The following is a 57,671-nucleotide window of genomic DNA, read 5'->3' as shown; positions in this document are numbered from 1 at the left end:
TATTTGTTCACCGCGGCCCGTTACGCCAACGTCAAAGCCGGCGTACCTGACCAAGAATATGCCCGCGGCGCGGATGTGTTCAAACAGAAAAAGAAAAAGGAGTAGATCACGATATGAAAGGCATCGAACAGTTCCGCGAAAAGCTTCACTATTCGGTCTATCCGACCGACAAGTTCAAGACGACGACGTGTCTCGTCTCATTCTCGGCCCCGTTGTCGACAGAGACGATCGCTGATCGTGCGCTCTTGCCATATATCATGGAGAAATCGACGGAAGCTTATCCGTCCATTGAGTTGTTTCACACACCGCTAGAAGAACTGTACGACGCGGCGTTGTACGCCGGAGCGTCCAAAGTCGGAAAAGAACATGTCATCCAGTTTCAGCTCGAAGTCGTCAGTGACGGCCTTGTCGGTGAACCGGTGTTGTCACGTGCAATCAAATTGCTAGAGGAAGTCTTGCTTCGACCGAATGCGTATGATGGAGCGTTTCAACCGCTGATCGTCGAGCAAGAGTTGCGGTTGCAGCGGCAACGCATCGAATCGGTCTATGACGACAAGATGCGCTTCGCCCAACAACGGCTTCAAGAGTTGCTCGGCGGCGAGCTCGCCATTCCATCACTCGGTACGCTCGACCAATTGGACGCGGTGACCCCGCGCTCCTTGTATGCCGCGTACGAGTCGATGATTCGACATGATCGCATCGACGTATACGTCGTCGGTGACGTCGACCGTGCTCAGGTGACCGAGGCGTTCGCACCGCTTGAGACACTCGGTGAGCCGTTCGAACGAGCCTATCCAGAACCGGTGGCACGCGAGTTCCAACGGCTCGAGGAAGAGCAGGCGATCAATCAGAGCAAACTTCATCTCGCCTATGCGGTCGATGTCGACCCGAAAAGCGAAGATGCGGTCCGGATGCAAGTGTTCAATGGTTTATTTGGCGGTTTTCCGCACTCGAAGCTGTTCATGAACGTCCGTGAGAAAGAGAGTCTGGCCTACTACGCCGCGTCTCAATATAGCTCACTCAGCCGGATGTTATTCGTCTACGCCGGGATCGACGCCTCGAATCAAGCGAAAACCGAACAGATCATCGACGCCCAGCTCGCTGATTTGAAAGCGGGTCATTTCGATGACATGACACTTGAACAGACGAAAGAGATGTTATACCATCAACGCCGCCAGCTCGGCGACAACCCGCGTCAACTGATCGCTTGGATGAGCGGCTCGGACATCCGTCCGTTCTCACTCGAAGAAGAGATGACGATCATTGAGCGGACGACGCGTGATGATGTCGCGGCATTGGCGAACCGTCTCGAATTGACGGCCGTTTATTGTTTAAAGGGGGGGACGGCATGAAGATAGACTTTCCACACGTCGGCGAAACGTTGCACCACACCGTGCTAGAGAACGGATTGACAGTCTATTTATTGAAGAAAACCGGATATGAGAAGACGTACGCCACGTTCACGACGAAATACGGTTCGATTGACCGTCGCTTCAAGACGGAAGACTGGGTCGAGGTACCGGACGGGATCGCGCACTTCCTAGAACATAAGATGTTCGAGAAGGAAGATGGTGACGTCTTCCAAAAGTTCGGTCAACTCGGTGCGTCGGCGAACGCGTTCACATCGTTCACCCGGACGGCTTATTTGTTCGGGGCGACGTCGAACGTCGAGGCGAACTTGACGACGTTGCTCGATTTCGTCCAGACGCCCTACTTCACCGAGGCGTCAGTCGAGAAAGAAAAAGGCATCATCGGTCAAGAGATTCAAATGTATCAAGACAATCCCGGGTGGCGTCTTTATTTCGGGTTGATCGAGGCGATGTACGCCGAACACCCGGTGAAGATTGATATCGCCGGCACGATCGAATCGATCGGTCACATTACGGCCGACGACTTGTACGCCTGTCACCGCGCGTTTTACCACCCGAGCAACATGGTCCTCTTCGTCGTCGGGAACATCGACCCGGATGCCGTACTCGAACAAGTGAAGGCGAACCAAGCCGCGAAGACGTTCGAAGCACCGGTGCTTCAAGCGCGTGAACGAGTCGAAGAGCCGACGAGCGTCAAGTCGACACAACGGATCATCGAGATGGACGTCTCGGTGCCGAAAGTGATGATCGGCTACAAAGACGTTCCCCGCGCCGGAGCGGACGGAATGAAGCAAGAACTCGCCGTCGAGCTGCTCATGCACGCCTTGTTCGACACGACGGCCCCACTGTACGCGGAACTTTACGCCGAGGGCTTGATTGACGACGCGTTCTCGTTCGATTACACGTCGGAAGAGACGTTCGCGTTTGCCGTCTTGTCGATGGAGACGCCACACGTCGATTCGTTCGTCTCGCGGATGACGACCGCACTCGAGCGCCCGCTCGTCCTCGACGAGACGACGCTTGAACGCAAGAAGCGCATGATGAAAGGCCAGTTCTTGAAAGCACTCAACTCACCGGAGTTCATCGCCAATCAATTTTCTCGATACGCTCTGAACGGCGGCAACATGTTCGAGCTGCCTGAGTTGCTCGATGCGATCACGCTTGATGACTTGTATGCTGCGTACGACCGGTTGTTCCAAGCGGACAGACGGACCGTCTGTATCGTTAAAAAACCGTGAAGACGCTCATCACCGGGGCGAGCGGTGCGATTGGACAAGCGGTCGCAAAATCGTTTCGCGATGACACGCTCATCTTACAGGCGAACCGAAATGGCGCCGCGCTCAAGTCGTTCGTGAAAGCGGAACGTCTCGATGCCCGTGTCGACACGTGCGACCTTGAGGACGAAGCTGCTGTCGAAACGTGGATGACGTCAATCGACCGTCTCGACCGTCTCGTCTACGTCGCAGGGAACCACGTCCACGGCCTCGTCGTCGACCAACCGATTCACGATCTCGACCGCCTATACCGTGTCCACGTCCGTGCACTCGCACGCCTCGTTCAACGAGCTGTCGAAGCGAAACCGTATGATCGCCCGCTCGACATCGTCGTCGTCTCGAGCGTATGGGGCGAGGTCGGGGCCGCTGGAGAAGTGTTTTACTCGACGGTGAAAGCGGCGCAGCTCGGCTTCGTCAAGTCGTTCGCCCGCGAGGCCGGTCCGTTTCGGGTGCGCATCAACGCCGTCACCCCGGGCTGGATAGATACGCCGATGAATGATACGGTAGAAGAGACGAAAGACGAGGCCGTCGAGGAGATCCCGCTCGGCCGGCTCGGTCATGTCGACGAAGTGGCGAAGACGATCCGGTTTCTCTGTTCGGAAGATGCCTCCTATATGACCGGTGCCGTCCTTCGCATCGACGGAGGTTGGCAGTGACGACTTCGTGAAACAGAAAACGAGTTCTTTTCAATTCTTCTAAAATAATTTAGAATGAACAAGGTAGCGAACGTGCGTCGGAAAGGGTGGATGGGATGGATCATAAGTTCGAAGAATGGTATCTCGAGTATGAACTTTGCCAAAATCGGCCCGGTATCCTCGGTGATATCGCTTCGCTGATGGGAATGCTCCAAATTTCAATCGTGACGATCAACGGTGTCGACTTGCAACGCCGTGGGATGCTCTTGAAAGCCCCTGCCGCCGACCACGTCCATCGGCTCGAACATATCCTTCGAAAAATGGAGGCGATTGCCGTCATCAAGTTACGGCGACCGAAACTACGGGACCGCATCGCGATTCGGCATGGACGATATATCGAACACGACAACGACGATAAAAAGACGTTTCGGTTCGTACGTGAAGATTTAGGTGTGCTCGTCGACTTCGTCGCCGAACTGATGAAAGAAGAGCGGCACTTGTTGATCGGCGTCCGCGGCAATCCTCGTGTCGGCAAGACCGAATCGATTGTGGCCGCGAGCGTGTGTGCGAACAAACGATGGTTGTTCTTATCGTCGACGCTCATGAAGCAGACGGTACGGACGTCTTTATTCGAAGAAGAACGAGAAGGCGATCACGTCTACATAATCGACGGCGCCGTCTCGACACGGACGATGGATGAACGGCACCGCCAACTGATTCGAGAAGTCATGCGTCTGCCGGCCGTCAAAGTGATTGAACATCCTGACCTATACGTCCGGAACACCGATTGCGTGTTCGAGGACTTTGACTATATTATCGAGCTGCGCAACAATCAAGATGAAGTGATCATCATCCCGCAAGAGACGCATCGTGAAGCAGAATGGTTTGAATAATTATTTGAATGGAAGGTGTGGACCCCTGTGACAGAACTAGGGACTTTTTTGAAACAAAGGCGTGAGGCGAGCGGTCTGACGCTCGACCAAATCCAGCAAACGACGAAGATTCAAAAGCGCTATATCATCGCGATCGAGGAAGGTGATTATAAAAATCTCCCTGGTTCGTTCTACGCACGGGCGTTCATCAAGACGTACGCCGAGTCGCTCGGCCTAGACGTCGACGAGCTGTATGAGACGTACGCGAAAGATTTGCCGAAGATCGAGCCGCAACCGACCGTGCAGTTGTCACGGAAACAGACGTATTCGAAAGCGTCTGAGACGTCGAGCCGCGTGTCGAGGTGGGTACCGAAAGTCATGCTCGTCCTCGTCGCCTTCTTGCTCATGACGGCCGTCTGGTATGTCGTGAAGAACCTCAACTTCGGAGAACAAGACGCTTCGCCAGTCGAGCCGCCAAGTTCTGGCGTGACGATCAATCAGAACGAAGATGTCCCAGAAGAAGAACCAGTCGAAGAAGAACCGGTTGAAGAAGAACCGGTCGAGGAAGAACCTCAAGAAGAGACCGGACCGATCGCGGTCACGGAAACGAACGGTGCCGATCTCGTGTATGAGATCGCGACAGCTGACAAGCTCACGACCGAGATTCACGTGAAGGATTCTCCGGCGACGTACGTCGGTGTCCGGGATACATCGCTCGAAGGACCGTTTCTCGCACCGGAGTATCCTAACCAATCGAAACAAAACCCGATCGTCATCGAAGATGCAGAGACCGATACGCTCCGCATCCGCATCGGGTTGATCGGCGGCGTTGAGAAGATCGTCGTCAACGGGCGCGAACTCGAACTTGCCGATTCACCGGTCACACAAAATATTTTTGTAAAGAGAGTCGACGCTGAATAAGCCGACTCTCCTCAAGAGGAGGAGTTCTCGATGAACCTACCTAACCGCTTGACGATGCTCCGGGTCATTCTCATTCCCGTGTTCGTCGTCTTGCTCGCTGTAGACTTTGAGTGGGGAGACATCGCTTTCCTCGGAGCGGAAGTGCCGCTCCATCAATTTTTAGCCGCGATCGTCTTCACGATCGCCGCGATCACCGATTGGCTCGATGGTCATTTGGCCAGAAAGCACAACTTAGTGACGAACTTTGGGAAGTTCATGGATCCGCTCGCGGATAAACTGCTCGTCACGGCGGCGCTCGTCTTGCTCGTCGAGATGAATCTTGTCGCGGCCTGGGTCGTCGTCGTCATCTTGTCACGCGAATTCGCCGTGACCGGGCTTCGACTCGTCGCAGCCGATGAAGGCATCGTCGTCGCGGCCGGCAAATCCGGAAAAGCAAAGACGTGGGTCCAATTGTTCGCCATCATTTTCTTGCTGTTCGGCAATCCGATTTTCAGCTATGTCGGGATTCCGTTCGGAGAGTGGGCGATGTGGCTCGCTCTTGTGTTGACGATCTACTCGGGCGCCGAGTATTTTGCACAAAATTATAAGATCATTGTAAAATCGATGTGAATCGAGGAGACGAGTTGTGACACAACTCGTCTTTTTTTGAATCGTGAGGAGGAAATCAAGTGCAACGGACCGAAATCATTGCGGTAGGTTCTGAACTTCTGTTAGGCGAAATCACGAACACGAACGCCCGTTACTTGTCACTTCAATTGTCGAAATACGGGTTGCCGGTCATGTATCATATAGTCGTCGGAGATAATCCGTCGCGACTCGAGGAGACGTTCGCCACGGCGAGACAACGGAGTGACCTCGTCATCGTCACCGGGGGGCTCGGCCCGACGAACGATGATATCACGAAGACGGTGCTCGCCGAACTTCTCGACCGTCCGCTCGTCCGGGACCGTGACGCGTTACATACGATTGAACGGTTCGTCGCCTCACGGGGAAGGGCGATGAACGAAGGCGATGCGCGTCAAGCGGATGTCGTCGAAGGTTCGGAAGTGCTCTCAAACCCGGTCGGTCTCGCCCCTGGCATGTGGCTCGAGGAGGATGGGACGACGTGGCTTCTTCTTCCTGGTGTGCCGCGCGAGATGGAAGCGATCGTCGCCGCGACGTTCCCTCACAAATTCTCAGGAGCGACGCTCGTCTCCGAGTCGTTACGTTTTTATGAGATCGGGGAGTCGGCGCTCGATGCGGCCGTATCAGATTTGACGAACGGTTCTAATCCGACCGTCGCACCGTACGCCGAGGCCGGGGAGGCGAGGCTTAGGGTGAGCGCGCGCGCCGAGACGGAAGTCGAGGCGAGACGGATGATCGCCGACGTCAAACGGGAGCTCCTAAACCGTGTCGGCACTTATTATTTTGGATCGGATGAGGATACGGTGGCAGCCGCGTTGCTTCGCGAACTCGACCGACGGCAGTCCACGTTGTCCGTCGCCGAGTCGCTGACGGGCGGACGAGTCCAATCGATGCTCACCGCCGTCCCGGGTGCCTCGAACGTGTTTCGGGGTGGCGTCGTCACGTATTCCGACGAGCTAAAAAATAGGTGTTTAGGGGTGTCTCTTGCTACAATTGAGTCACACACGGTCGTCTCAAAAGAAGTAGCTTCTGAAATGATTCAAGGACTCATCCGTCTGACCGACACCGACTACGGACTGGCCTTCACCGGAGAGGCAGGCCCTGTCTCAAGTTCAGGCCAAGCGGTCGGGACGGTATACATCGGTGTGAAATCGAAGAACGGGATCGAAGTGCTCGAGCGTGTCTACCCGCATCAAGAGCGGCACGTCATTCAAGACCGGGCCGCGAAGGACGGCATGTGGGCACTTCTACAGCGACTGAAAAAAGGCGAATAAACGTTCGCAAAAAACTTGTGTATCGTGTCCCGTTCGCTTATAATGATAGTATCAATCAAAGGAGGCTCATTTATCTATGAGTGATCGTAAACAAGCGTTAGACATGGCATTGCGCCAGATCGAGAAACAATTCGGTAAAGGCTCAATCATGCGCCTTGGTGAAAATACAGATCAGCAAGTATCCGTTACTCCGTCAGGGTCAATCGCCCTCGACATCGCCCTCGGTGCCGGTGGTTACCCGCGCGGACGTGTCATCGAAGTATACGGACCAGAATCTTCAGGTAAGACGACGGTGGCGCTCCACGCGATCGCCGAAGTACAAAAACGTGGCGGTCAGGCAGCATTCGTCGACGCCGAGCACGCTCTCGACCCGAAATACGCGAAAAACCTTGGCGTCAACATCGACGAGCTTCTCTTGTCTCAACCGGATACGGGGGAGCAGGCGCTCGAAATCGCGGAAGCGCTCGTCCGCTCTGGCGCGGTTGACATCCTCGTCGTCGACTCGGTTGCGGCACTCGTTCCGAAAGCCGAGATCGAAGGGGAAATGGGAGACTCGCACGTCGGTCTTCAAGCCCGTCTCATGAGCCAAGCGCTCCGTAAACTGTCAGGTGCGACGAACAAATCGAAGACGATCGTCATCTTCATCAACCAGATCCGTGAGAAGATCGGGATCATGTTCGGGAACCCGGAAACGACACCAGGTGGACGTGCCCTCAAGTTCTATTCGTCGGTCCGTCTTGAAGTCCGTCGTGCCGAAACGCTCAAGCAAGGGCAAGACATGGTCGGGAACCGGACGAAGATTAAAGTCGTCAAAAACAAAATCGCGCCACCGTTCAAAACAGCGGAAGTCGACATCATGTACGGTGAAGGGATCTCACGTGAAGGGGAACTCATTGACATCGGAGCCGACCTCGACATCGTTCAGAAGAGCGGTGCTTGGTACTCGTATAACGAGGAGCGTCTCGGGCAAGGTCGTGAGAACGCGAAACAGTTCATGAAAGAGAATCCGCACGTCGCCGCGGCTGTCGAAGAACAGATTCGCGACCACTACGGATTGAATGGCGAGAAGACAGTCACAGTCGCTGCAGATGACGACGATGTGTTGTCATTGCTCGATGACGAATAAGTACGTTCACTCACTCGGTTTTTCCGAGTGAGATTTTTTTAGTATAATTTTTTTATGAATTGGTAGTTCTATCCTGTCCGTGCATTGCATTCTCCTATGTAAATAAGTACAATAAAGCTATACGCGGGCTCGCTCGCGTATTCATTCATGAAAAAATAAAATAACCTTGCGAAAGGGAGGTGAACATGATGGAATGGCTATTAGAGCTTATTCTGATCCTCCTTTTGCCGATAGCTTTTGTTGCAGGTTTTTTTGTGCGTAAATCGATCGCCGAAGCGAAGATTCAAGGTGCTGAGACGGAAGCGACCAAGATTGTAGAGCAAGCGAGACAACAATCGGAAGCGATGCAAAAAGAAGCACGGCTTGAAGTAAAAGAAGAGATGATTCAACTTCGCAATGAGACGGAACAAGAACTGCGCGAACGTCGCGAAGAGCAAAAGGTGAAAGAGAACCGCCTCGTTCAAAAAGAAGAGGTCCTCGACCGAAAAGCAGACATGCTCGAACGGAAAGAGGATTCACTCGACGAACGGGAAACGACACTTGCGAAACGTAAGCGGGAAGCTGAGACGCTCGAGAGCAAAGTGGAGGAGTTGTACGAGGAAGCGCGCCAAGAACTAGTTCGCGTCGCAGCCTTGTCGAAAGAAGAAGCACGGACCATCATCATGGACGAAGCGAAGCAGGAAGCGCTTCACGATGCTGCTCTCCTTCAAAAAGAAATCGAGCAAAAAGCAAAATTAGAAGCTGATAAAAAAGCGAAGCACTTGTTGTCGCTCACGATGCAACGGTACGCCGCGGAACACGTGGCGGAAACGACGGTATCCGTCGTCAACTTGCCGAGCGACGAGATGAAAGGACGCATCATCGGGCGTGAAGGACGTAACATCCGGACGCTCGAGACGCTCACCGGCATCGATCTCATCATCGATGACACACCGGAAGCGGTCATCCTATCCGGATTCGACCCGGTCCGTCGTGAAATCGCCAAAATGACGCTCGAGAAACTCGTACAAGACGGTCGGATCCATCCGGCCCGAATCGAAGAGATGGTCGAGAAGTCGCGCCGTGAAGTCGACGAACGCATCCGTGAATACGGGGAAGAAGCGACGTTTGAAGCGGGCATCCACGGGGTTCATCCAGACCTCGTCAAGACGCTCGGTCGCATGCGTTACCGGACGAGTTACGGTCAGAACGTACTTGCCCATTCGGTCGAAGTGGCACATCTCGCCGGCATGATGGCCGCGGAGCTCGGAGAAGACGTGACGCTCGCGAAACGAGCGGGTCTTCTGCACGATATCGGGAAGGCGATCGACCACGAGGTCGAGGGCAGTCACGTCGAGATCGGTGTCGAACTTGCCACGAAATACAAAGAACATCCGGTCGTCATCAACTCGATTGCTTCCCACCACGGGGACGTCGAAGCGACATCGACGATCGCAGTGCTCGTCGCAGCGGCTGACGCCTTGTCAGCGGCGCGCCCTGGCGCCCGTCAAGAGACGCTTGAAAGCTACATTCGTCGCTTAGAGCGCCTCGAATCGATTTGTGAATCGTTTGACGGCGTCGAGAAATCATATGCCATCCAAGCAGGACGCGAAGTCCGCATCATCGTTCGCCCCGACGTCGTCGATGACGTTGTAGCGAGTAAGATGGCGCGTGACATCTGTAAACGGATTGAAGATGAACTCGATTACCCGGGACAAATTAAAGTGACGGTCATCCGCGAAACGCGGTCCGTCGATTATGCGAAGTAAAAAGCGGAGACCTTCTCCGCTTTTTCTATTTACAAGGAGGAAACTCAAATGAAAGTCTTATTCATCGGTGACGTCGTCGGACAACCGGGACGTGAAATTTTGGCCGCGCAAATCGGTCGCCTGAAAGACAAATATAATCCGACGTTCATGCTCGTCAATGGTGAGAACGCGGCAAACGGGCGTGGGATCACGAAAAAGATTTACCAACAGTTCCTCGAGCTCGGTTTTCACGGGGTGACGATGGGCAACCATACGTGGGACAACCGTGACATCTTCGACTGGATCGACGACGCCGACCGTATCGTCCGTCCGGCCAACTATCCGGATGGTACACCTGGCGTCGGGATGATGGTATTGAAGCAGCGCGGGAAAAAACTCGCCGTCATTAACGTGATGGGCACGGTCTTCCTTCCTTCGCTCAGCTGTCCGTTTCGAAAAGTCGATGAGCTGATCGACACGGTCAAAGACGACGTCGATGCCATCTTCGTCGATATGCACGCCGAGGCGACGAGCGAGAAGATCGCGATGGGTTATTATTTGGACGGTCGCGCCCAAGCGGTCGTCGGGACACATACACACGTCCAAACGGCCGATGAACGCGTGCTCGCGAATGGGACGGCATACATTACGGATGTCGGGATGACAGGGCCGCTTGACGGCGTGCTCGGCATGGACGCGGACGTCGTGTTGAAAAAATTCCTGACACAGCTCCCGGTGCGGTTTGAAGTTGCCGAGGGACGGGAACAACTTAATGGAGTTTTAATCACAATCGATGACCAATCGAAACGAGCCACAAAAATTGAACGCATACACCTAGATGATCAGACCGTCTGGTTTGATTGAACAACCTACCCGAGGGGGAAACAAGAATGGACGTACTCAAAGTTTCGGCAAAATCGAATCCCAACTCCGTTGCGGGTGCACTCGCTGGCGTACTTCGTGAAAAAGGCACGTGTGAGATTCAAGCAATCGGCGCTGGGGCGCTCAACCAATCGATCAAAGCGGTCGCCATCGCGCGCGGTTTCGTCGCGCCGAGCGGTCTCGACTTGATTTGTATCCCGGCGTTCACGGATATTTTAATCGACGGGGAAGAACGAACTGCGATCAAGCTCATCATCGAACCGAGATGAGCTTGCGGTCGGGACATAGGTCCTATTCTTGTAAAGAGAAGCCATCGGCGCGGATGGCTTCTCTTTTTTTGGTTGAAATCCGACGTTCTGTCTTCTCAGTTTCGTCATTTTATGACAAGATGAAAGAGAACGTGAAGTTCGATTAAGAGACAAGAGGGGGACGTTTTCGATGGAACAGCTCGTGTCAACGACAGAGAAGGAAACAACGACACCTGTTATGAAAGCGATTCAAAAACATACGGCCGGATTCGGGGCAAAATTGGTCGAGGTACCGATTCCGACACCGGGTCCGGGTGAAGTGTTAATCAAAGTGACGGCGACATCGATTTGTGGGACCGACGTTCACATTTATGAATGGGACGATTGGGCGAAGAGCCGGGTCAAGCCGCCATATGTGTTCGGTCACGAGTTCTCGGGGGAAGTCGTGGCGCTCGGGGAAGGGGCGAAGCGCATCAAGATCGGCCAAGCCGTTTCGGCCGAGACACATATCGTCTGTCACCAGTGCAAACAGTGTTTAAGAGGGCAGTATCACATCTGTAAAAACACGAAGATCATCGGCGTCGACACCCAAGGCTGCTTCGCCGAGTACGTCGTCATGCCAGAAGAGAACTTGTGGGTCAATCCCGTGGCGATGCCGGCGAAGCTCGCCTCGATTCAGGAACCGCTCGGCAACGCCGTCCATACGGTGCTCGCGAGCGATGTGTCAGCAAAATCTGTCGCTGTCGTCGGTTGCGGACCGATCGGGCTCATGGCCGTCGGTGTCGCCAAAGCGGCCGGTGCGAGCCGCGTCTATGCGATCGATGTTAACCCGTATCGGTTGAAGCTCGCCGAAGACATGGGGGCGGACGTCGTCATCAACAGCATGGAGCAGAATCCGCTCGAGTTGATCATGAACGAGACGGACATGGATGGGATCGATGTCGTCTGCGAGATGAGTGGTCATCCGCTCGCGATTGACCAGGCGTTCAAGATGGTCACGGCAGGAGGAGACGTCAACGTGTTGTCGCTTCCGGCGAAACCGGTCGCGCTCGATTTGACACGTGACGTCGTCTTCAAAGGGGTCCGGGTCCAAGGGATCACCGGACGTAAAATGTATGAGACGTGGAGCCAAGTGTCGACGATGCTCGCGACCGGGCAACTGAACGTCGAACCGATCATCACCCACGTGTTCAAGCTCGAGGAGTTCGAGCAAGGCTTCGAGCTCATGCGGGCCGGGAAGTGTGGAAAGGTCGTCTTAATACCATAAGAGGGGGAAACAATATGGCATTTGAACATATTACAGAAGCAGTCAATGAAATGAAGCAAGCGGGTACGTTCCGTTCGCTCGTGCCGCTCGAGTCGGCGCAAGGGAACGAGGTCACGATCAACGGCAAGTCGCTCGTGCAACTGTCGTCCAACAACTATCTCGGTCTCGCCAACCATCCGCGTTTGAAACGAGCGGCGATTGAAGCGGTCGAACAGTTCGGCGCCGGCACCGGTTCGGTCCGGACGATCGCCGGTACGTTCGAGATGCACGAAGCGTTCGAGCGCGAGCTCGCCGAGTTCAAACATACGGAAGCGGCGCTCGTGTTCCAGTCTGGGTTCGCGACGAACCTTGGCGTCTTGTCGGCGCTCCTCGGGCCAGAAGACGTCGTCATCAGCGACGCGCTCAACCACGCCTCGATTATCGACGGCATCCGTTTGACGAAAGCGGCACGTCGCATCTATAAACACGTCGACCTTGAAGACTTAGAGGCAGCGTTGAAAGAGACGCAAGACTACCGCACGCGCCTCATCGTCACGGACGGCGTCTTCTCGATGGACGGCAATATCGCGCCGCTCCCAGAGATCGTCGAACTTGCCGAGAAGTATGACGCGGCGGTCATGGTCGACGACGCGCACGCCTCGGGCGTCCTCGGTCAGAACGGCCGCGGGACGGTCAACCACTTCGGACTCGACGGACGGGTCGCGCTCCAAGTCGGGACGCTATCGAAGGCGATCGGTGTCCTCGGCGGTTACGTCGCCTGCTCGAACGATGTCCGCGACTTCTTGATTCAAAAAGGACGCCCGTTCCTCTTCTCGACGTCACACCCGCCAGCGGTCGTCGCCGCGAACCAGGAAGCGATTCGCGTCATGAAGGAAGAGGAAGACCTGTTCGACAAGCTGTGGGCGAACACGGAGTTCTTCAAGACGGGTCTCCGTGACCTCGGTTTCGACATCGGACATGCGACGACACCGATCACGCCGGTCATGCTCGGTGAAGAGACGCTCGCGCATACGTTCTCGGACAAGCTGAAAGACCACGGTGTGTTCGCACAGAGCATCGCCTTCCCGACGGTCGAGAAAGGCAAGGCGCGGATCCGGACGATCGTGACGGCGGAACATACACGTGACGACCTCGAACGCGCGCTCGCTGCCTTCAAGGCGGTCGCCGAAGAATTGAACGTGACGCTCCACGCATAAGCTTGAGGCTGCAGACGAATCGTCTGCAGTTTTTTTGTGTTGAAATAGGTGCATGATTGTTCTCAATTTATCAATCGATCGTGTCAGCCTAATCGACCGAGGCTCGAGCGATGACTGTGTTGAATGAGGCAAAACGTTTAGTCTTGAAAATTTTGGTAGACATTTAAAAGGAGAGACTCTAAAATTTGAAAAGGAATAATAAAAATCATTTTTATTTCAAATACCGAATTTAAAGTTAAGAGGTTCAAAAAATGTCATTATGGATTGATTTTATTTTAATTGCATGCATGAGTATACTCTTTTCGACATTGGGAATGTATCTACTAATTAAACCGGGAAAAGCAATCGCGGATCATTCTGGGAACACAGATAGCATCATCGCTACGATTGTGATCCATGTTGTACTTGTATTCATGACGACGAAACATCTCGGTGCAATCTTGTTACTTGTCGGCATCGGTCTAGGCATTATGTTGTACGTCGAATTATATGACACATTGCTCCTACACTTAAAAGCGATGAGGATCCGATGATGGGCCAACTTTCAAATGTAGTAGCCGGATCATTCATGACAGCGGAAGAATTTTCGATTCTGACGATTTCTCCGCTGTTTATTATTAACGTTGTGATTGGGATTGGAATTTTAATCGTCATTTGTATCATCGACGTGGAGTCGTGGAAAGAATTTTTCATATTTTTATGGATGACGATTTGGGCATCGATATTCGTATCAGTTTATGCGATGGCGTGGTACGTACGCATCAAATATGATACGTCGCCAGATTTCACGGCATTGTTTGGGATCGATTCATTCCCTGGATGGGGAGCTTTCTTTAGCCAAATGCTCCATGGTTCAAACGTCACACAGAATGCACTGCTTCACGCCCTCTTTTTGTTCTGGATGCGTAAAGACAATGCCTGGTATATGTGGTTGCTAAAAGTACCCTCGCTCTTTTTCGTAAGCCTCTTCTTTATCAGATACATTCCGGTCGTCTTTCAGTGGCTCTTCAAGTAAAAGAGCAAGGCACTTGGCCTTGCTCAAATCTTGAACATCCCACGAAATCCACGGGCCGCGTAATACGAATCGGCACCGTTGTGATAAACAAAGGTGTGGTCATAGCGGCGGTCGCAGAACAAGGCGCCGCCTTTTTGACGAATCGTCTCTGGCGTTACAATCCAACTCGACGTCTTTGAGTCGAACGTACCGAGCGTCTGCAAATGGCGATACGTCGCTTCGTCAAGTAGCTCGAGCCCCATCTGTTCAGCCAAGGCGATGGCACTCCCATCCGGCTTGTTCTTCTTCCGGCCCGCTAGCGCCTGCTCATCGTAACAAAGACTACGGCGTCCGCTCGGGCTTTCCGGTGAGCAGTCACAAAAGGCGAGGTCACCGTTTGGAAGTCGAATCACATCCGGTTCGCCGCCGGTCCGTTCCATTTCAGAGAGTGTGAGGAGCTTGTCCGAATTCGTCTCAAGCTTCGTCACCACGTCTGACCAGACGACATCGGGGTGTCGCTCGAGGTGGATGTGAAAACGTGCTTCGAGAATAGCGGTTAACTCGTTTCTCTCTTCAGTTGAGAGGTTGACCATGATTCTTCACTCCGTTTCAGCAGTTTTTATCAGTATAAGATATTTTCATCATCCATTTATAATTCATTGAGCGAAAGGGGAATGTACGGTGAACTTTGATGAAGTGAATGTTCAGCATTTAAACGTGCAGACGTTCCAGACGATTGATTTGTTTCAAATCAAAACGATTTGGTCTGATTGTCTGCTGAATAATTCTTATCGTGTGACAGATTATTCAGAGCTGAACTTACATATGACGAAGCAAGAATTACTTCAGCTTCGATGGATTGATTTGACGTTACCGATTGGCATCTATTCGAATGAAAAACTAGTCTTTTTGTATAATTCGTATCATCGCAAATTATATACAGAAAAAGTTGTGTCCATCGAGCTAGCCGGACACGATGCTTCCTTCCTCGATTTTTTATTAGCACACAGTCAGACATTTCATTATCCAGATTCATTCTCTGCACAAATGGAATCACTCTATGATTTTTCGTGGGACAATTTGTGGGACAGTCAATGGAGGGAGTTTTATTTACCGAAGTTGAAAGAACCTACATCATTTATTACTAATTTGTTGGTCACGCTTGGTGCTCAATCATTTCATATCGTTTCATCAAAGAATGAATTTTTGTCCGGTTTTGAAATCTGGGCGAAGCGAACGGGATGCGACCATTCGATGGAACGCATCGGGAAATGGATGTGGTCGAAGACATATAAGGTGAGAGGTGAGATATCACAACTTTCCGAACATTCCTTGCATCAGCTTGTCTCATTAGTAAACCAATCTGAAGAGTGGAAAGGCATTCGATTCCTCATCCCGACCGCGACAGAAACCGTCTCATTGTTCATCGGAGGCGATTTGACGCAAGGGGATAGGTACGGTGCGTTTCAGTATAAACTTGCGGGAGAAGTGATTTCCAATGAGATTTGAAGATTTATTCTTGTATGACGGGATGATGCACGTGTTTGCTTTCAATTATGACATCGGTCCGAAACGTCTGACATTCCAGCTACAACTTCTCGACTATCGGAAGAAGCAGAACACTTCTTTCCGTGAGCGACTCGAGACGAATGGGGTTCATCCGCAAAGCGAGATGGTGAACGTGAAGCTCCGCTTTGAAGACATCATCTACATGGAAGTCATCGATGAATCGTATGCCGATGGGGTGGTGGTCATGTCTCACGATCACTTTGAAGGGAATCAAGTCGTTCGCTATACAAAGTCAGGTTATCTCGACCAGCTACAAAAGACGCGATTTCAGTTGTGGGAGTTCATCAAACCGGACGATGCCATGTTGTATCACTATCGGATTTACGGTTTGGACACGGTACTTGAGATTATCACGATGTCGGATCCGACTGTCGAGGCGGCGATCGGGTTAACTTGTATCCGTCGCGGAAGCCCGAATTTTTACTTTGATTGGTAAACTAAAGTACGCATGACAGTAAACAGGCGCCCTCTCTCACCGAGAAGGCGCCTATTTGTTAAGTTGATTGAACTAAATCTTCCGTCAATCGCAAGTGCGACGAGCGCGAACGCGATGTGGGACGTTAATCCGAACAACAGTGCCGCACCGACAGACAGTAAAGAACTGACGGCGAGCGAACTATTACGTTGGGTACGAAACACATACGCGTTTGCTAAAATCATACTAATCAAAAAACTCGCGTTCATCGTCCCCCACCAGCTCGTATCGATGTGGAGGTGGCGTTCTAGATAGACGAGCAATAGTGCCGAAATCCAGAGCGTGCTGACGAACGACTCGAACGTGACGAATACCGTGAGTAAGCGAACGAATGGTGCCGTGCGCACGAAAGCGAGGCTCTCCTTCAAGGACACGTCGAATTCGTCATCTTCTACCGTCACGTCAGCGTCGAGCGAACGGACGAACTGAAACGTGACGAACGTCGACAGTATGAACAACATTAATGCGACGGTCAACGCCAGCGTGCTTGAAAACGAAGCGACAACAATCGTACCAAGCGGCCACATCGCCAGCTGGATGAACTGGTTCGACCCTTGGACAAGACTGTTCGCTCGTTGACGATTCGTCGTCAGCCGTGGGATGAACGACGCTTGGACCGGACGAGCGAACCCGTCGAAAAACGCGATAAGTGCGACGAGTCCGAGGACGAGAATCGACTCCGACCACATCACGGCCAAAAGCAAGACCGTCTTCAACAGTTGCGTCGCGAGCAGTGTCTGTCCGAGGGTGAATCGCGACAAGGCACGGGCAAAGAACAGACCACTCACGGTCATCCCGATCGTGACGGCGATGGGGAAACTGGCCGCAGCGAGAGCAGAACCGGTCTGTTGATACAATAAGGCGATCAAGGCGACGATATAGAGCACGTCACCGATATTGGCCAGCCATTGACTGACCAAGAGTGTATAAAATGACTTCATCACAAATCTCCTCCACGGGCTATTCAATTTTGGATGGGATGGATGAAGCCAGCTTACATATTTTCACCGCTTTCAAATTATTTACAAATAGTTTACGATAGAACAATGGAGAATACAGCAATTGGAAGTGAGTGGAGAGGACGCTATGTTACGCTATGACATCAAGGACCAGCTTCAACTACGCATGTTCACCATCGATGACGCAGAAGCGTTGTTCGAATTGACGATGGCCTCGGAGCCGTACCTTCGCGAGTGGCTCGGTTGGCTCGATTATATCGAGACGGTCGACGATTCAAAGCGAAACATCGAAGGGCGAATCAAAGGATTGATGGAGACTGGCGGTTATCCGAAATCGTTCGCAATTTTGTATCAAGGCAAGCTCGCCGGGACGATCGGGTTCAACGACATCGACCGAGGCATCAAGTGCGGAACGATCGGCTATTGGCTCGGTCAAAACTTTCAAGGAAAGGGCATCATGAGCCAAGCGCTCGAGACGCTCATCGAGTATGGGTTCCGCGACCTCGGGCTCAACAAAATCGAGATTCGTGTCGCGACCGGGAACAGCAAGAGCCGGGCGTTGCCGGAACGGCTGGGCTTTAAACAAGAAGGCGTGCTCCGCGACGCCGAATGGCTATACGACCGCTACGTCGACCATGTCGTCTACGGGCTGTTGCGAGCGGAATGGACCGGTTGATTATGAGGTTTTGAAATAATGACCGAGCAGTTGATCGATGATGAAAAAGACGGTCGCGCTCAGTACACCGAGTAAGGACGCGAAATTGAACAGTCCCGTCTCAAAAATCGATAGGTCGAACAACAGGCCGTATGGGATCACGAACAACCAGCCGCCGATCAAGTGATAGAGGAAAGACGTCATCCGTTTTGAGCGGAATGGCGTCTTTTCACTGAGGTACTCCGACAATAGCGACATCGTCGTCCCGTACAGAAACACGACAGGGACGGCGAACAAGGCATAGACGAGGACGCTTTGCCAATACGGTAATTCGAATGCGTCCGGGAGTACGAGCGGTAAGACGAACGGGATGATGAACAGACTGAACAATGCGGCTTGAATCTTTTGGAACAACATGGCTTTCTCCTCCTTCACATCATCAGTCAACAAGCCGACATGTGTTCATGCCGGCTCGTTAGAGAATCGTTTTTGAGGCATAGAGGATCTCACCGAACTCGGTATACGCCTGTTCATAACGGCGAAGCGAAGACTCTTTATGCATACACGTGACGTTCATACGTTCAATCGGGGTCATATCTAAAGCATACGTCTTCAAGACATGGGCGTTCCGCAGCATCGACGGTGTGACCGAGCGGGCGAGACCGCTCCGTTCGTTCAACTGGCGCATCATCTTCGTGATCATGACGATTGTCAGCTGCTTCGGCTGGTTCTTCGCATACACCCAGCGGAACGTCATCCGGGCGAAATCGAACGAGACGAAGACGGGGTCGTCCGAGTACCAGCGCGGGCGCACCGGCGTCGGGATGTCGGCGAGGTAGTTCATGAGAAGCGACTGGTCCGCTTGGCTGAGTTTTAACGTGAATTTGTTGCCGAGCCGGTCGTAGACGTCGAATTCATGGCTTGCCAAGTGCAAGTCGTTCATCTTCAAACGGATGATATGATGGACGCGCAAGCCGTATTTATAGAACAACGTGACGATGAGCGCGTTCCGGTTGACGAGATACGGATGCGCCTGCAGTTGATTCTCGCTGAGGCCGCGCGTCGAGCGGATCGTCCGGATGAGTGTATCGAATTCGGCCTCTAGCGCGATTTGATCGACGGTGAGCGTATGCGCCGGTTGCGCGTAGTGAAGCATCTTTTTACGAAGCGGGTTCAAAAATGTCGTCAAGCTGTTGATTACCGTGACGATGCGGGCGACCGTCGCCTGTTGGTACTGTTTCTCTTCAATTAAAAAATCGTTGACGAACGTCTTCCATGATTCGAGCGGGACGGCGAGCCATTCCTCTGGCGTGACGAGTTCGACGTTATGGTCATGAAAGTATTTGTGCACATCGATCAAGTCGTAGCGATAGCGTTTCAGCGTCGAGGGCTGGCGGCCGCTCGCACCAAGATGATATAAATACGTCTCGATATACTCGGGGAGCGCGTACTCTTTTCTTCGTTTTGTCATGGACGTCCCTCCTTCTCCTCATATCGTACCACAAACGGACGTTCTCCATTCCTCGATTCGTGGTAAGATGGGGGATGAGACTTATTAGGAATGAGGGATATGTATGGAACGAGAGAAAGTGATCATCGTCGGCTGTCAATTACCGACAGTCGATGATTGGACATATGAACAGTCGATGGGCGAACTCGTCGAATTAGTCGACACAGCAAGAGGTGAGGTCGTCGCCCGGCTCGACCAGAAGCGGCAACAAATCGATCGCCGCACGTTCATCGGAAAAGGGAAGGTCGAGGAGCTCGCCATGCTCATCGAACAGTTCGAGCCGGACATCGTCATCTTCAACGCGGAGCTGTCACCGGCCCAATCGAAGAATATTCGCATCTCATTGAACGATCCGGACGAGATGAAATTGATTGACCGGACACAGCTCATCCTCGACATTTTCGCAGGACGCGCCCAATCGAAAGAAGGGAAGCTCCAAGTCGAGCTCGCCCAGATGAACTATCTGCTCCCGCGACTCATCGGTCAGGGCACACAATTGTCACGGCTCGGAGGCGGGATCGGGACGCGTGGACCGGGTGAGACGAAACTGGAAAGCGACCGCCGTCACATCAAACGCCGCATCGACGAGATCAAGAAACAGCTCGAAGGGACCGTCGCGCACCGTGACCGTTACCGCGAGCGCCGGAAAGAGAACCGGGTGTTTCAAGTCGCACTCGTCGGTTACACGAACGCCGGCAAATCGACGATTTTCAACCGTCTGACGGATGCCGATACGTACGAGCAGGACGAACTGTTCGCGACGCTCGACCCGCTCACGCGCGAGCTTGAGTTGCCGCGCGGCGGGAAAGTGTTAATTACGGATACGGTCGGGTTCATCCGTGACTTGCCGACGAAACTCGTCGCTGCCTTCCGCTCGACACTCGAAGAAGTCGTCGGGGCCGACCTCGTGCTTCATGTCATCGACGCGTCGAACCCGCACTACATGAATCAAATCGATACGACCAACTCGGTTCTGTCGGAGCTAGGCGCGAGCGAGTTGCCGCAGCTCGAAGTGTACAATAAGAAAGACCGCTTGACGGCCGACTTCGTCGGGGGACCGCTCGTCATCTCGGCGCTCGACGCTACGGATATCGAGACGCTCATCGGTGCGATCGAAGACAAGATCTGTGACGTGTTGATGAAAGTACACGTCATTTTACCGGTCAGCTCGTTCGAGCATTACCATCCGGCCAAAGATTCGATGTATCGGCTCGAGGAGAACTTCCTTGATGACGGTTCGGTCGAACTCGTCGGGTATATGAGAGAAGACACGCGTCTATATTCGACGCTGAAACAATTTGAGGTGTGAATGATGTGGCAAGAAAAGATTGATCATTATGATGAACTCGCCCCGTTCGTGAAGCAAGCGGAACAACGGGTGCGACCTTATTTCGAAGCGATCGAGGAAACGGCAGAGTTTAACCAGTACCGTGTCCTCGAATCGTTCAAAAAGCATAAAGTATCGGACTTCCATTTCAATCCGACGACCGGTTATGGCTATGACGACATCGGGCGTGACACGCTCGAGTCGATTTATGCGGACGTGTTCGGGGCCGAGCTCGCCCTTTGTCGTCCCCAGATTATCTCTGGAACGCACGCCATCGGCATCGCCTTGTTCGGCGTGTTGTTGCCGGGTGATGAACTCTTGTATGTCACGGGTAAACCGTACGATACGCTCGAAGAGATCGTCGGTATCCGTGGCGACGGCCGCGGTTCATTGAGAGAACTTGGTGTCGGCTATGATACGGTCGAGTTGAAAGACGACCGCATCGATGTCGAAGCGGTCTTGAAACGGGTCCGTCCTGAGACGAAACTCATCGGGATTCAGCGCTCGAAAGGATACGCCAATCGGCGCAGCCTCCCGGTGCAGGAGATTGGGGAGGCGATTGCGGCGATTAAAGCGGCCCATCCGCACGTATTCGTCTTCGTCGACAACTGCTACGGTGAATTCGTCGAGACGAGTGAGCCAACCCACGTCGGTGCCGACCTCATGGCTGGTTCGCTCATTAAAAACCCAGGCGGTGGGCTTGCCAAGACGGGCGGCTATATCGCCGGCACGAAGGAACTGATTGAACGTTGCTCGTTCCGGATGACGACGCCGGGCATCGGCAGCGAGGCCGGACCATCGCTCTATTCGCTCCAAGAGATGTACCAAGGCTTCTATATGGCGCCGCACACGGTCGCCCAAGCGTTGAAAGGGGCCCATTTGACGGCGAGCCTATTGTCACTTCTCGGCTTTGAGACCGATCCGCATTATACGGAGCGACGCACCGATCTGATTCAGTCGGTGACGTTCCGCGACCGCGACAAGATGATCGCGTTTTGCCAGAGCATCCAAATGGCGTCACCGGTCAACGCCCATGCGCTTCCGGTTCCGGCCTACATGCCTGGGTATGAGGACGACGTCATCATGGCGGCCGGGACGTTCATCCAAGGTTCGTCCATCGAGCTATCAGCCGACGGTCCGCTCCGCGCACCGTACACGGCGTACGTTCAAGGCGGCTTGACGTATGCGCACGTCAAGGTCGCGTTAATGCTGGCCTTGAGCCAATTACGTACGAAAGGGCTCGTTAAGTTTGAACCACAAAACATCACAACGACGTTGTAACCAAAATGTCATGTTAACTTTCTTAACATCTATTGACAGGAAAAGTGTCATGTATTATTCTCACAGTGTAAGACAGCAAAGGAGGGATAAGGGATGGCCGATCAATTTCGTCGCTCCAACCCGTTGTTTCCGATTGGAATCGTCCAAGACTTGACGCAACTGACTGGTAGGCAGATTCGGTATTACGAAGAACAGGGTCTGATTTCGCCTAGTCGGACGGAATCGAAACGACGACTTTATTCCTTTAATGATGTCGAACGTCTACTCGCAATCAAGGACTTCATCGACCAAGGATTCAACTTGGCGGCGATTCGCCACATGTTGGATAATGAGGGGACTACAGAAACGGACTCAACCGCTTCAAAGGAACCGGTCAGTGAGACTCCGAAGATTTCGGAAAAAGAATTGCACAAATTGTTGAAAACACAGCTTCAAGAAGCTGGACGTTTCAATAAGACGTCACTCATCCAAGGTGAGTTGTCACGTTTTTATCGATGACGCCAGTACATTAACCATTACACAATGTGAGAGGGGACATTTCACCATGGCCAGAAAAACGTTCACGAAAGAAGACATCAAACGGATCGCACAAGAAGAGGACGTACGCTTCATTCGTCTTCAATTCACAGACATCCTCGGAACGATCAAAAACGTCGAGGTGCCGATCAGCCAATTGGACAAAGCACTCGACAACAAGATGATGTTCGACGGTTCTTCAATCGAAGGATTCGTCCGCATCGAGGAGTCAGACATGTACCTTTATCCAGACCTTAACACGTGGGTTGTCTTCCCGTGGACAGATGGCAGCGGAAAAGTCGCTCGCTTGATTTGTGATATTTATAACCCAGACGGCACACCGTTTAGCGGAGACCCGCGCGGTACGCTCAAACGCAACCTTGAGCACATGCAAAAGCTTGGCTTCACAGCGTTCAACGTCGGACCAGAGCCTGAGTTCTTCCTCTTCAAAAAGGATTTGAACGGTCAACCGACACTCGAATTGAACGACCAAGGTGGCTACTTCGACTTGGCGCCGGTCGACCTCGGCGAGAACTGCCGTAAAGAGATCGTCATCGAGCTTGAGAACATGGGCTTTGAAATCGAAGCGTCGCACCACGAAGTCGCACCAGGGCAACACGAGATCGACTTCAAATATGCGGATGCGGTCACGACAGCCGATAACATCCAAACGTTCAAGCTCGTCGTCAAGACGATTGCGGCGAAGTATGGTCTTCACGCGACGTTCATGCCGAAACCACTCTTCGGCGTCAACGGTTCAGGGATGCACGCCAACATGTCGCTCTTCAAAGGCGACACGAACGTCTTCTACGACCCGAATGGCGAAATGGAATTGTCAGACACGGCCCGTGCTTTCACGGCGGGAATCCTCGAGCACGCTCGTGCGTTTACGGCCATCTGTAACCCTACGGTCAACTCATACAAGCGTCTCGTACCAGGTTATGAGGCACCTTGCTACGTCGCATGGAGCGCACGCAACCGTTCACCACTCGTTCGTGTACCGGCGGCCCGTGGCCTCTCGACGCGTATCGAAGTACGTTCGGTCGACCCGGCGGCGAACCCATACCTCGCCCTCTCGTCACTCTTGGCTTCAGGCCTCGACGGGATCGAAAAAGATTTAGTTGCACCAAAACCAATCGACAGCAACATTTACGTCATGGACAAGCCAGAGCGTGTCGCGAACGGTATCGACGACCTTCCAGCAACGCTCTTCGACGCACTCGAAGTGCTCCGTGCCGATAAAGTCGTCATGGACTCGCTCGGTGAGCATATCGGTGAACACTTCCTCGAATTGAAAGAGATCGAGTGGGACATGTTCCGTATGCAAGTGACGGAGTGGGAACGCGATCAGTATATGACGCTCTACTAATCCAACCAAAAAAGCGCTCGTGCCTTCTTCGGAAAGCACGGGCGCTTTTTTTGCGCGTCTAAAAGGACGTCCCCGAGTGGAGACGTCCTGATTAGAACGCACGTTTGAAAAATGTCGATGTGTAATCGAGGGCTGTATGAAGCGTCGTCGCGAACGTGAGGCCGAGGAAGAACGGCAAGCCGTTCGCGTCGAGCCAAGCGATTGTGGCGGCTTCATACGGTGTGAACGTGAGCAAGATGGCGATCGGAAAGCCGAGGTAAATGATTCGAATCAAATCACTCAATACCGGTAAGTGCGAGAAGAGCGACCGGTGCGGCATCAGCTTCACGTAAGGTAGCCAAAATCCGCGGAGCGGCCCCCAGCGGAAGTAGGCGTCTGACTTCAAGTCGAGGTCCGGGGAGAGCCAGAGCGTCCCGACGATGGCGCCGAGCAAAAGCACGAGCGGGACATCGAGGTCAATAAAAGGCGTGGCAACCGCAAGAGCACCGATTGCCACGAAGTTCGTACGCGTATGGGTCTTACCGCTCGCCATTAGTGAATCGTCCGGTATACACCGATGACTTTCCCTAAGATCGAAACGTTGTCGAAATACATCGCCTCAAGTTCATCATTCTCCGGTTGGAGCCTAACTTTTGAGGCCTCTTTGTAGATCCGCTTGACCGTCGCTTCGCCTTCGTCGGTCATCGCGACGACAATCTCTCCATTGTCGGCCGTGTTCTGCTGTCTCACGAGGACCCGGTCTCCGTCGAGAATGCCGGCGTTCACCATCGAGTCTCCAGAAACGGAGAGCATGTAGACGTTGTCGGCACCGACGATATGCGATGGGAGCGGGAAGTGCTCTTCCACGTTCTCAATCGCCGTGATCGGCGTCCCGGCCGTTACTTTCCCGATGACCGGTACGTACGTGACCGCTTCGTGGTCGTTCGTGACGACGGCATCCTCACTTAAGATCTCGATTGCGCGAGGCTTCGTCTTGTCGCGACGGATCAATCCGCGCTTCTCTAAGCGATCTAAGTGACCGTGTACGGTCGAGCTTGAAGCCAAACCGACCGCCTCACCGATTTCACGGACAGAAGGTGGATATCCTTTCGAGCGCACTTCGTCTTTTATAAAATCAAGAATCTGTTGTTGTCTTGCTGACATTTTTTTCATAGATCTCACCTCGATTATGTCGAATAACTTGCGAACGCATCCTATTCTTTATGGTCTAAGTTTAACATAGAACACATGAGCGTACAAACATTCGTTCGTTTTTTTCTTGACCGAACAGAAGTTCCTGTTTTATGATGAGAACAGATAAACGAACAAACGTTCTTAGGAACGTGCATTCTCATAAACTGGAGGCGGATTATAATGAAAGATACGTTGAATGGAATCATCTTAGTCGGATTGTTAGTACTCGGTATGTTCGCATTTTTTATGGTCGGAGAAATGAGACACGTCGAGGTAGCGGCACCGGTTGTCGAAGATACCCGAAGCATCGAGGCGGAAGTGGCACGGACAGAAGCGGAAACGCTCGAAGCGCGCATCATCGCCGAACGGGCTGAAAAAGATGAGCGTAAGACGACGTGGTTCGCCTCCGAGTAATGGTTTCTGATTGCGGAACGCCCCCGTTCCTGTGTATCGTAAAAAGGAATGGATAGAAAGGGAGTGACGGGATGCGAGTCGTCATTTATTGTCGCGTGTCGACGAATAAAGCGGCGCAAGAGACTTCGCTCGGTCGTCAAGTCGAGGAGTTGACGAGGATGGCGAAACGCCTCGAGGCCGACGTCATCGACACGATCACCGAACAAGAGAGCGGATATGAGGTCAATCGGACGGGTCTTCTCGATTTGCTCGAGCATGTCTCCGCCTCAAACCTGGACGCTGTCCTCGTGACAGATGACAGCCGGCTCGGACGAGGGAACGCGAAAATCGCCATTTTGCACACGCTCATGAAGCACGACGTCCGGCTGTTGACGATGCAATCGTCTGATGAGTATGTCGTCTCTGACGCGGAGAAAATGGTGCTCGAGATCGTCAGTGTCGTCGAAGAGTACCAACGGAAGATTCATAACGCGAAAATATCTCGCGGGATGCGGCGGGCTGTGGCGAATGGGTTCAACCCGCAACGAAACATTCAGCATCATGATCAAGGCGGCCGGAGCCGGATCGAGGTCCCAATCGAAGAGATCGTCCAACTCCGTGAACGTGGGTTGACGTTTGCGGAAATCGCGGCGACGTTACGCGGCTTCGGATATGAAGTCTCGAAAGCGACGGTCAACCGCCGTTATCTCGAACACGTGGCGGTATCGAAAACTTGATTCCTCAGCGCTGATTTTGTACAGTAGAAGAACAAATTCAGTAGAGAGGGGGCGAGCCCGATGTTAGCACCTGAACAATTGGAGCGAATCAATTTCCTCGCCAACAAAGCGAAGACAGACGGTCTATCGCAGCAAGAGATGGATGAACAACAAGCTTTACGTCAACAATATTTGAAAGCGTTCCGTCAATCGTTCAAATCCCAAATGATGGGTATGAAAGTCGTCGATCCGGATGGCAACGACGTGACACCGCAAAAACTGAAAGAAGAGCAAGATCGTCAACGCTCGGAATGACCTTGAATGCACATCCTATTTCGTATAGGATGTGCATGTTTGTTATACGCGAACGTCTATAAGGTTCGACGATTGAACCGAAATGAAGACAAAGGAAGTAAACGATTTCAAACAATGTGTTATACTAATTAATTAGTTGTGACACACGATTGAGTGTGCTAAAATATGACGGGTAGAAACCTTCTTAACAACAGAGAGGATGAAATTAGTGGAAACAACTACTAAAGAATTATTAGCGATTAACTCGATTCGGACGCTCTCAATCGATGCGGTCCAAAAAGCGAACTCTGGTCACCCGGGTATGCCGATGGGTGCGGCTCCGATGGCGTTCACGCTTTGGACAGACAAGATGCGTCATAATCCGAAAAACCCGAACTGGTTCAACCGTGACCGTTTCGTGTTATCAGCAGGTCATGGTTCGATGCTCTTGTACTCGCTTCTTCACTTGTCTGGTTACGATTTGTCACTCGATGACCTGAAAGCGTTCCGTCAAATGGACTCGAAGACGCCAGGTCATCCAGAGTACCGTCACACGGCTGGTGTCGACGCGACGACTGGACCGCTCGGACAAGGGATCGCCATGGCTGTCGGAATGGCGATGGCGGAGAAGCATCTTGAAGCAACGTATAACCGTGATGAGTTCAAAGTGGTTGATCACTTCACATACGGGATTTGCGGCGACGGTGACTTGATGGAAGGCGTGTCGGCGGAAGCTGCCTCACTCGCTGGTCACTTGAAACTAGGCAAGCTCGTCGTCCTTTATGATTCAAACGACATCTCACTTGACGGTGACCTTCACAAGTCGTTCTCAGAAAGTGTCGAAGATCGTTTCAACGCCTACGGTTGGCAAGTCATCCGTGTCGAGGACGGTACAGACATCGACACGATCGCCAAGGCGATCGATGAGGCGAAAGCCGAAACGTCAAAACCGACACTCATCGAAGTGAAGACGGTTATCGGCTTCGGATCACCGAACAAATCAGGGAAATCGGCTTCGCACGGGGCTCCACTCGGTGAAGCGGAAATCGAGCTCACGAAACAGTTCTATAAGTGGGAAGGCGAGAACTTCTATGTCCCGACTGAAGTGTACGACCTGTTCAACGAGAAAGTCATCGAGCCAGGCGCGAAATATGAGTCTGACTGGAACGAACTCGTCGAAGCTTACAAATCGGCTCACCCAGAGCTTGGTGCCCAATTCGAACGCGCGATGAACAACGAGCTCCCAGAAGGTTGGGACAGCGAGTTGCCGACGTTTGAGATCGGTTCGAAGAAAGCGACACGCCAGACGAGCGGTGAAGTGTTGAACGCACTCGCGAAGGCAGTGCCGACACTCTTCGGTGGATCGGCTGACCTCGCCGGTTCGAACAACTCGATGATCAAAGGCGCGGCTGACTTCGACGAAGATCCGGCTGGCCGCAACATCTGGTTCGGGGTACGTGAGTTCGCGATGGCGGCTGCCGTCAACGGAATGGCGCTTCACGGCGGAGTTGTCCCGTACGGTGCGACGTTCTTCGTGTTCTCAGACTACCTTCGTCCTGCGGTCCGTTTGGCTGCCCTCATGGGTCTTCCATCGACGTTCATCTTGACGCACGATTCGATCGCGGTCGGTGAAGATGGTCCGACGCACGAACCGGTCGAACATTTGATGAGCTTCCGCGCGATGCCGAACGTATCGGTCCTCCGCCCGGCGGATGGAAAAGAGACGATCGCGGCTTGGAAACAGGCTGTGACGACGACATCTAGCCCATCACTTCTCGTCTTGACGCGTCAAGCGCTTCCTGAGCTTGAAGGGACGTCAATCGAGCAAGCAGCTAAAGGCGCATACGTCGTGGCTGGCGACTCGAACGAAGCGGACGTGCTCCTCCTCGGTACGGGTTCTGAAGTACACGTACTCGTCGAAGCGCGCGAACAACTCGCCTCTGAAGGCGTGAAAGCGGCTGTTGTATCGATGCCTTCGTGGGAATTGTTCGAAGCGCAATCGGCAGAATACAAAGAATCGGTCCTTCCGTCATCTGTGACGAAGCGCGTCTCGCTTGAAGCTGGATCGACGCTCGGTTGGTACAAGTACGTCGGATTCGGCGGTAAAGTACTCGGAATCGACAAGTTCGGTGCCTCTGCTCCTGGGGACCTCCTCATGAAAGAATACGGCATGTCGGTCGAGAACGTGATCGCCGCTGTCAAATCGCTTTAAATCAAGAACTGTCGTGATGTCTTCCGTTTCCGGAGGGCATCACGATTTTTTTCTGACGACTAGCGAATTAGCGTAATATAGTGTATAGTAAAAAACGATGTTTCATATGGTAGAGGAGGTAAAAACCTTGAGTACATTGTTCTGGATTCTTATCGTCGTAGCAGCACTCATCGGAGGTATCGCGATCGGTTTCTTCATCGCTCGTAAATACATGATGAACTACCTCGAACAAAACCCGCCAATCAATGAAGATATGATTCGTACGTTGATGATGCAAATGGGTCAAAAACCGTCACAGAAGAAAGTCAACCAAGTGATGCGTGCCATGAACGTTCAAATGAAGAACGAAAAGAAATCATAATGAGTTACCGGAACACTTCGCCGCGGCGGAGTGTTTTTTGTATCCATATATTGTTAGACAATCGAACAAACTTTCGCTACCATAAATGAATAGTCTTATTTCAAGATATAGGGGGCGTTTCACATTCGTGTATTCAAACAATTATCCTGGTTTTTCAAGCTGGAGTGGCGCACGTACGCACTCGGTATCGTCCTGCTCATGTTCGTCGCCGCGCTCGAGCTCGTGCCGCCGCGCATCATCGGCCGTATCGTCGATGAGATGAACGAAGGTTCGCTCGAAGCGAACTTGTTGTGGCTCCTCCTCGGCGGTCTCGCCGCCGTCGGCATCGGGAACTATGTGGCCCGCTTCTTTTGGCGCTATTTCATCTTCGGTGCGTCAATCCGGCTCGGACGATTGCTCCGGAGCCAGCTTTATCGACATTTTACCGATTTGGATCAACGTTTTTACAAGAAGTCACGAGTCGGAGATTTAATGGCGCATGCGACGAACGACGTGCAAGCCGTCTCGATGACGGCCGGGGCCGGCATCCTGACACTCGTCGATAGCGTGACGATGGGGACGTTCGTCATCATCACGATGGTGACGACGATCAGTTGGAAGTTGACGGTCGTCGCGCTCTTGCCGTTACCAATCATGGTCGCATTGACGACACGTTACGGAAAGTTGCTACATAGCCGGTTCGGCGTCGCTCAGGCAGCGTTCTCCGAACTGAACGATAAAGTCCAGGAGAGCGTCAGTGGCGTGCGTGTCTTGAAATCAACCGGTGAAATCGGACGAGACGTCGAATCGTTCGAGAAACTGTCTGATGAGGTGATGGCGAAAAACGTTCGCGTCGCCAAAATTGATGCGCTGTATGACCCGACCATCTTCGGGATTGTCGGACTATCTTACATATTATCGATCGGATATGGGGCGTATTTGATTGAGCAAGGCGAGCTCACGATCGGTCAAATCGTCAGTTTCACGGCGTACCTCGGTTTACTCACGTGGCCGATGCTCGCGTTCGGCTGGCTGTTCAATATCGTCGAACGTGGTCGCGCCTCATACGACCGAATCGAGCGCATGCTCGCCGTCAAACCTGAGATCCAAGACGATCCGGTGGCGGCGACGAAGCTGGCCCATTCCGAAATTGAGGCCGACGTCCGCATGTTCGCGTATGATGAGGTACCTGTGCTACGGGATGTGTCGTTCCGCCTCGAGCGCGGCAAGACGCTCGGAGTCGTCGGACGCACCGGTTCCGGGAAGACGACGATCGTCCGTTTGTTGACGCGCGAATATGATGTGAACGAAGGCAAAGTCAAAATCGGGGGCATCAACATCCGCCAAGTGAAAAAATCGGTCTTACTCGAACGGGTCGCGCTCGTCCCGCAAGATCATTTTCTCTTCTCGGACTCGATCGCGAACAACATCGCGTTCGGCCGTCCCGACGCAAGCATGGACGAGATCATGACCGCCGCGAAAGTGGCCGAAGTACATGATGACATCATGCGCCTCCCAGAAGGATACGCGACGCTCGTCGGAGAGCGCGGCGTGACGCTCTCAGGAGGGCAGAAACAGCGTATCTCAATCGCCCGCGCCCTCATGATTGATGCGGACGTCCTCATTCTTGACGATGCGTTGTCCGCCGTCGATGCGAAGACGGAAGAAGCGATCATCGAACACTTCAGAACGGGGAATCCGGACCAATCCCGCCTGATCGTCGCCCATCGTCTCTCGGCTGTCAAACATGCTGATGAGATTCTTGTGCTAGAGGACGGGAAAGTCATTCAACGGGGTAGCCATGACGAACTGATTCAGCAAGAAGGTTGGTATAAAGATACGTACGATCGTCAACAGCTCGAGGCGATCGTGGAAGGAGGCGGGCATCATGAAGCATGACATTCAAGAATGGGCGGTCATCAAACGGTTGCTCGGCTATACGAAGCGATACGGCCGTCCGCTCAGCATCGCGTTCGTGTTCTTATTGCTCGCGACAGGAGCGAAGCTCGCCGGACCGTTTTTGATCAAAGTGTTCATCGACGAGTTCGTCACCCCGGGCGTCTATCCGACGAACTGGGTCGTCACCCTTTTCGTCGTCTATATGGTGCTTCACGTGTCGGCGATCATCTTTGATTACTTGCAATCGATTTCGTTCCAAAAGATCGCGTTGAAGATCGTCCAAAACATCCGGATGGACATCTTCCGGCACGTGATGGGAATGCGGCTCGCTTACTTCGACCGAACTCCGGCCGGCGTGCTCGTATCCCGAATCACGAACGACACGGAAGCCGTGAAAGAGCTTTATGTCGGGGTCATGAGCACTTTCGTACAGTCGGGCGTGCAACTGCTCGGAACGTATATCTTCCTCTACATCCTAGAGCCGACGCTCGCGACGATGGGGCTCGTTCTCGTGCCGCTCTTTTGGCTCATCATCTGGGCGTATCGTCGCTATTCGACGAAATATTTCGCCCAGGTCCGCGACTTGCTGTCCCAACTGAACGCTCAGTTGAACGAGTCGGTCAACGGGATGGGCATCGTTCAGCAGTTCCGGCAAGAAGAACGTCTCATCCGTCAGTTTGAAGAGACGAACGAGGCGCATCAACAAGCCCGCTACCGTAACTTGAAGCTCGACAGCATGTTGCTCCGTCCGATCATCGAGTTGTTGCTCGCTTTCTCGATCATCGGTTTGCTCGGTTATTACGGGGTGTTGTCGACGACAGAACAAGTCCAAATCGGGGTCGTCTATGCGTTCATCAGCTATATCGAGCGGATCTTCCGCCCGGTGCTCGATATTATGCAACGCTTGAGTGAGTTTCAACAAGCGGTCGTCTCGGCCGATCGTGTGTTCAAAATTTTGGACACGGATGAACCGGCACCCGGTAAACGTCTTCCCGGGGAGGCGCGTATCGGCAACGGTGAGGTTCGGTTCGATGACGTCACGTTCAGTTACGACGGTGAGGTCGATGTGTTGAAACATATCTCATTCGTCGCCAAACCAGGGGAGACCGTCGCTCTCGTCGGTCATACGGGAAGCGGGAAAAGTTCCATTATCAACTTGCTCACCCGCTTCTACCCATACCAATCCGGTCAAATCACGATTGACGGCCAACCGATCGAACAATTCGAGGAGGCGGAGCTCCGGGACAAGGTCGGGCTCGTCTTGCAAGACCCGTTCCTCTTCACGGGAACGATCGAGGATAACTTGAAGCTGTTCAATCCCGTTATCGATTCCGATCGTGTCCGCGAGGCGGCCGAATTCGTGCAAGCCCACACGTTCATCGAGAAACTTGACGCCGGCTATGGCCATCAAGTCGGGGAGCGTGGTGCGACGTTCTCGAGCGGGGAACGGCAATTGCTCGCGTTCGCAAGGACCGTCGCCCGGGATCCAAAGATTCTCATTCTCGACGAAGCGACGAGCTCGATCGATACGGAGACGGAAGAGCGAGTCCAATACGCGCTCGATCGAATGCGGAGGGGACGGACGACGATCGCCATCGCCCACCGCCTTTCGACGATACAAGACGCGGATCTCATCCTCGTCCTGCATCGCGGAGAAATCGTCGAACGAGGCAACCACCAAGATCTGCTCCGACAGGACGGGTTGTATAAGAAGATGTACGAATTGCAATCCGGCCAACGTCTGATGTCATAAACTTGAAAGTGTACCCATGGAGGTATGGAGTTTCCATAAAAAAAGCTCGCCACAATGATGTGGCGAGCTGTCGTGTTTAACGAGTCAATTGTTCTTCTGGATGTTTTAACAGGACGTGACGTGTGATCAACGTGTCCAATTCCTGACTGATATGAATCACTTCAGGAGACGTCCAACTATGTCGTGAGGCGACTTCGTACAACTCATCGCGCTTTCGTTCAATGGCATGGTGTAAGTTTTCAGCTGTGATGACCGCCACATTGTTTCCCCCATCGTTATAAAATAGAAACTGGTGTACTTGAATATCCAAATGTTAGCATCTAACACTACTTATGACAAGTTTCATTTCCATGTCAAACATTACAAAGAAGTAGGACGCTTCCAATGAGCAGAAGATACGAGCATTTTGAAAAGGTTTTCGCTATAATTGGGCTGAAAGGTGGAAGATCGCATGGAAGTCACACTTTGGCTCGCCTTCGGGGCGGGCGTCTTATCGTTTTTATCTCCGTGTACGTTACCGCTCTATCCCGTCTTTTTGTCATATATCACCGGGGTATCGGTCTCTGACTTGAAAAACGAAGGGTTGCGTCAGCGGAAAGCTTGGTTTCATACGTTTGCTTTCTTATTCGGTTTCTCGATCGTGTTTCTCGTCCTCGGACTCTCGACCTCGCTCATCGCTGACGTCTTCATCCAGTATAAAGACAGTCTGCGCATGTTCGGTGCCATCCTCATCTTCGTATTCGGCGTCTTCTTGGCAGGGATTTGGCAACCGAGCTTCATGATGCGTGAGAAGAAACTCTCGCTCGGTGAACGAAAGAGCGGCTACTTCGGTACGGTTTTGATCGGGATTGGTTTTGCTGCGGGTTGGACACCTTGTACGGGACCGATTCTCGCTGGGGTGATCGCGCTCGCCGCATCGAACCCGAGTCAAGGGATGGGCTATATGCTCGCTTATGTCATCGGATTCGCGATCCCGTTTCTCGTCATGGCCGGATTTGTAGGGAAAATCAAGTATTTGGCGAAAAACAGCGGAAAAGTCGCGAAATTCGGTGGTTACTTGATGATGGCGTTCGGCGTATTGTTATATTTTGATGGGATGAACCGATTCGCTGCTTGGATGAGTGAACTCGTCGGATTCACCGGATTTTAAAGGGGTTGACCGTATGTCGATATTTTGGGGATCGACCATCGTCGCGCTGTTGATGGGGGTTGTCGCGAGTTTCGTTCGCGTCAAAGCCTCCGCACGTCCGACGAACGCCAAGAAGATTTTAATACCCCCGCTCGCGATGTCGACGGGGATGCTCCAATTTCTCGTACCGGCCTTTCGCCTCACGTGGCTCGAAGTCGGGGAGGCGCTTCTCGTCGGTTTGATTTTTAGTGTGTTTCTCATCAAGACGTCAAACTTCGAGAAACGGAACGGGGAAGTGTATCTGTCCCGTTCGAAAGCGTTCTTCATCGTCGTCTTCGTCTTGCTCGCCATCCGGACCGCGATGAAGGCGTTCATCGGTGCGGAAGTGAACATCTTTGCGACGGGCGGACTGTTTTACTTGATCGCCTGGGGCATGATTGTCCCGTGGCGAATCGCGATGTATCAAAAGTACAAACAGATCATGGCCACATGAAAAGCGTACCTGATGAGCGAATCAGGTACGCTTTTTTTAGTCTGCTTTCGAGGCAGCGGCTTCTGTCTCGGCATCGATACCGGTGTTCGCCTTTACGAGGATCCGTTCATAGTTCCCGATTGCTTCATCTGATTTCGTCATATACGTTCCGACGATGGCGGCGAGGAAACCGAGTGGGATCGAGACGATTCCCGGGTTCGTGAGTGGGAACAGTGCTTCACCGATGAAGATGGCGGATCCGTCCGGTGCCCAAATGTTCGGGCTGATGGCGACGAGGAACAAGGAAGAGAACAGGCCGACGACCATCCCGAAGATGGCTCCACCCGTGTTGAACCGTCGCCAGAAAATCGTGAAGAGGATGACCGGCAAGTTCGCGCTCGCCGCGACAGCGAACGCGAGCGAGACGAGGAACGCCACGTTCATCGACTGGGCAAAGAAGGCGAGTCCCATCGAGATGACAGCGACGGCGATTGAAGCGATGCGGGCCGCCAACACTTGCTCTTTCTCCGTCGCTTCCCCTTTCCGGATGATATGTCCGTAGAAGTCATGCGCGAACGCCGAGGCTGCCGACAAGACGAGGCCGGCGACGACTGCGAGAATCGTCGCGAAGGCGATGGCGGCGACGAAGGCGAACAATAAGTCCCCACCGAGCACTTGGGCGAGGAGCGGTGCGGCCATGTTGCCGGCCGGGTTGGCAGCGATGATGGCGTCAGAGCCGACGAAGGCGGCGGCACCGAAACCGAGGAAGATCGTCAAAATGTAAAACGCGCCGATGACCCACGTCGCGTAGACGACCGATTGCCGAGCCGTCGGGGCGTCTTTGACCGTGAAGAAACGAATCAAGATATGTGGGAGACCGGCTGTCCCGAGGACGAGCGCCAAGTTGAGCGAAATCGTATCGAGCGGCAGTTTGAACTTGTTGCCCGGGTTCAAGAAGCTGTCGCCGAGCGGTGTCGCCTTGCTCACTTCCGAGAACATCTTGAACACCGAGAAGTCGAACTTGGCGAAGACGAGGAACGAGATGATGGCCGTCCCGATCATCAAGAGGACCGCTTTCGTGATTTGGACCCACGACGTGGCCGTCATCCCGCCGAAGACGACGTACACCGTCATCAAAATGCCGACGACGACGACACTCGTCGTATAAGGGATGCCGAGCAACAGCTCGATGAGCGCACCAGCGCCGACGAGTTGGGCAATCATATAGAAGATGGAGATGACGATGGCGTTCATGGCGGCGACGCCACGGACACGCGGCTTGTTAAAACGAGCGGCGATCATATCGGCCATCGTGTACTTGCCGAGGTTCCGGAGCGGCTCGGCGACGAGATACAAGACGACGAGATAGGCGACGAGGAACCCGATCGAGTAGAAGAACCCGTCAAAGCCTGCGAGGGCGATCATCCCGGCGATCCCGAGGAACGAGGCGGCCGACATGTAATCGCCGGCGATGGCGAGACCGTTTTGAAAACCGGTCAATCCACCGTCGGCCGTATAAAAATCGCTGGCCGTCTTCGTTTTACGGGCAGCGAAGAACGTGATGACGAGCGTTAATCCGACAATGGCGAGAAACAAGAGCACGGCCGTCAAGTTCATCGTGTTTCCTCCTGCTTGATTTTTTCGACGAGTTCATCGAACCGGCGGGCGCGCCGGCTGTACAGGACACAAAACGTCCACGTCATGAAGAATTGGGCGAAGGCGAGTACCCATGCCCAAGTGATGTCACCGGCGACTTTCGTGTTCAAGAACGTGAAATAACTCGTCGAGACCGGCAACGTAAAATAAAAGATGAGTGAAAAGATGATAGACGGTACGATGAAGCGGTTCTTTTCCCGCATCAGCTTCACGAACGTCGGGCTTTCGACGATCGCCTCCGCTGACCTCGTGCTCTCGGTTTGTGTGACTTCTGTTACGTCATGCATCGATGAACCTCCTTGGCAATCAAGATACGTACATTATAGAAATGAAAATGAAGGAAAATCCATCCATTTTTAAACCTGTTCAAAGCTGTTATTATACTAATATTGGTCATACCAATTATTTGTAAGCGTTTTCAATAATGTCAAAAAGGTGAACGTTATTTCAAAGTAGTAATCGGAAGTTAAAACGGTTCTTTAGACCTATTAGTCGTATGGCACAATTCGAAAACAAAGCCACACAAAAAGTCCTCAAATTACTTGAGGACTACTGCTGGAAATAATGTTTGTAAACCGTCCAGTCGATTTGTTCTTGTTCGAGTGCCTTCTTTAAAAACTTATGGTCGCGTTTTGGCGTGGCAGCGATATAGCCTTTGACAACGAGCTCGGTCGTCATCTCCTTCGCCCTCGATTCAAGAGCGAACTGTCCGATTTTACCGGCAATTTTACGAATCGCGACGTCACGGAACAACTCTGGCACCGGTGTGACGAGCCGATCGAGGAGCGTCCGTGTTTCAGGCGTCCACATGTGACGTGTCCGATCGATATAATCGTCCTCAATATCGAGCATGGACCGCCCGTCTTCTTTCGGCATTCGTTTTAAAAACTTACGGAACATGAAAAATCCACCGATGGACATCAAGCCGATCATCACGAACCCCCAAAAGACAATGAAATACATGACCAGACTTTCTGGCATCGTCTTTCCCCCGTTCTCTCAATTCACAGTCATTCAAAATTAGTATACAAAAAAAAGTAGGAATACAAAAGCAAGAGCATCGCCTTAGGATGGACGAACCCGACACATTTCGTTAAAATAGATAGCGTTGCAAATTGAACGAATCAGGAACGTCTTGAATAGAAAGGATCACATATATGAGCCAATTGAAACATGAAGTAGAGAAACGCCGGATTTTCGGCATCATCTCGCACCCGGATGCTGGTAAAACGACGCTGACGGAGAAGCTGCTCTTGCACGGGGGCGCGATTCGCGAGGCGGGGACGGTCAAAGCCCGCAAAAATTCGAAGCATGCCAAGTCCGACTGGATGGAAATCGAGAAGCAACGTGGGATCTCGGTCACGTCATCGGTCATGCAATTCGTCTATCAAGATAAAGTCGTCTCGATCATGGATACGCCGGGTCACAACGATTTCGGGGAAGACACATACCGTGTCTTGACGTCTGTCGACAGTGCCGTCATGGTCATCGATGCCGCCAAAGGGATCGAGACGCAGACGAAGAAACTATTCCAAGTTTGTCGCATGCGAGGGATTCCGATCTTCACGTTCATGAACAAACTCGACCGTCAGGCGAAAGACCCGCTCGAGCTCATGGAAGAGCTTGAAGAAGTACTCGGCATGCCATCGGTCGCCGTCACATGGCCGATCGGTAGCGGCATGCAGTTTGAAGGCGTGTACGACCGCATCAAGAATGAAGTCCATTTGTTCCGAGGCGATAAGTCGACGCTCACGTTGAACGAGGACGGTGTGAACGACCCGGTTCTAGCCGACTATTTGACAGAAGAGAACTTGACGAACCTTCGTGATGAGATCGACCTACTTGACGGCGCCGGCAACGAGATTGACGTCGAGTCGATTCAACACGGGAAGTTGACCCCGGTCTTCTTTGGGACGGCGCTCGTCGACTTCGGCGTGACCTCGTTCTTAAATCATTACCTCGAGATGTCACCGGCCCCAGAGGCCCGTAAGTCGAACGTCGGTCCGATCGACCCGACAGCTGAGGACTTCAGCGGCTTCGTGTTCAAGATTCAGGCGAACATGAACCCGGCCCACCGTGACCGCATCGCTTTCGTCCGGATTTGCTCCGGTGTGTTCGAGCGCGGCATGGATGTGACGCTCACGCGGACCGGAAAGAAAATTAAGTTGAGCCAATCGACGCAGCTGATGGCGAACGACCGAGAAACGGTCGACAAAGCGTTCGCTGGTGATGTCATCGGGATTTATGACTCAGGGACGTATCAAATCGGGGATACGATCACGACGTCGAAACAAAAAATCGCTTTCGAAGCGTTGCCTACGTTCCCACCTGAACTGTTCATGCGCGTCTCACCGATCAACTCACTCAAGTCAAAACACTTCCACAAAGGCGTCGAACAGCTCGCCCAGGAAGGTGCGATCCAAGTGTACCGCAACGAATACAACGAGATTTATCTCGGTGCGGTCGGTCAGCTCCAGTTCGAAGTATTCGAATACCGCTTGAACAATGAGTACGGTGTCGACATTCGGATGGAACCTGTGTCCTACAGCGTCGCTCGTTGGGTGAAAGACAAAGAACTGAAGGCGCTCAAACCGTTCCAAGACTCGCGCAACATGCTCGTGACGGACCGTTGGGAACGTCCGGTATTCTTGTTCGCGAACGAGTTCACGTTCGATCGGTTCAAAGAACGCTACGAAGACGAGTTGACGCTCGTCGACGCACTCGATGTCAACGCGGAGATCGGTGTCGAATAATGATTTGAAAGCGGCGGTCCTGTAGCAGGGCCGCCTTTTCGCGTTTAACCGGATGAACACGAATTGATAAGTTTTACTTATGACTAATTTGTGACGGAATGTATTTTACGTCACGCTATAGTTGTATTATGATAAACATGTGATAAGTAAGCGATTACGGCAATTGCCCGCGTCGCCGCTTTCAAAAAGGGGGAAATTGTATGGAACAGACGAACGTGTTAGACGCTTTCTCATCTCGGACGCAGTTCGAGGTGAACGGTCAGGCGTATGACTATTACCGACTTAAGAAATTAGAAGAGGATGGAGTGACTGAACTTAGTCGTCTCCCGTATTCGATTCGCGTGTTGCTCGAATCGGTGCTCCGCCAACAAGACGGCCGAGGCATCACGAAAGAGCACGTCGAGAACTTGGCTAAATGGGGTACAGCCGAGGTGTCGAAAGATATTGACGTCCCGTTCAAACCGGCCCGTGTCGTGTTACAAGACTTCACCGGCGTTCCGACGGTCGTTGACCTCGCCTCGCTCCGCAAAGCGATGGCCGACCTCGGAGGCGACCCGAACAAAATCAATCCAGAAATCCCGGTCGACCTCGTCGTCGACCACTCGGTCCAAGTCGATGCGTACGGTTTTGCCGGCGCACTCATGAAAAACATGGACATCGAGTTCGAGCGCAACGAAGAGCGTTACAAATTCTTGCGTTGGGCCCAAACGGCGTTCGACAACTACCGTGCCGTGCCACCGGCGACAGGGATCGTTCACCAAGTCAACCTTGAGTACTTGGCATCGGTCGTCCTTGAGAAGAACGACGGAACTGGCAACGTCGCATACCCGGATTCGCTCGTCGGAACGGATTCGCACACGACGATGATCAACGGCCTCGGCGTACTCGGATGGGGCGTCGGAGGAATTGAAGCCGAGGCGAGCATGCTCGGTCAACCGTCTTACTTCCCGGTACCTGACGTCGTCGGCGTCAAGATCATCGGGGAAGTAAACCCTGGTGTCACCGCGACAGACGTCGCGCTCGTCGTGACGGAGATGCTCCGTAACGAGAAAGTCGTCGGCAAATTTGTCGAGTTCTTCGGACCGTCGCTCCACACGATGCCGCTCTCTGATCGCGCGACGATCGCCAACATGGCACCTGAGTACGGTGCGACGTGTGGTTTCTTCCCGGTTGACACGGAGACGCTCAACTACATGCGCACGACAGGTCGCTCTGAAGAGTTGATCGACCTCGTCGAGGCATACTCGAAAGCGAACGACATGTTCTACACGCCTGACCAGGCCGACCCGTCGTTCACGAAAACGCTCACGCTCGACTTGTCTAAAGTAGAACCGTCACTCGCAGGGCCGAAACGTCCGCAAGACCGCATCAACTTGTCTGACTTGCAGAACGCGTTCGTCGACAGCTTGACGGCACCGGCCGGACATAGCGGTTTCGGTCTCGATCGGGCCGAACTCGATAAAACCGTCGCCGTCAACTACGAAGGTGGTTCTGTTGACATGAAGACGGGTGACGTCGCCATCGCAGCCATCACGAGCTGTACAAACACGTCGAACCCATACGTCATGGTAGGAGCAGGTCTCGTCGCGAAAAAAGCGGTCGAACGTGGGCTCACAGTTCCGAAATACGTGAAGACGTCGCTCGCTCCAGGTTCGAAAGTCGTTACAGACTACTTGGACAAGGCAGGCCTCACACCGTACCTCGATCAGCTCGGATTCAACACCGTCGGCTACGGTTGTACGACTTGTATCGGGAACTCGGGCCCGCTCGACCGTGAAGTCGAAGAAGCGATCACGTCGAACGACTTGCTCGTGTCGTCGGTCCTCTCGGGGAACCGTAACTTCGAAGGTCGCGTCCACCCACTCGTCAAAGCGAACTTCTTGGCCTCGCCGCCGCTTGTCGTCGCTTACGCACTCGCCGGGTCGGTAAACTTCGACATCATGAACGAATCGTTCGGTACTGACAAAGATGGCAACGAAGTCTTCTTCAAAGACATCTGGCCGTCAAACGATGAGATCAAGATGGTCGTTCAAGACGTCGTCTCACCGGAAGCGTTCCGTAAAGAGTACGATACGGTGTTCACCGGCAACGAACGTTGGAACGCGCTCGACGTGCCAGAAGGCAACTTGTACGACTTCTCGGACGACTCGACGTATATCCAAAATCCACCGTTCTTCGAAAACCTCGAACCGGAAGCAGGCGTGGTCCATCCGCTCAACGGACTTCGCGTCATCGGCAAGTTTGCCGATTCGGTCACGACCGACCACATCTCACCGGCAGGGGCGTTCTCGAAGACGACACCAGCCGGACAGTACTTGCAGTCAAAAGGGGTCGCACCGCTCGACTTCAACTCGTACGGATCGCGTCGCGGTAACCACGAAGTGATGATGCGCGGTACGTTCGCGAACATTCGCATCCGTAACCAAGTCGCACCGGGCACAGAAGGCGGTTTCACAACGTACTGGCCGACTGGCGAAATCATGCCGATGTACGACGCGGCAATGAAGTATAAAGAGCAAGGCACGGGGCTCATCGTCCTCGCAGGCAATGACTACGGGATGGGTTCATCGCGTGACTGGGCTGCAAAAGGGACGAACTTGCTCGGTATCCGCGCCGTCATCGCGCAAAGCTTCGAGCGCATCCACCGCTCAAACCTCGTCATGATGGGCGTGTTACCGCTCCAGTTCATGGATGGGGAGTCTGCCGAATCGCTCGGCCTATCGGGCGAAGAGGCACTTGATATCCAAGTCGACGAGTCAGTTCGTCCGCGAGATATCTTGGACGTCAAGGCGACGCACGAGAACGGCACGGTGACGGAGTTCAAAGTCATCGCGCGTTTCGACTCTGAAATTGAGATCGATTACTACCGTCATGGCGGGATCCTTCAGATGGTTCTCCGTGATAAATTGAAGTAAACGATTGAGAAGTGTAAAATGTTGACCTTCCTTTGAAAAAAGGAAGGTTTTTTTTGTGAATGTGCGAATATGAGGTGAGAGGGAAGGCTATATCGGGAACAGAATGGGGAGAGGGGGGAGTGTATGGAAAAATTGACGAAGTCAGGGAAGAATTGGTGGCAGCGGCTCACTCAAAAAGAAGAGGTGGTCGAAGAGATTGTCGACATCACGTTGCCTGAACTTAGACAGGCGATTCATGAATACGAGCAGACGTTGCCGAAAGGGGTCAACCGGACGGTGCTGCTCGATGATGCGCAAGAAATCGACCTTTCCCGTTTGAAACGCCATTTGCCAGGGAGACCGAGGCAACGTTTCTTCATGTCGAAGGAGACGTTTTATATCGTCCCGGAAGAAGAACGTGACATCATCTACGAGATGGACCAAGTCCAGCGAGCACTTGATCTATATATGGAGCAAGAGCAGAAGCTACCGCTTCGGAAATTTCAGCAGACGATGCAACTCGACTTGACACGACTACGGGAGGGCGGATATTTGAAAACGCTACCGAAACGGCCTTATTACGTGGTCGATGAGACGTTCATCGTCTCGTTAGAACCGAAACCGCCTGAGTGACGCGCACGTGACGTCACTCTTTTTGGTTCACGGACAAGACACATCGTCGGGTTGAGAAGTGTTTACGATGTATGTTACGGTGGAAAACGTATATGAAAATAAGAAAAATTGAATAGGAGTGACAACACATGAAAAGGAAAAGCCAAGTGACGACCGTTTTTATCGTTTCTGCCATCATTACGGTCTTGTTCACCATTTGGGGTATCTTCCCGGAACGCCTCCTTGGCAACGCTAGCCTGTTGAACGTGACGACGAAGCTGCAAGGTTGGTTGTCGAACGGGTTAGGCTGGTTTTATTTATTGAGCGCGACCGGTATCTTGCTCGTCGCCATCTTTTTGATTTTCTCTCGATTCGGTTCGATCCGACTCGGGAAAGATACGGATCGACCGGACTTCGGTTACATGACATGGTTCGCGATGCTCTTTAGTGCGGGCATGGGGATCGGACTCATCTTCTGGGGTGCGGCCGAACCGCTCCTCCACTTCCACAGCCCACCATTCGAGTCACCTACTCCTGAAGGTGACGCCCGAACGGCGATGCGATATGCATTCTTCCATTGGGGCTTCCATCCGTGGGCGATTTACGCCATGATCGCACTCGCGATCGCCTACTCGACGTTCCGGAAAGGCCGACCGGCGACCATCGGAGAGACGATCGGTTCGCTCGTAAATGATCGCTATGAACGTCCGGTCAAACAGACGGTCGACATCCTCGCGGTCATTGCGACGGCGTTCGGGGTGGCGACGTCGCTCGGATTCGGGGCGCAACAGATTGCCGGGGGTCTTCACTATTTGATTCCGGGCGTGCCGAATGCGTTCTCGACTCAGCTCATCATTATCGCCGTCGTGACGGTGTTATATATGATTAGTGCTTCGACAGGCCTGGAGAAAGGCATTCGGATTTTAAGTAACACGAACATCTTCCTTGCCATCGTCTTACTCGTGGCGACACTCATCGCCGGACCGAGCGCGTTCATTCTCGACTTGTTCACACAGACGATCGGGACGTACTTGCAACAGTTACCGTCGATGAGTTTCCGGACGGCGGCGCTTGAACCGGTCGAACGGGAATGGATTAACGGCTGGACAATCTTCTATTGGGCATGGTGGATCTCATGGTCACCGTTTGTCGGGACATTCATCGCCCGCGTCTCCAAAGGACGGACGATTCGTGAATTCATCATCGGCATCTTGCTCGTCCCGACATCGTTCGGGTTGCTTTGGTTCTCTGTCTTCGGCGGGTCTGCGATTTGGGCGGACTTGTTCGGTGGCCAGAGCTTGATCACAGCCGTCAACGAGATTGGGACAGAAGTCGGGCTCTTCGCCTTGTTCGAGACGTTCGGAGGGTTCGGGACGGTGCTCAGCATCATCGCCATCTTCCTCATCTCGACGTTCTTCATCACATCGGCTGACTCGGCGACGTACGTGCTCGGGATGCTCACGACGAACGGGAAACTGATTCCACCGATGCGCATCAAATTGACGTGGGGCTTCATCCAATCGTCGATCGCCGCCGTACTCTTGTACGCCGGCGGGTTGAGCGCATTGCAAGCAGTCGCCATCCTCGTCGCGTTCCCATTCATTTTCGTGTTGATCTTTATGATCATCGCCTTGTTCAAAGACTTGTCCGATGAACCGGATGAACGGGACAAATGGATCGAAACGTATAAAAAAGAAGAAGATAAGCTCGGTTAACGAAAAGAGGGTCTCAATGCGAGACCCTTTTTTGGTCGTAAATATTTTGCATGACCTTCACGCTAGTGTAGGATAGTAAGTGAAGCATAGTGGGAGGGCATGATATGAAACAACAAATGAAAAAACGTCTTAGTTGGGTGATCGGGGCCGGTATTCTCATCGTCGGTGCCTTGCTCGTCTATAACCTTTATTCGTTGCTCAACTTTCCGGATAACGAAGGCAGAGAAAACCGCTCAGAACCGTTCTATACGTCCGTCGTCATCGGTTATGAAGAGAAGAAGTTGCCGCCTGAAGGGGATACGCTTGAAGTACGCAACTATCTCGTCACGTATGACGAGAACGGCCACTTCGTCTCCGAGGTCGTCTCGGGACCGAACGCCGGGGCGAAAGCCGAATGGGACGGCACCGTTTACCGTGAGTTGAATCCGGACGGTGAGGAGGCGATTCGTCAGGAGACGACATCGGGCGCGGTCGCCCCTCATCCGTTCTTATCACGAGCGACGAACGAACAAATCCGCAGATGGCTCGATGACGGGACGCTCGGCACGAGCGAAGGGGATGTCGACATCATCGGCCGGACAGCCCAGGCGTTCGTCAAGTCGGAGACGGCCGAGACGGTCCCGGCCGACTGGATTAAAAAGCATCCAACTATTTTCAGTGAGGATGGGAATGAAGAAGCGGTCACTTATTACGTGGATGCGAACGAGCGGATCTTACTTGCCGCAGAGTCACGAAACAACGGGAAATTGTTCCACTCGATTCGCATGACATCTTTTGAATCACGATAAATCGGCGAGGAGCAGACTAAAACGTCGGCTCCTTTGTCGTCTGAAAGGGAGAACGAGATGAAACAAATCAACTTGGATCAGGTACAAGCCGACCTTACACGTTGGGAAACCGGCGACACGGTCGATGAGGCCGCCCTGTTATCATATGCGCATTGGTCGAGAGCGACCGGGCAACGTGACGAATTGATTCGCACGTTGACGTTGCTTGCGACACGACGGTTTCGACAAACGGAGACGGTCGATCCGCTTCTCAGCCGCTGGGTGAAGGAGCTGGAGTCGTTGAACGCTTTGCCGCCTGAACTTCGCGTCAGCCAACTGAATGAGCGGTTGCGCCGCTTCAGACAGTCTCTCCACGTCGAATGGCCGACACTGCGCGAGGCGGACTATGCGTCGATGAAAGTGCAGATTTTGACCGAATACGAACTGAAGACGACAGCGTTATTGGACCAACTCGATCAGTTGCATGATGAGATTGAGCGAGCGAAGTCGGACTTACGGGACTCAGAGTTCAAAGACCAACTTGAGCGCTTGTTCGACGTCGTCATCGAGGCGATGCAAGAAGTCGCCGCGCTCGAGGACGACACGGCTTCTTTACTTGGCTCGATGCAAGGGAACTACTTCAGCCGTGAAGCGTTCGGTCGCTTCGGAGAACGGGTCACCCTCGTCAAAGGAAAGATTGAAGCGATCGCTGAGCTGTTACCTGAACCGAAGCGGGAGACGCGCTCGAGCGGCATCGAAAAACTTGAGACGATGATTGGTTTGACCGACGTCAAAGCCCGTGTCAAAGCGTGGTATCGCTTTTTACTGTTCCAACGCGAACGAGAAAAAGCGGGCTTCTCTTCGAAACATCAGCCGTCGCTCCATCTCGTCTTCACCGGCAATCCTGGGACCGGCAAGACGACACTCGCCAGACTGATGGCCGAGATTTATTTTGAGCTTGGCCTTTTGAGCCGGCCGGACGTCATCGAGGCAGACCGCTCGAGTCTTGTCGGGGCGTTCGTCGGGCAGACCGAGGAACAAGTCATGAATAAAGTGAAAGAGGCAGAGGGGGGCGTTTTGTTCATTGACGAGGCTTACGCCCTTAAGCGCCAAGACGCCAGTGGCAGTGATTACGGACAGGCGGCAATCGATACACTCGTCGCCGCGATGACGAGCGGCGAATATGCCGGGAAGTTCGTCGTCATCCTAGCGGGCTATCCGGAAGAGATGCGTCACTTCCTATTGGCGAACCCGGGGCTGCGCTCACGCTTCCCTGAGTCGAACCATTATGAGCTGCCGAACTATTCCGATGAGGAGCTCGTCGCCATCGGGGAGAAAGTCGCCGAGGAAAACAATTACGTGCTCACGCTCGAGGCAAAACGTGCGCTTCTCGCCCGGATTGACCGGGAACGAGTCGATGCGACGTTCGGGAACGCCCGGACCGTCCACAACATCTTGCTTGACGCCATGTTCCATAAAGGCTCCCGTTTCGGGGCCGAGGCTCCGCTTGATGAGATGGCCCTTTTGACGGAACTCGACTTCGAAGACACGTCGACAGACGAGGAGACGCTGCTATCGCTTGACGACCTCGTCGGGATGGACGAAGCGAAACGTCAGCTCGCCGAAATCGAAGCGCTCATCACGATTCAGAAACGAAGGCAGGAACTCGGGCTCAAGACGGCGCCGGTGCAACTCCATGCCTCTCTCGTCGGCAACAGCGGGACAGGGAAGACGACGTTCGCGCATTTGTATGCGCAACTGTTGAAGCGGGCTGGTTACTTAAAACGCGGACATTTGAAAGTCGTCAGTCGGGCCGACTTGGTGAGCGGTTACGTCGGTCAGACGGCGCAAAAGACGAAAGCGGCGATCAGGGACGCCCTCGGCGGGGTGCTCTTGATCGATGAGGCGTACAGTCTGAGCGGGGGGCCGAACGACTATGGAAAAGAAGCGATCGATACGCTCGTCGATGAGATGCCGAAACACGGTGAGAACCTTGTCGTCATTTTAGCCGGGTATGATGCACCGATGCGACGGCTCATCGATTCGAATCCGGGCTTGAGCAGCCGCATCAAGCGGACGATCCACTTCGAGGACTATTCGATCGAGCAACTCGTCCAAATCGCGAAAAATTATGCGGACAAGTTCGGCTATACGTTTGAACAGGAAGTCGAGGACGCCTTGCGCGAGCGACTGGCCGATATGGAGCGACCGAACGCTCGGACCGCGCTGTCATTAATTGATGAGGCGATTGCGAGACAGTCATACCGGCTCGTCGACAAGGATGGGGCGGATCGTGAATTAAACCGAATATTAGTAGTAGATATTAACACCAAGTTATAATAAAATGAAGTGGAAAGCGAGGACGATATGATGCACACGATACAAATCCCGGTCCGCTATCAAGAGACTGACATGATGGGGATCGTCTACCATGCGAACTATTTGGTTTATTTAGAGATCGCGAGAACCGAGCTGTTGCGGCAACTCGGCGTCGAATATAAAGATATGGAAGAGGCCGGATTTGTGTCACCGGTCACGAACGTGTCTGTCGATTACAAGAAAAGCGTGACATTCGGAGACACGGTACACGTCCGTGTCTGGGTGGACAGTTACTCGAAAATACGGACCGTGTACGGTTACGAGTTGACAGACCAGTCTGGCAACCTCGTCGGCAAGGCGAAGACGACCCATGTCGTCGTCAAGCAAGGCGATTTCAAGCCGATTCGTCTGGATCGTGAGTTTCCCGAGTGGCACGCCATGTACATGCGCGTCATGAGTCCTGTCTCATAACAGTGGTTCTTTTGTACCGTCAGTATGGTATCATATCTTGACGGTATTTTTTTGTATATAGAAAGGGGAAGATCGCATGCGAAAACCATCGTTCCTGATGGTGTGCTGCGCCTTGACGCTCACGTTAGTGGGCTGTAACACAAGCGAACAAGCCGAGACGGAACAACCGACCGTCTCTGAACAAGAGCCAACCACCACTCCGGAAGAGTCACCGACGGAGTCGACTGAAGAAAATGAAGTGAACGACGTACCAGAAGCAGAAGCACCTGCAGAAGAAGCGCCTGCAGAAGAAGCACCTCCAATCGAACTTGTACCGACCGAGCCGATCGAACGTGACGGGCAGGCCAATTTGGCGCTCGATACGCTCGTCCTCGTTAATAAGCAGATAGCGTTACCAAGTGGCTATAAACCAGAAGACCTCGTGACACCGAACATCGATTTTGTCGACTCGGCCACGGGAGAACGACGGATGCTGCGTCAAGAAGCGGCGACAGCCGTCGAGACGCTCATGAAAGATGCCAAAGCAGCCGGCATCGACTTGAGAGGGACGAGCGCGTTCCGCTCTTACGATTATCAAGTCCAACTGTTCAACGCCTATGTCGCCCGTGACGGCAAGGAGCAGGCGCTGAAGTATTCGGCACCTCCCGGCCACTCGGAGCACCAGACCGGCCTCGCAATCGACATCTCGAGCGCCTCGGTCGGCTATCAGCTGACACAAGGGCTCGAGCAGACGAAAGAAGGAAAGTGGCTTGCGGACAATGCCCATACGTACGGGTTCATCGTCCGATACCAGCGGGCTTACGAAGCGGAGACCGGCTACATGTATGAGCCGTGGCATTTACGATATATCGGGGTCGAACATGCGACGAACGTGCATGAAATGAACGTGCCGTTCGAGCAGTACCTCGAGCAATTAATGGATTAAGGGGAATTGCGATGCCTTATTTGACAGAGATTTTGATTGTATTGATCAGTTACCTCCTCGGTTCGATCCCGTTCGCTCTCCTCATCGGGAAAGTCGGCTATCGGGTCGACGTGCGAGAGCATGGGAGCGGGAATTTAGGGACGACGAACACGTTTCGCGTGCTCGGAAAGAAAGCCGGGACGCTCGTTTTGCTTGGAGATATGGGTAAAGGGCTTGTGGCTGCCTTATTGCCGCTCCTGTTCGGGAGCGAGATGAGCCTGCTCTTGGCCGGCATCCCGGCCATCATCGGGCACTCGTATCCGATTTTCGCGAAATTTAAAGGCGGAAAGTCTGTAGCAACGAGTGCCGGTGTCTTGTTGGCGGCGTTCCCATGGTTTTTCGTCGTCGTCGTCGGGACGTTCCTCGTCACGCTCTTCATCTCGAAGATGGTCTCGCTTTCGTCGATGGCCGCGGCTGCGGTCGGGCTTGTGACGGTCATCATCTATGGTGTGTTGGCACGAGATTGGTTGCCGCTCATCGTGATCGTTCCGCTCGCCTTGTTCATCATCATCAAACACCGGACAAACTGGCAGCGCATCCGTTCAGGCACGGAGCCGAAAGTGCCGCTGTTCCAAAAACGTAAATAATGGTTCGATGAACCGGTCGGCGGCCGCATGAGCGGAAGGCGGCCGGTTTTTCTAATGAGGCGGAATACAGAAGAGGACGCGTGAGAATGCTGCAGCCTTTCAGTTGGCTTCATGTGGATTTCTGTTGATTTTAGCGATTATTCACGAAAAACATGTTGGATTTGCCCGTTCTTTACTTTCACTTTACGTTAAATTTACATCCGTTCGCTACACTAAGAAAGGAAGCGATTTTTGCGGAGGAGGCAGACTAGTGTCTTTAATTGGAGAAGAACGTAAACAAAAGATTGTCGAGTGGATTGAACGGGAAGGGAAAGTGAAGACGAGCGAGTTGATCGAGCGGCTGAACGTCTCGGGGGAGTCGGTTCGACGTTACTTAGAGGAACTTGAAAAAGAGCATCGGATCAAACGGGTATACGGCGGCGCCGTTTTGCACCAGAGCGTATCCTTTCAACCGATGATGATCTCGAACATGGACGGTATCCGCCGCATCGCCTATACCGCGTTTCAACTCGTGGACGATGATGCCTTGATTTATATCGGTCATGGCGTGGCCCCTGAACAGGTGGCGGCACGTCTGCGTGGTCGCAACCTGACCGTCGTCACTCCCTCGCTCATGGTCGCAAAAGCGTTGTTCGAACAGCGGGCCAAAGGCGTGTTCACCGGTGATATTCAACTGCTCGGCGGTACGATTGATCCGAAACATCTCGTCACGGTCGGCGAACAAGTGTTGCAGCAATTAAAAACGTACGTGTTCGACATTGCCTTCATCTCGGTCGAAGGGGTCGACCCGACGCTCGGTTTGACGTGTGACGCCCATGGACTGGCCACGGTCTCTCAAGCGATCATGCAACAAAGCCGATCGTGTTATTTACTCGCCGATCATACGCAGTTCAATCAACAGAAACGCTATCGGGTCTCGGATTTTTCGGTCGTGACGACAGTCATCTCCGACTTCCCGGAGCCGGTAGAATGGAAACGGGAGCTGGCCGAGCACGAGGTTGAGTGGCGGTTTGCTCCATAATAAAGGAGGAAACGACATGATTGAAGTCATTGTGACGACGTTGAAAGAAGCGAGACAGGCAGAACGTTACGGAGCGGACAGGCTTGAACTTATTGCTGACATGAAGGCAGGAGGGACGACACCGAGCTTCGGGACGATTCGAAACGTCATCGAGCAGACGGGCATCCCGGTCCATGTCATGATACGCCCTCATGCCGACTCGTTCGTCTACAACGAAGACGATGAAGAGACGTTGCTCGCGGACGTTGGACTGTGTCGGGAACTCGGAGCCGCAGGAATTGTCTTTGGCGCGTTGAGGGCTGATGGTAAAATCGATGAACGGCTCCTCGGTGAAGTGATTAAACATAAAGGGGACATGGCACTCACGTTCCATCGCGCCATCGATGAGGTGACAGACATGGTTGCCGCCATCGAGGTACTCAATGAGTTCCCTGAAGTCGATCACGTCTTGACGTCCGGGGGAGCCGCGACGGCACGAGAAGGAATCAAGTCGCTCAAGGCGATGCTCGAATCGGCGGAGATGAATATCTTACCAGGGGCGGGCATCGACGCTGACAATGTACGCGAACTGCTGGAGACGCTTGACGTCTCATTCGTCCATGTCGGGTCAGGGGTCCGGACTGACGGTGCGCTAGACGAATCGAAGTTCCGGCAGATGCACGAACGAATGAAACGTTAAAAACAGTCGTTTGACTGTTTTTTTGCTATAATGAAAAAAACAATATATTGTAGGTGACGTTATGCAAGCTTCCGTATATAAACAATTTGCTCTCCGCATGCTCTCTGGAAATTGGGGCATCGCCATCTTTGCCGCCATCGCGACGATGCTCGTACAAACCGTCGTCACGTCGCAACTCGACCTCACGGCGGATGCGGCGCCCGAGGTGCTCTTCAGATCGATTCTTTTGTTGTACGGGTCGCTCGTCCTACTCGCCCCGCTCGAATTGGGCCGGAACTGGATCTATCTCGACATCGCCAAGGAAGACAAGCCGACGCTCGGCTTGTTGCTCGAATCGTTCGGGTCTCTCAAGCAGTACGTCCGAGCCGTCACGTTTTACGGCGTGTTTTATCTCGGGTTGAACGCGCTCATGTTGCTCTTGATCGTCCCGGGAGTATGGTTTTATTTGACGTTCCGCATGGTGCCGTTCATTTTACGTGACCGGCCGGACCTATCCGTCCGGAGTGCGATGCGCGAAAGTCGACGGCTCATGCAAGGGAAGAAGTTTGTCATGCTCAAGCTGTTCGCGAGCTTTATCGGTTGGTACGTCCTCGTTCTCGTCACGGGCGGACTCGCCCTCATTTTCGTGCAACCGTATTTAGAAACGGCGCTCGCTGGTTTTTATTTGGAAGTGAAGGCAGAAAAAGAAGCGCAACATGAAGAAACGGTCGGCTGAATCTCAGCCGACCGTTTCTTCACGTCCCGTGCCGATCCGTCTTTTGGGGATCGGGGGCGTCATCGAACTCTTGCTTTTCTTCTCGCGACGCGTCAGCATGCCATTTCTTTGCTTGCTCGGTCGCGATCGGGATGGCTTTTTTAGGAGAGTAACCTTGGGCGAGTAAGGCGTTGGCAATATCGATCGCTTTCTTCTTGACGAGCGGATCAAAATTCTTCAACGATTCCGGATAATCCTTCATATTCCACGGCATGAAACATCGCCTCCTTCACTCAACTAATTCCACCAAAAGACCGATTCAAACGTCTTGATGCAAATAGTATTCGACGAGCGCTTGCGTCCCGTTATCGCCATAGCCATTTTCTTCAAGGAGCGAGTACAGTTTAGAGGCGAGTTCGAGGCTCGGTAATTTGATGTTCAGCTGTTCGGAGCTCTCGAGGGCGAGTGCCATGTCTTTCAAAAAATGTTTGATGAAAAATCCAGGAGAATAGTCTTCGACGATCATTCGCGGGACGAGGTTTTCAAGCGTCCAGCTTCCGGCGGCACCGCCACGGATCGTCTGGCGCAACTGTTCAGCGTCCAGCCCGGCTTTTTTCGTGAACGCGAGCATCTCGGCGTTGCCCATCATGATGCCGGCGATGGCAATCTGATTCGCCAGTTTCGCATACTGTCCACTTCCAGCGTAGCCCATCCGTTGAATCGCTTGTCCCATCGCCTCAAACAACGGTAGCGCCTTCGAGAAAGCATACTCTCCGCCGCCGACGAGGATGGACAGTGTCCCATTTTTCGCACCGACGTCGCCGCCCGTGACCGGGGCATCGAGTGGGAGCAAGCTCCGATCGATGGCCGCCTCGGCGATGCGTTCGGCGAGAATCGGTGAAGATGTCGTCATGTCGATGACGAGCGTACCCGGCTCGGCTGATTGCAAAATCATCCCGTCCCCGAAGTAGATGCTTTCGACATCAGAAGGGTAGCCGACGATCGTGATGACGGCATCGGCCCCTTGACATACTGAGGCGACCGAGTCGCACCAACTGACGCCTTCAGCGAGCAGATCGGCCGCCTTGTCTTTTGTCCGGGTGTAGGCTTGAACGTGGAATCCGGCTTTCATCAAATTTCTGACCATCGATTGCCCCATGACGCCGAGCCCGATAAATCCGATTGTCTTCATACTGATTGACCTCCTAATTGTTGTTGCGTGACGAGTTTTTCATAGAGTGCGTTGTCTTGTAACAGTTGTTGATGCGTGCCACGACCGCTAATCGCACCATTCTCGAGAACGATGATTTGTTCAGCGTGTTGTACCGTCGACAAGCGATGGGCGATGACGAGCGTCGTCCGCCCGCGCATGAGCCGGTCGAGCGCCTCCTGGACGAGCCGTTCCGACTCGGAGTCAAGGCTCGAAGTCGCCTCGTCGAGTAGCAAAATCTGCGGGTCACGTAAGAGGGCACGGGCAATCGCGAGCCGTTGGCGTTGCCCGCCCGACAGACGCACACCGCGTTCCCCGATCTCCGTGTCGAGCCCGTCTGTCATCGCCTCGATGAAGAGCCGCGCGTTTGCCATCTCACACGCCTGTAGAATCTCTTCCTCTGAGGCGTCTCGTTTCAATCCGTATAAGATATTGTCACGGACCGTACCGGACAGGACAGGAGAGTCTTGTGCCACGTAACCGATAATTTGGCGCCAATCGTTCCGGCCATACGTTTGAATGTCTCGGCTGCCATAAATGATTCGACCTGATGTCGGAAGATAAAACTGTTCGACGAGCGCAAAAAGCGTCGTCTTGCCGGCACCGCTCGGTCCGACGATGGCCGTCGTCGCCCCGAACGGAACGGTCATCGACAGCTGTTTGATGATCGGTGTCTCACCGTATTGGAACGTCACATCCTCGAAGGCGAGCGACGCTTGTTGAATCGGTTCCGACGTGTTCGTATAGGGCTCTGCCTCTACTTGGAGAAGCTCTGAGATCCGTTCGGTCGCGCCGCGGGCCTTCTGGAGCCGCGTCAAAAATTCCGACATCGTGATGAGCGGTGTGATGATTTGGAACAAGTAGAGCATGAACGCGAGCAGTGATCCCGTCGACAGAGCGCCGGTCGAGACGCGATACGCCCCGAACCCGAGAATGGCGATGAGCATCGCCGTCAACGTCACGTTGAGTAACGGGATCAATAGCGCTTGGATGCGTCCTTCTTTCACCCCGTAATGAAACAGAAGCTCAATCCGACGTTTTCCTTCTGTCACTTCTTCCGGCTCCGTCGCTTGCGACTTCACGAGTCGAATCTCACCGAGCAGTTCGGCGAAAAATCCGGACAAGGCGCCGAGTTCGTGTTGCGTCTTTTTGGCGATGACGCGTAACTTTCGGCCGAGCGGGATGACGATAAGGAGTGTTGTCGGTACCGAGAACAAGATGACGAGCGTCATCTGCCAGTCGAGCGTGAATAAAATTCCGACCGCCCCGATGATGGAGACGAACGAAGTCAACAGACGGACGCTCTGCTCGGACAACAGTTGTTGGAGCGTCGTCGTATCATTATTCAGCCGCGAGACGAGCTCGCCTGACTTGATGCCGTCGTAAAACGGAATCGGCAACGCGACGAGCCGTTCCCATAACGTCGTCCTTAAGTTCGCGACGACGCGCTGGCCGACAATATGTAACCAATAGATTGAGATCGCGCTCGAGATGACTTGGACCAAAAACGCCACGATGAAGATAGTGACGAGTCGGGCATCGAGCATGGCGACGCTCCAGTTGTCGACGACGCGTTGCAAGATGAGCGGGATGGCGAGTGAGGCCATCGCTTGAACGAGCGAGATGAGGATTGCCCCGATGAATAACGCTTTCGGAGGTTTGGCGATTCGAAACAGTTGGATGAATGACCGCCATGTGGTCGTAGCTTCCATCACACGACCCCCTTTCCATTTAACTTTCGCTGTTTCGAAATGAAGTGTCAAGACGTCGAACTGGATTGCCGAATAATGATAGAATAGAGACGAGGTGAAGTGACATGAAATGGATACATACGGCCGATTGGCATCTGGGCAAGATCGTCCATGGCCGCCATATGACAGAAGACCAACGGATCGTCTTGTTCGATTCGTTTTTAACCATCGTCGATGAGGAGAAGCCGGACGCGATCGTCGTCGCGGGAGATTTATACGATCGCGCCGTGCCGCCGGTCGAGGCCGTCGATTTGCTCGATGAGATGTGGAAAGCGCTCGTCTTAGAGCGAAACATTCCCGTCCTCGCGATCGCCGGGAACCACGATTCGGCAGAGCGTTTACAATACAGCTCGAAACTGTTGACGAAAGTCGGACTCCATATCGTCGGGAAGGTTGAACCGGCTACGGAACCGCTCGAAGTCGGCGGTGTCCCGTTCTATTTGATGCCGTTCCTCGAGCCGGCACGCATCCGGTACGCCTTCGATGACGAGTCCATTCGGACGCATCATGATGCGCTCGCCGCGGTCGTCGAATCTTACGGGACCATCGATTCACGAGCGGTCGCGGTCGGGCATAGTTTCGTCGCGGGCGGTCTCGAGACCGACTCCGAGCGTCAACTGTCCGTCGGGACGGCCGGGCAAGTCGCGAAAGGCTTATATGCCCCGTTCGGTTACACGGCGCTCGGACATCTGCATAACCGGGACGCGATTCAAGATGATCGGATCGCATACAGCGGTTCGCTCATGAAATACTCGTTTTCCGAGGCGAACCATGTGAAGTCGGTCGACATCATCGAGTGGGACGGGGCGTGGACGCGCCGTCGTCGCCCGCTCGCGGCGCGGCGCGATCTTCGCATCTTGACCGGGACGTTAGACGAGCTGCTCGCCCCGTCGTTCTATCAAGACGAGGCGGTTGAGGATTATTTAAAGATCGTATTAACCGATGAGCGGGCGTTGTTCGACCCGATGGCAAAATTGCGAACGGTGTACCCGAACATCCTCCATCTCGAGCTCGAACTGTTGCGTCGTCAAGACGAGACGTCGCGCGTCGAACGTGAGAAGCTCGACCGCCGTTCGGTCGAGGACGTCTATCTCGACTTTTTCAAAGCCGTGCATGGGAAAGACGCCGACGCACACGTCCGCGCACTGATCGAAGGGGGTGGCGTGAAGTGAGACCTGTTAACTTGACCATCACCGCATTCGGACCGTACGCCGAGACGGAGACGATTGATTTCACAAAACTCGAAGGGCGATCGATGTTCGTCATCAGCGGGCGCACGGGCGCCGGTAAGACGACGATCTTTGACGCGATGACGTTCGCGCTTTATGGCCGGGCGAGCGGCTCGCTCCGGAACGCGAGCGACTTCAGGAGCCAATATGCGGAGCCTGAGCGCAAGACCGAAATCGATTTCTCGTTCACGATCCGAGACGAGCGTTACCGGATCGTCCGCCAACCGCAGCAGCCGCACCCGAAGAATAAGACACCGATTCCGCACGAGGCGGTGCTCTATGAATGGAAAGACGCGTGGAAACCTGTCGCGACGAAAGTGAACGACGTCGAACAGACGATTGAGTCGTTGCTCCAGCTCAGTTACGAACAGTTCAGCCAGATTTTATTACTTCCCCAAAACCAGTTCCGGCAACTGCTCGACTCGGACTCTGTCAAGAAACAACAGATCTTACAGTCGATCTTCAAGACGGAAGCGTATCGCGCATTCCAAGAAGATTGGGTCGAGCGACATGGGAAGTATCGAAAACGGGTCGAGTGGGCGATCGAGACGACCCGGTTGAAATTGTTAGAACTTGAAGACGAGGACATCGAAACGATCGCGACGCGCAACGTGCTGGACATCGTCGCGTGGCTCGACGCGAGAGAAGAACGTCTGTTACGAGAGAAAGAGACGGTACAGGTCGAGAAGCGGGCGGCCGAGAAGCGGCTCGAAGGTGCCCGGACGCACTTGACCGAGGCGACGGCGCTGCTGGCATTGATGGAGGAGCGGGATGCGCACCGCAAAGCGCTCCAGACGTTCCATGACACCGAAGCGGAGCGTACGAAGCGACGCGCCCTGATCGATCGACTTGAGAAAGTCGTGAAACTTAACCCTCACTATGAACGTTTCGAGACGCTCCAGCTCGATATCGAGCGCATCAACCGGGACCGCATCGAATCTAAAAAACGGGACGAGTCGTATGGACAACAGCTCGCGTCTCTAAAAGAACAATCCGACAAAATCGACGAGCTGCGTCAAGAAGCCGAACGGGCGAATAGCCGTGTGACCGACATCGAAGCGTTACTGCCGCACGTCGACGAATGGCAACAAGCGACAGAAAAACGGACGGCGCTGAAGCAACAAGTCGAGCAGCTCGGCGTATTCACGGACGAGTCCCGCTTGAACGAGCTACGGGACGCAGAACATACGCTAGCGAAACAGCTCGAAACAGAGCCTGCGTCCGATCAACTCGTCGAAGCGGAGCGGCTCTACAGTCAACTCGAACAGCATGCGCGGCTCGTCGAGAAGAGCGAACGTGTCGCCGAACAGCTCGCCGCCTGTGAGCGGAACGGGAAAGACGTGCAACGGCAACATAAAGCTCAAGCTGAACGCGTCGAACGCTTCCTTGAAGCAGAGCATGCGCTCATGGCGGACACGCTCCGGGACCGGCTCGAGGAAGGTGCCCCATGCCCGGTGTGCGGCTCGCGCACACATGAACGCGTCGAACGTTCTGCCGGAGGGGCGGACGAGAGCGAGCATGAAGTAGCCGTCGAAACGCTCCGTCGTCTCGACACCGCGCTCCATGAGGCACGTGCCGACTATCGGGCGCTCAAGCGCCAACTCGATGAACTCGTCGAGGAGCGCGAGGCCGCTTCAAAAACGTTACAACTCGATGCCCCGGTCACTGAAGCGATCAAACGTCAAGCGTCACTCGTCAAAGCACTTCGGGAAGATGTCGAAGAGCGAAAGCGCCTCGAGGCGACGTATCGGACGACAGCGCAAGCGGTCAGGAAGCTCGAGACCGCGAAGCGGGAGCAGGCGGAGAAGCGGCAAACCTTATTTGAAGCGTTGCAGTCGATTCAAGACAAGTTACAGTCGATGCGCTCGATGGACGGTATGACGCGCGCCACATTGAC

58 protein-coding genes (1 of these 58 cut by a window edge) are annotated in these 57,671 nt (G+C 53.4%); 45 read left to right on the top strand and 13 right to left on the bottom strand.

Going from position 1 to position 57,671, the window contains the following annotated elements; genetic code table 11:
* From L971_RS11115 to L971_RS11040, 15 genes are all read left to right on the top strand, one after another.
* On the top strand, window positions 1-105 hold the 3' portion of the coding sequence (locus L971_RS11115) for a cob(I)yrinic acid a,c-diamide adenosyltransferase (protein ID WP_047375859.1). Its footprint begins 447 nt before the window's first position; 105 of the gene's 552 nt are visible here — the last part of the coding sequence; the start codon falls outside the window, past its left edge; it ends in the stop codon at window positions 103-105.
* An 8-nt stretch (window positions 106-113) separates the two neighbouring features.
* Window positions 114-1,352, top strand: a complete 1,239-nt coding sequence (gene yfmF, locus L971_RS11110; RefSeq protein WP_047375857.1) for an EF-P 5-aminopentanol modification-associated protein YfmF — start codon at window positions 114-116, stop codon at window positions 1,350-1,352.
* Complete coding sequence (gene yfmH, locus L971_RS11105) at window positions 1,349-2,608, top strand: EF-P 5-aminopentanol modification-associated protein YfmH (protein ID WP_024371599.1); 1,260 nt, start codon at window positions 1,349-1,351, stop codon at window positions 2,606-2,608. Before yfmF ends, yfmH begins: the two co-directional genes overlap by 4 nt.
* Window positions 2,605-3,300, top strand: coding sequence for an elongation factor P 5-aminopentanone reductase (gene ymfI / locus L971_RS11100; RefSeq protein WP_047375855.1), 696 nt, complete (start codon window positions 2,605-2,607; stop codon window positions 3,298-3,300). Before yfmH ends, ymfI begins: the two co-directional genes overlap by 4 nt.
* A 95-nt stretch (window positions 3,301-3,395) precedes the next feature.
* The gene (locus L971_RS11095) at window positions 3,396-4,172 is read left to right on the top strand and encodes a YmfK family protein (protein WP_024371601.1); all 777 of its coding nucleotides are present in this window, start codon (window positions 3,396-3,398) and stop codon (window positions 4,170-4,172) included.
* 48 nt (window positions 4,173-4,220) lie between these two features.
* Entirely contained in the window at window positions 4,221-5,072 is an 852-nt protein-coding gene (locus L971_RS11090) for a helix-turn-helix transcriptional regulator (protein ID WP_231557596.1), read from the top strand.
* A 30-nt stretch (window positions 5,073-5,102) separates the two neighbouring features.
* The gene (pgsA, locus tag L971_RS11085) at window positions 5,103-5,681 is read left to right on the top strand and encodes a CDP-diacylglycerol--glycerol-3-phosphate 3-phosphatidyltransferase (RefSeq protein WP_024371603.1); all 579 of its coding nucleotides are present in this window, start codon (window positions 5,103-5,105) and stop codon (window positions 5,679-5,681) included.
* A gap of 59 nt (window positions 5,682-5,740) precedes the next feature.
* Complete coding sequence (locus tag L971_RS11080) at window positions 5,741-6,970, top strand: competence/damage-inducible protein A (RefSeq protein WP_024371604.1); 1,230 nt, start codon at window positions 5,741-5,743, stop codon at window positions 6,968-6,970.
* A 76-nt stretch (window positions 6,971-7,046) separates the two neighbouring features.
* Window positions 7,047-8,096: a recombinase RecA gene (gene recA, locus L971_RS11075; protein WP_024371605.1), complete on the top strand. Its 1,050-nt coding sequence runs from the start codon at window positions 7,047-7,049 to the stop codon at window positions 8,094-8,096.
* Between the two features lie 185 nt (window positions 8,097-8,281).
* Window positions 8,282-9,844, top strand: a complete 1,563-nt coding sequence (gene rny / locus L971_RS11070) for a ribonuclease Y (protein ID WP_024371606.1) — start codon at window positions 8,282-8,284, stop codon at window positions 9,842-9,844.
* 48 nt (window positions 9,845-9,892) lie between these two features.
* Entirely contained in the window at window positions 9,893-10,687 is a 795-nt protein-coding gene (locus L971_RS11065) for a TIGR00282 family metallophosphoesterase (RefSeq protein WP_024371607.1), read from the top strand.
* A 26-nt stretch (window positions 10,688-10,713) separates the two neighbouring features.
* Window positions 10,714-10,974 (top strand): stage V sporulation protein S, encoded by a 261-nt coding sequence (locus L971_RS11060; protein WP_024371608.1) that lies wholly within the window; start codon window positions 10,714-10,716, stop codon window positions 10,972-10,974.
* A gap of 169 nt (window positions 10,975-11,143) precedes the next feature.
* Window positions 11,144-12,220 (top strand): L-threonine 3-dehydrogenase, encoded by a 1,077-nt coding sequence (gene tdh / locus L971_RS11055; RefSeq protein WP_047375853.1) that lies wholly within the window; start codon window positions 11,144-11,146, stop codon window positions 12,218-12,220.
* 14 nt (window positions 12,221-12,234) lie between these two features.
* Window positions 12,235-13,416, top strand: a complete 1,182-nt coding sequence (locus L971_RS11050) for a glycine C-acetyltransferase (RefSeq protein ID WP_029334870.1) — start codon at window positions 12,235-12,237, stop codon at window positions 13,414-13,416.
* 532 nt (window positions 13,417-13,948) lie between these two features.
* A complete protein-coding gene (locus L971_RS11040; RefSeq protein ID WP_047375848.1) occupies window positions 13,949-14,431 on the top strand; it encodes a hypothetical protein in 483 nt (160 codons plus the stop codon).
* A 23-nt stretch (window positions 14,432-14,454) separates the two neighbouring features.
* Here the strand turns inward: L971_RS11040 and L971_RS11035 are convergent, their stop codons facing one another.
* Window positions 14,455-15,003 (bottom strand): DUF4256 domain-containing protein, encoded by a 549-nt coding sequence (locus tag L971_RS11035; RefSeq protein WP_047375846.1) that lies wholly within the window; start codon window positions 15,001-15,003, stop codon window positions 14,455-14,457.
* Window positions 15,004-15,091: 88 nt separating this feature from the next.
* On the opposite strand from L971_RS11035, the gene L971_RS11030 reads away from it, so the two are divergent.
* Both L971_RS11030 and L971_RS11025 read left to right on the top strand, forming a co-directional pair.
* A complete protein-coding gene (locus L971_RS11030) occupies window positions 15,092-15,919 on the top strand; it encodes a hypothetical protein (protein WP_047375844.1) in 828 nt (275 codons plus the stop codon).
* Complete coding sequence (locus L971_RS11025) at window positions 15,909-16,415, top strand: hypothetical protein (RefSeq protein ID WP_047375842.1); 507 nt, start codon at window positions 15,909-15,911, stop codon at window positions 16,413-16,415. Before L971_RS11030 ends, L971_RS11025 begins: the two co-directional genes overlap by 11 nt.
* Here the strand turns inward: L971_RS11025 and L971_RS11020 are convergent.
* Window positions 16,400-17,395 carry an MFS transporter gene (locus tag L971_RS11020; RefSeq protein WP_047375839.1) on the bottom strand — a complete coding sequence of 332 codons (996 nt, stop codon included), beginning with the start codon at window positions 17,393-17,395 and terminating at the stop codon, window positions 16,400-16,402. The genes L971_RS11025 and L971_RS11020 overlap by 16 nt on opposite strands.
* 145 nt (window positions 17,396-17,540) lie before the next feature.
* Here L971_RS11020 and L971_RS11015 point away from each other — a divergent pair, with 145 nt between their 5' ends.
* Window positions 17,541-18,089: a GNAT family N-acetyltransferase gene (locus tag L971_RS11015; protein ID WP_047375838.1), complete on the top strand. Its 549-nt coding sequence runs from the start codon at window positions 17,541-17,543 to the stop codon at window positions 18,087-18,089.
* On the opposite strand, the gene L971_RS11010 is transcribed toward L971_RS11015, so the two are convergent.
* On the bottom strand, window positions 18,090-18,485 hold the full coding sequence (locus L971_RS11010) for a hypothetical protein (protein ID WP_024372531.1): 396 nt from the start codon (window positions 18,483-18,485) through the stop codon (window positions 18,090-18,092). It lies immediately after the preceding gene.
* Window positions 18,486-18,543: 58 nt separating this feature from the next.
* Window positions 18,544-19,539 (bottom strand): tyrosine-type recombinase/integrase, encoded by a 996-nt coding sequence (locus tag L971_RS11005; RefSeq protein WP_047375836.1) that lies wholly within the window; start codon window positions 19,537-19,539, stop codon window positions 18,544-18,546.
* Window positions 19,540-19,642: 103 nt separating this feature from the next.
* Between L971_RS11005 and hflX the strand changes: the two genes are divergently transcribed.
* From hflX to glnA, 4 genes are all read left to right on the top strand, one after another.
* The gene (gene hflX / locus L971_RS11000; protein ID WP_024372533.1) at window positions 19,643-20,887 is read left to right on the top strand and encodes a GTPase HflX; all 1,245 of its coding nucleotides are present in this window, start codon (window positions 19,643-19,645) and stop codon (window positions 20,885-20,887) included.
* Complete coding sequence (locus tag L971_RS10995) at window positions 20,888-22,186, top strand: aminotransferase class I/II-fold pyridoxal phosphate-dependent enzyme (protein ID WP_369793377.1); 1,299 nt, start codon at window positions 20,888-20,890, stop codon at window positions 22,184-22,186.
* A 93-nt stretch (window positions 22,187-22,279) separates the two neighbouring features.
* Entirely contained in the window at window positions 22,280-22,684 is a 405-nt protein-coding gene (locus tag L971_RS10990; RefSeq protein ID WP_024372535.1) for a MerR family transcriptional regulator, read from the top strand.
* Window positions 22,685-22,730: 46 nt separating this feature from the next.
* Entirely contained in the window at window positions 22,731-24,071 is a 1,341-nt protein-coding gene (gene glnA, locus L971_RS10985) for a type I glutamate--ammonia ligase (protein ID WP_024372536.1), read from the top strand.
* A gap of 91 nt (window positions 24,072-24,162) precedes the next feature.
* On the opposite strand, the gene L971_RS10980 is transcribed toward glnA, so the two are convergent.
* Together L971_RS10980 and lexA are read right to left on the bottom strand one after the other, a co-directional pair.
* Window positions 24,163-24,603 carry a metal-binding protein gene (locus tag L971_RS10980; protein ID WP_047375834.1) on the bottom strand — a complete coding sequence of 147 codons (441 nt, stop codon included), beginning with the start codon at window positions 24,601-24,603 and terminating at the stop codon, window positions 24,163-24,165.
* Entirely contained in the window at window positions 24,603-25,223 is a 621-nt protein-coding gene (gene lexA, locus L971_RS10975; RefSeq protein WP_024372453.1) for a transcriptional repressor LexA, read from the bottom strand. The genes L971_RS10980 and lexA overlap by 1 nt, the downstream gene beginning before the upstream one ends.
* A 201-nt stretch (window positions 25,224-25,424) precedes the next feature.
* Between lexA and L971_RS10970 the strand changes: the two genes are divergently transcribed.
* From L971_RS10970 to L971_RS10940, 7 genes are all read left to right on the top strand, one after another.
* Window positions 25,425-25,658 carry a hypothetical protein gene (locus L971_RS10970; RefSeq protein WP_029334884.1) on the top strand — a complete coding sequence of 78 codons (234 nt, stop codon included), beginning with the start codon at window positions 25,425-25,427 and terminating at the stop codon, window positions 25,656-25,658.
* Between the two features lie 71 nt (window positions 25,659-25,729).
* Window positions 25,730-26,374 (top strand): recombinase family protein, encoded by a 645-nt coding sequence (locus tag L971_RS10965; protein ID WP_024372455.1) that lies wholly within the window; start codon window positions 25,730-25,732, stop codon window positions 26,372-26,374.
* A 60-nt stretch (window positions 26,375-26,434) separates the two neighbouring features.
* Complete coding sequence (locus L971_RS10960) at window positions 26,435-26,668, top strand: DUF896 domain-containing protein (protein WP_024372456.1); 234 nt, start codon at window positions 26,435-26,437, stop codon at window positions 26,666-26,668.
* Between the two features lie 199 nt (window positions 26,669-26,867).
* Entirely contained in the window at window positions 26,868-28,859 is a 1,992-nt protein-coding gene (tkt, locus tag L971_RS10955; RefSeq protein WP_029693908.1) for a transketolase, read from the top strand.
* 127 nt (window positions 28,860-28,986) lie between these two features.
* A complete protein-coding gene (locus tag L971_RS10950) occupies window positions 28,987-29,220 on the top strand; it encodes a YneF family protein (RefSeq protein ID WP_024372458.1) in 234 nt (77 codons plus the stop codon).
* 123 nt (window positions 29,221-29,343) lie between these two features.
* On the top strand, window positions 29,344-31,098 hold the full coding sequence (locus tag L971_RS10945) for an ABC transporter transmembrane domain-containing protein (RefSeq protein ID WP_047375831.1): 1,755 nt from the start codon (window positions 29,344-29,346) through the stop codon (window positions 31,096-31,098).
* A complete protein-coding gene (locus tag L971_RS10940; protein WP_024372460.1) occupies window positions 31,088-32,851 on the top strand; it encodes an ABC transporter ATP-binding protein in 1,764 nt (587 codons plus the stop codon). Before L971_RS10945 ends, L971_RS10940 begins: the two co-directional genes overlap by 11 nt.
* Window positions 32,852-32,927: 76 nt before the next feature.
* Here the strand turns inward: L971_RS10940 and L971_RS10935 are convergent, their stop codons facing one another.
* Entirely contained in the window at window positions 32,928-33,110 is a 183-nt protein-coding gene (locus tag L971_RS10935; protein ID WP_024372461.1) for an aspartyl-phosphate phosphatase Spo0E family protein, read from the bottom strand.
* A gap of 192 nt (window positions 33,111-33,302) precedes the next feature.
* Here L971_RS10935 and L971_RS10930 point away from each other — a divergent pair, with 192 nt between their 5' ends.
* Complete coding sequence (locus tag L971_RS10930) at window positions 33,303-34,001, top strand: cytochrome c biogenesis CcdA family protein (protein WP_024372462.1); 699 nt, start codon at window positions 33,303-33,305, stop codon at window positions 33,999-34,001.
* A 13-nt stretch (window positions 34,002-34,014) separates the two neighbouring features.
* Complete coding sequence (locus tag L971_RS10925) at window positions 34,015-34,473, top strand: CcdC family protein (protein WP_024372463.1); 459 nt, start codon at window positions 34,015-34,017, stop codon at window positions 34,471-34,473.
* Between the two features lie 36 nt (window positions 34,474-34,509).
* On the opposite strand, the gene L971_RS10920 is transcribed toward L971_RS10925, so the two are convergent.
* The 3 genes from L971_RS10920 to L971_RS10910 all read right to left on the bottom strand — a co-directional run bounded on the left by L971_RS10920 (window position 34,510) and on the right by L971_RS10910 (window position 37,089).
* Window positions 34,510-36,069: a cation acetate symporter gene (locus L971_RS10920; RefSeq protein WP_047375830.1), complete on the bottom strand. Its 1,560-nt coding sequence runs from the start codon at window positions 36,067-36,069 to the stop codon at window positions 34,510-34,512.
* Window positions 36,066-36,395 (bottom strand): DUF485 domain-containing protein, encoded by a 330-nt coding sequence (locus L971_RS10915; RefSeq protein WP_024372465.1) that lies wholly within the window; start codon window positions 36,393-36,395, stop codon window positions 36,066-36,068. Before L971_RS10915 ends, L971_RS10920 begins: the two co-directional genes overlap by 4 nt.
* 262 nt (window positions 36,396-36,657) lie before the next feature.
* The gene (locus L971_RS10910; protein ID WP_047375828.1) at window positions 36,658-37,089 is read right to left on the bottom strand and encodes a DUF2621 family protein; all 432 of its coding nucleotides are present in this window, start codon (window positions 37,087-37,089) and stop codon (window positions 36,658-36,660) included.
* A 176-nt stretch (window positions 37,090-37,265) separates the two neighbouring features.
* On the opposite strand from L971_RS10910, the gene L971_RS10905 reads away from it, so the two are divergent.
* The 12 genes from L971_RS10905 (at window position 37,266) to L971_RS10850 (ending at window position 51,605) form a co-directional block, all read left to right on the top strand.
* Window positions 37,266-38,861: a peptide chain release factor 3 gene (locus L971_RS10905; protein WP_024372467.1), complete on the top strand. Its 1,596-nt coding sequence runs from the start codon at window positions 37,266-37,268 to the stop codon at window positions 38,859-38,861.
* A gap of 200 nt (window positions 38,862-39,061) precedes the next feature.
* Window positions 39,062-41,776: an aconitate hydratase AcnA gene (acnA, locus tag L971_RS10900; RefSeq protein ID WP_047375826.1), complete on the top strand. Its 2,715-nt coding sequence runs from the start codon at window positions 39,062-39,064 to the stop codon at window positions 41,774-41,776.
* Between the two features lie 123 nt (window positions 41,777-41,899).
* A complete protein-coding gene (locus tag L971_RS10895) occupies window positions 41,900-42,388 on the top strand; it encodes a DUF3939 domain-containing protein (protein WP_024372469.1) in 489 nt (162 codons plus the stop codon).
* Between the two features lie 128 nt (window positions 42,389-42,516).
* Window positions 42,517-44,082 carry a BCCT family transporter gene (locus L971_RS10890; protein ID WP_047375824.1) on the top strand — a complete coding sequence of 522 codons (1,566 nt, stop codon included), beginning with the start codon at window positions 42,517-42,519 and terminating at the stop codon, window positions 44,080-44,082.
* Between the two features lie 104 nt (window positions 44,083-44,186).
* Window positions 44,187-44,870 (top strand): hypothetical protein, encoded by a 684-nt coding sequence (locus L971_RS10885; RefSeq protein WP_047375819.1) that lies wholly within the window; start codon window positions 44,187-44,189, stop codon window positions 44,868-44,870.
* A 57-nt stretch (window positions 44,871-44,927) separates the two neighbouring features.
* Entirely contained in the window at window positions 44,928-47,189 is a 2,262-nt protein-coding gene (locus L971_RS10880) for an AAA family ATPase (protein ID WP_047375817.1), read from the top strand.
* 30 nt (window positions 47,190-47,219) lie between these two features.
* Window positions 47,220-47,639 carry a thioesterase family protein gene (locus tag L971_RS10875; protein WP_024372473.1) on the top strand — a complete coding sequence of 140 codons (420 nt, stop codon included), beginning with the start codon at window positions 47,220-47,222 and terminating at the stop codon, window positions 47,637-47,639.
* A 76-nt stretch (window positions 47,640-47,715) separates the two neighbouring features.
* Window positions 47,716-48,564, top strand: a complete 849-nt coding sequence (locus L971_RS10870; protein ID WP_047375816.1) for a D-alanyl-D-alanine carboxypeptidase family protein — start codon at window positions 47,716-47,718, stop codon at window positions 48,562-48,564.
* An 11-nt stretch (window positions 48,565-48,575) separates the two neighbouring features.
* Window positions 48,576-49,190 (top strand): glycerol-3-phosphate 1-O-acyltransferase PlsY, encoded by a 615-nt coding sequence (plsY, locus tag L971_RS10865; protein WP_029334894.1) that lies wholly within the window; start codon window positions 48,576-48,578, stop codon window positions 49,188-49,190.
* Between the two features lie 250 nt (window positions 49,191-49,440).
* Window positions 49,441-50,211, top strand: coding sequence for a DeoR/GlpR family DNA-binding transcription regulator (locus L971_RS10860; protein ID WP_024372333.1), 771 nt, complete (start codon window positions 49,441-49,443; stop codon window positions 50,209-50,211).
* Window positions 50,212-50,227: 16 nt separating this feature from the next.
* The gene (locus tag L971_RS10855; RefSeq protein ID WP_047375813.1) at window positions 50,228-50,890 is read left to right on the top strand and encodes a copper homeostasis protein CutC; all 663 of its coding nucleotides are present in this window, start codon (window positions 50,228-50,230) and stop codon (window positions 50,888-50,890) included.
* A 61-nt stretch (window positions 50,891-50,951) separates the two neighbouring features.
* Window positions 50,952-51,605: a DUF975 family protein gene (locus L971_RS10850; RefSeq protein ID WP_047375811.1), complete on the top strand. Its 654-nt coding sequence runs from the start codon at window positions 50,952-50,954 to the stop codon at window positions 51,603-51,605.
* A gap of 19 nt (window positions 51,606-51,624) precedes the next feature.
* On the opposite strand, the gene L971_RS10845 is transcribed toward L971_RS10850, so the two are convergent.
* The 3 genes from L971_RS10845 to L971_RS10835 are packed head-to-tail and all read right to left on the bottom strand — an operon-like array spanning window position 51,625 to window position 54,506.
* Complete coding sequence (locus L971_RS10845; protein ID WP_029334896.1) at window positions 51,625-51,858, bottom strand: hypothetical protein; 234 nt, start codon at window positions 51,856-51,858, stop codon at window positions 51,625-51,627.
* A gap of 45 nt (window positions 51,859-51,903) precedes the next feature.
* A complete protein-coding gene (locus tag L971_RS10840) occupies window positions 51,904-52,776 on the bottom strand; it encodes an NAD(P)-dependent oxidoreductase (RefSeq protein WP_047375809.1) in 873 nt (290 codons plus the stop codon).
* Complete coding sequence (locus tag L971_RS10835; protein ID WP_047375807.1) at window positions 52,773-54,506, bottom strand: ABC transporter ATP-binding protein; 1,734 nt, start codon at window positions 54,504-54,506, stop codon at window positions 52,773-52,775. Before L971_RS10835 ends, L971_RS10840 begins: the two co-directional genes overlap by 4 nt.
* 104 nt (window positions 54,507-54,610) lie before the next feature.
* Here L971_RS10835 and L971_RS10830 point away from each other — a divergent pair, with 104 nt between their 5' ends.
* Window positions 54,611-55,717: an exonuclease SbcCD subunit D gene (locus L971_RS10830; RefSeq protein WP_047375805.1), complete on the top strand. Its 1,107-nt coding sequence runs from the start codon at window positions 54,611-54,613 to the stop codon at window positions 55,715-55,717.
* Window positions 55,714-57,671, top strand: a 1,958-nt coding sequence (locus L971_RS10825) for an AAA family ATPase (protein WP_197053176.1), incomplete at its 3' end; no start/stop codon positions are given. The genes L971_RS10830 and L971_RS10825, both read left to right, overlap by 4 nt.

Source organism: Exiguobacterium sp. ZOR0005 (assembly GCF_000798975.1).
Classification (GTDB): Bacteria; Bacillota; Bacilli; order Exiguobacteriales; family Exiguobacteriaceae; genus Exiguobacterium; species Exiguobacterium aurantiacum.
Note: the sequence above shows the minus strand (reverse complement) of the source record. Positions and strands in the feature narration are given on the sequence as shown.

What these genes read in the sequence shown, in the direction of transcription:
- L971_RS10980 (WP_047375834.1), bottom strand. Translation starts at nt 24,603, where the DNA reads ATGGCGAGCGGTAAGACCCATACGCGTACGAACTTCGTGGCAATCGGT.
- L971_RS10885 (WP_047375819.1), top strand. Translation starts at nt 44,187, where the DNA reads ATGAAACAACAAATGAAAAAACGTCTTAGTTGGGTGATCGGGGCCGGT.
- L971_RS10910 (WP_047375828.1), bottom strand. Translation starts at nt 37,089, where the DNA reads ATGCCAGAAAGTCTGGTCATGTATTTCATTGTCTTTTGGGGGTTCGTG.
- recA (WP_024371605.1), top strand. Translation starts at nt 7,047, where the DNA reads ATGAGTGATCGTAAACAAGCGTTAGACATGGCATTGCGCCAGATCGAG.
- L971_RS10850 (WP_047375811.1), top strand. Translation starts at nt 50,952, where the DNA reads ATGCAAGCTTCCGTATATAAACAATTTGCTCTCCGCATGCTCTCTGGA.
- L971_RS10835 (WP_047375807.1), bottom strand. Translation starts at nt 54,506, where the DNA reads ATGGAAGCTACGACCACATGGCGGTCATTCATCCAACTGTTTCGAATC.
- lexA (WP_024372453.1), bottom strand. Translation starts at nt 25,223, where the DNA reads ATGAAAAAAATGTCAGCAAGACAACAACAGATTCTTGATTTTATAAAA.
- plsY (WP_029334894.1), top strand. Translation starts at nt 48,576, where the DNA reads ATGCCTTATTTGACAGAGATTTTGATTGTATTGATCAGTTACCTCCTC.
- acnA (WP_047375826.1), top strand. Translation starts at nt 39,062, where the DNA reads ATGGAACAGACGAACGTGTTAGACGCTTTCTCATCTCGGACGCAGTTC.
- L971_RS11020 (WP_047375839.1), bottom strand. Translation starts at nt 17,395, where the DNA reads ATGAAGTCATTTTATACACTCTTGGTCAGTCAATGGCTGGCCAATATC.
- L971_RS11095 (WP_024371601.1), top strand. Translation starts at nt 3,396, where the DNA reads ATGGATCATAAGTTCGAAGAATGGTATCTCGAGTATGAACTTTGCCAA.
- L971_RS10875 (WP_024372473.1), top strand. Translation starts at nt 47,220, where the DNA reads ATGCACACGATACAAATCCCGGTCCGCTATCAAGAGACTGACATGATG.
- L971_RS10960 (WP_024372456.1), top strand. Translation starts at nt 26,435, where the DNA reads ATGTTAGCACCTGAACAATTGGAGCGAATCAATTTCCTCGCCAACAAA.
- L971_RS10990 (WP_024372535.1), top strand. Translation starts at nt 22,280, where the DNA reads ATGGCCGATCAATTTCGTCGCTCCAACCCGTTGTTTCCGATTGGAATC.
- L971_RS10870 (WP_047375816.1), top strand. Translation starts at nt 47,716, where the DNA reads ATGCGAAAACCATCGTTCCTGATGGTGTGCTGCGCCTTGACGCTCACG.
- L971_RS10840 (WP_047375809.1), bottom strand. Translation starts at nt 52,776, where the DNA reads ATGAAGACAATCGGATTTATCGGGCTCGGCGTCATGGGGCAATCGATG.
- L971_RS10940 (WP_024372460.1), top strand. Translation starts at nt 31,088, where the DNA reads ATGAAGCATGACATTCAAGAATGGGCGGTCATCAAACGGTTGCTCGGC.
- L971_RS10905 (WP_024372467.1), top strand. Translation starts at nt 37,266, where the DNA reads ATGAGCCAATTGAAACATGAAGTAGAGAAACGCCGGATTTTCGGCATC.
- L971_RS11025 (WP_047375842.1), top strand. Translation starts at nt 15,909, where the DNA reads ATGAGATTTGAAGATTTATTCTTGTATGACGGGATGATGCACGTGTTT.
- L971_RS10845 (WP_029334896.1), bottom strand. Translation starts at nt 51,858, where the DNA reads ATGCCGTGGAATATGAAGGATTATCCGGAATCGTTGAAGAATTTTGAT.
- yfmH (WP_024371599.1), top strand. Translation starts at nt 1,349, where the DNA reads ATGAAGATAGACTTTCCACACGTCGGCGAAACGTTGCACCACACCGTG.
- L971_RS10965 (WP_024372455.1), top strand. Translation starts at nt 25,730, where the DNA reads ATGCGAGTCGTCATTTATTGTCGCGTGTCGACGAATAAAGCGGCGCAA.
- L971_RS10880 (WP_047375817.1), top strand. Translation starts at nt 44,928, where the DNA reads ATGAAACAAATCAACTTGGATCAGGTACAAGCCGACCTTACACGTTGG.
- L971_RS10830 (WP_047375805.1), top strand. Translation starts at nt 54,611, where the DNA reads ATGAAATGGATACATACGGCCGATTGGCATCTGGGCAAGATCGTCCAT.
- L971_RS11035 (WP_047375846.1), bottom strand. Translation starts at nt 15,003, where the DNA reads ATGGTCAACCTCTCAACTGAAGAGAGAAACGAGTTAACCGCTATTCTC.
- L971_RS10920 (WP_047375830.1), bottom strand. Translation starts at nt 36,069, where the DNA reads ATGAACTTGACGGCCGTGCTCTTGTTTCTCGCCATTGTCGGATTAACG.
- L971_RS11065 (WP_024371607.1), top strand. Translation starts at nt 9,893, where the DNA reads ATGAAAGTCTTATTCATCGGTGACGTCGTCGGACAACCGGGACGTGAA.
- L971_RS10970 (WP_029334884.1), top strand. Translation starts at nt 25,425, where the DNA reads ATGAAAGATACGTTGAATGGAATCATCTTAGTCGGATTGTTAGTACTC.
- L971_RS10915 (WP_024372465.1), bottom strand. Translation starts at nt 36,395, where the DNA reads ATGCATGACGTAACAGAAGTCACACAAACCGAGAGCACGAGGTCAGCG.
- tkt (WP_029693908.1), top strand. Translation starts at nt 26,868, where the DNA reads ATGAAATTAGTGGAAACAACTACTAAAGAATTATTAGCGATTAACTCG.
- glnA (WP_024372536.1), top strand. Translation starts at nt 22,731, where the DNA reads ATGGCCAGAAAAACGTTCACGAAAGAAGACATCAAACGGATCGCACAA.
- L971_RS11010 (WP_024372531.1), bottom strand. Translation starts at nt 18,485, where the DNA reads ATGTTGTTCCAAAAGATTCAAGCCGCATTGTTCAGTCTGTTCATCATC.
- L971_RS10995 (WP_369793377.1), top strand. Translation starts at nt 20,888, where the DNA reads ATGATGTGGCAAGAAAAGATTGATCATTATGATGAACTCGCCCCGTTC.
- yfmF (WP_047375857.1), top strand. Translation starts at nt 114, where the DNA reads ATGAAAGGCATCGAACAGTTCCGCGAAAAGCTTCACTATTCGGTCTAT.
- L971_RS11050 (WP_029334870.1), top strand. Translation starts at nt 12,235, where the DNA reads ATGGCATTTGAACATATTACAGAAGCAGTCAATGAAATGAAGCAAGCG.
- L971_RS11015 (WP_047375838.1), top strand. Translation starts at nt 17,541, where the DNA reads ATGTTACGCTATGACATCAAGGACCAGCTTCAACTACGCATGTTCACC.
- L971_RS10890 (WP_047375824.1), top strand. Translation starts at nt 42,517, where the DNA reads ATGAAAAGGAAAAGCCAAGTGACGACCGTTTTTATCGTTTCTGCCATC.
- L971_RS11005 (WP_047375836.1), bottom strand. Translation starts at nt 19,539, where the DNA reads ATGACAAAACGAAGAAAAGAGTACGCGCTCCCCGAGTATATCGAGACG.
- pgsA (WP_024371603.1), top strand. Translation starts at nt 5,103, where the DNA reads ATGAACCTACCTAACCGCTTGACGATGCTCCGGGTCATTCTCATTCCC.
- rny (WP_024371606.1), top strand. Translation starts at nt 8,282, where the DNA reads ATGATGGAATGGCTATTAGAGCTTATTCTGATCCTCCTTTTGCCGATA.
- hflX (WP_024372533.1), top strand. Translation starts at nt 19,643, where the DNA reads ATGGAACGAGAGAAAGTGATCATCGTCGGCTGTCAATTACCGACAGTC.
- tdh (WP_047375853.1), top strand. Translation starts at nt 11,144, where the DNA reads ATGGAACAGCTCGTGTCAACGACAGAGAAGGAAACAACGACACCTGTT.
- L971_RS10930 (WP_024372462.1), top strand. Translation starts at nt 33,303, where the DNA reads ATGGAAGTCACACTTTGGCTCGCCTTCGGGGCGGGCGTCTTATCGTTT.
- L971_RS10895 (WP_024372469.1), top strand. Translation starts at nt 41,900, where the DNA reads ATGGAAAAATTGACGAAGTCAGGGAAGAATTGGTGGCAGCGGCTCACT.
- L971_RS10925 (WP_024372463.1), top strand. Translation starts at nt 34,015, where the DNA reads ATGTCGATATTTTGGGGATCGACCATCGTCGCGCTGTTGATGGGGGTT.
- L971_RS10855 (WP_047375813.1), top strand. Translation starts at nt 50,228, where the DNA reads ATGATTGAAGTCATTGTGACGACGTTGAAAGAAGCGAGACAGGCAGAA.
- L971_RS11060 (WP_024371608.1), top strand. Translation starts at nt 10,714, where the DNA reads ATGGACGTACTCAAAGTTTCGGCAAAATCGAATCCCAACTCCGTTGCG.
- L971_RS11040 (WP_047375848.1), top strand. Translation starts at nt 13,949, where the DNA reads ATGGGCCAACTTTCAAATGTAGTAGCCGGATCATTCATGACAGCGGAA.